Source organism: Pseudoalteromonas rhizosphaerae (genome assembly GCF_902498845.1).
In the GTDB taxonomy this organism is placed as follows: Bacteria; Pseudomonadota; Gammaproteobacteria; order Enterobacterales; family Alteromonadaceae; genus Pseudoalteromonas; species Pseudoalteromonas rhizosphaerae.
Window position 1 is genome coordinate 1 of the sequence record NZ_CABVLM010000012.1, and the last position, 57,671, is coordinate 57,671.

The following is a 57,671-nucleotide window of genomic DNA, read 5'->3' on the forward strand; positions in this document are numbered from 1 at the left end:
CTCTCCAATCGCAATGGATGAAGGTCTACGTTTCGCAATCCGCGAAGGTGGCCGTACTGTAGGTGCTGGTGTAGTAGCAACTATCGTAGAGTAATAATTAACTTTTAAGTTAATTGTTAGAAAAAGGCCACTTCGGTGGCCTTTTTTAATGTCTGCGATTTACGTCATGTGAAGGTGGCGCTATTACCTTAGGCGTAGGTGCTTTGTAGCAACGTTCAATGAGTAATAATTAACTTTTAAGTTAATTGTTAGAAAAAGGTCACTTCGGTGGCCTTTTTTAATGCCTACGATTTACGTCATGTGAAGGTGGCGCTGTTACCCATAGGCGTAGGTGCTTTGTTGCAACGTTCAATGAGTAATAATTAATTTTTAAGTTAATTGTTAGAAAAAGGTCACTTAGGTGGCCTTTTTTAATGTCTGCGATTTGAGCTGTAAGCTCTAAGCGGAAAGTTTTAAGCTGCTCGGTGTTAATATGTACTTGTAGGCGAGTGGCTTGCCACCGCGTTTATAACAGAAAGTAAATATATTAAATGTTCTTGCTATTTAAGTTGAGGAGATCTAGATTTTTACCGCTTACCGCTTACCGCTTACCGCTTACCGCTTACCGCTTACCGCTTACCGCTTACCGCTTACCGCTTACCGCTTACCGCTTACCGCTTACCGCTTACCTATCATAACGTTATGATATAACAAATAAAAAATGTAACTTTTAATTTTTATGTAACATAAAGATACTTTTTAAGTAACAAAACCTACCTAATATGATGCTCTCATTACTACAGACATTCTTGACCAAATCGTATCAATGGAACTTAAAAATGAAAATTAATAAAATTGCGACTGCAATTGGTTTAACACTGGCATTGTCAGCGGGTGCTAATGCAGGTGTGTTACCTGATAACCAAATGAAAAGTGATTGGTATAGCGCTGCACAGGCTAAATTAACCTCTAAAGAAACGATGGCTAATGCAACACCAGCCACTAAAGCAAAGAACGTAATTCTATTTGTTGGTGATGGCATGGGTATATCAACTCTCACCGCAGCACGTATCCTTGCAGGCCAAAAACAAGGCGCTTTAGGAGAAGAGGGCTTTTTGAGCTTTGAAGAATTTCCGTATTCGGCACAAATAAAAACCTATAACGTCGATGCGCAAACACCGGATTCAGCAGGCACCATGACGGCTATTATCTCAGGTGTTAAAACGGATGTTGGTGTTATTGGTGTTAACGAAGACATTGAACGTGGCAAATGTGCAACTGTAGCAGGTAATGAATTAATTACAGCTACAGAGCTTGCAGAAATTAAAGGCCTAGCCACAGGTATTATTTCTACTGCACGGATCACCCACGCAACGCCAGCTGCAACGTATGCAAAATCAGCTGATCGTAATTGGGAAGACATTTCCGACATGCCTGCAGATGCAGTCACTGCAGGTTGTGAAGATATTGCGTCGCAATTAGTTAATTTCGAAAAAAATCTTGAAGCGCGCTTTGCGGGTGTTGATGTTGATGGTCTAGAAGTGGTGATGGGTGGCGGCCGTCGTCATTTCTTACCAAAAGATGCTGCATTTAACTCTAATGATGCTATGAGTGCAGTCGAAGGTGATCGTACTGATGAACGTGATTTAACAGCGCAATGGCAGCAAATGTATAGCGATGGTAAATACATTACTGATCAGGCCGGCTTTGACGCAATAAATGGCGATACCAAACGCGTATTTGGATTATTTAATGAATCGCATATGCAATATGAAGCGGATCGCAGTAATGATATTGCCGGTGAGCCTTCATTAACGCAAATGACGACTAAAGCGATTGATATCTTAAAGAATAATGAAAAAGGGTTTTTCCTAACGGTTGAATCGGGTCGTATCGATCACGCCCACCATGCCGGTAATGCTTACAACGCATTAAATGACACGATTGAATTTGCCAATGCGGTAAAAGCAGCAGTAGAAAATACCGATCCAAATGAAACACTTATTTTAGTCACTGCGGATCACAGCCATGTATTTACCATTGCTGGCTATCCAAAACGCGGTAACCCAATTTTGGGTCAAGTTGTAGCAGTAGGTCGCGATACTCCAACCCTTGCAGCTGACGGTATGCCTTATACCACAGTCGGTTACGCAAATGGCTTGGGCTTTAGAGATTTAGGTGATGAAACAGATGCAGACGCTTCATATTTAGCCGCAGCAGTTGCTGGGCGTGTTGAATTAAGTGGTGTTGATACCTTAACACCGGGCTTTCATCAAGAAGCAGCAGTCCCACTTAGCTCGGAAACTCATGCAGGTGAAGATATTTCATTGCATGCTAAGGGCCCTGGGGCACAGTTGGCACAAGGCGTTGTGGAGCAAAATGTTATTTTCCACATTATCAGTCAAGCGCTCGAACTAATAGAAGAATAATGGTGATTACAATGAAAAAACTTAACTTAATATCTCTTGCTGTGGTTGTTGCGTTAGCGGGTTGCTCTGATGATGACGATAAAATTGAGTCACTGACGGTTAAAAATACGCTTGCAGTTGGCTCTGAGCAATGTATCAATGGTGGCATTGAAACCCTAACAGGTGACGACAGCAATCAAAATGGTGAGCTTGATGCAGATGAAGTAACTACAACCACTGTAGTGTGTAACGATGCTGAAACTTCATTGAATCCACAACAGTTAGCGCCGCTTACTACCAATACTTGGTATAAAGAAGCACACACTAAATTAGCTAGTAGCCAAGATAATATTGCTAATATTGTTAAAGAGTCTGGCAAAGCGAAAAACGTCATTTTGTTTGTTGGCGACGGTATGGGGATTTCAACAGTAACAGCTGCGCGTATTTTAGCGGGTCAGTTACAGGGCAAAATGGGTGAAGAACATCAGTTAAGCTTTGAAACACTACCGTTTTCAGGGTTTGCTAAAACTTATAATGTTGATGCACAAACACCTGATTCTGCAGGTACGATGACAGCAATGGCATCAGGCGTAAAAACTGATGTCGGTGTTATTGGTATTGATGAAGCAGTGGTTAATGGTAATTGTTTGTCAGGTAAAGGCCATGAATTAGTAACGTCATTAGAGCTTGCGGAAATTGCAGGTAAATCAACGGGACTTATTTCAACGGCACGTATTACCCATGCCACACCAGCTGCAACGTATGCAAAAGCGGCAAACCGCAATTGGGAAGATGTTTCAGATATGCCTGAGTCGGAAGCGGCTAATTGTGAAGATATTGCATCGCAACTGGTTAACTTTGAAAAGAACTTAGAAGCGCGTTTTGCTGGGATCGATGTTGATGGTCTTGAAGTGGTAATGGGTGGCGGTCGTCGTCATTTCTTACCAAAAGACGCAGCATATAATTCAGCTGATGCAGTAAGCTCGGTAGAAGGCGATCGTACTGATGGCCGTGATTTAACTGCTGAATGGCAAGCTCAGTATCCAAATGGTCAATACGTAATGGATCAAGCAGGTTTTAATGCGATTGATGTGACTAACACTAAACAAATTTTTGGCTTGTTTAATGAATCTCACATGCAATACGAAGCTGACCGTGGCAATGATATTGCGGGTGAACCATCGTTATCAGAGATGACAGCAAAAGCACTGGATGTATTGGATAACAACGAGAAAGGCTTTTTCTTGACGGTTGAAGCTGGACGAATTGACCATGCTCACCATGCGGGCAATGCCTATAACGCTTTAAGTGATACCATTGAGTTATCAAAAGCGGTGCAAGTGGCGCTTGATAAAACCAGCATTGAAGATACGCTGATTATTGTTACTGCCGATCACAGCCATGTATTTACTATCGCAGGCTACCCAAAACGCGGTAATCCAATTTTAGGTAAAGTGGTTGCCGTGGGTGAAACCGAGCCAACACTTGCTGCCGATAATATGCCATACACCACCGTAGGTTATGCTAATGGTGGCGGCTTTAGAGATTTAGGTCAGGAAACGGATGCTGAAGTAGGTTACGACTTTGCCCCAGTAACCGGCCGTGTTGATTTAACCGATGTGGATACGCAAAGTCCAGGTTTCCACCAAGAAGCACTTGTGCCGCTGTCATCTGAAACTCATGCTGGTGAAGATGTTGGTGTTTATGCAATTGGCCCTGGTGCGCATTTAGTAACAGGTACTAACGAGCAGAGCTTTATTTTTCACGTGATGGATTATGCAGCTGACTTAGTAAAACAAGCGGATGCTAAAGTTACAAATTAAGTAATTGTCATGTAATACGCTTAACTAAAGAGCAACTCAAAACTGAGTTGCTCTTTGTCATTAATCTGCAAAATAAACACATTACAGTGACTCACGGTATTAAATCGAAAAGAGAATCCAGTGAAAAAAATTATCCTATCTTTAGCGTTAATAAGTCCATTGGCCAGTGCCACGCAGTGCGCGTTGGACAGTCAATATGTGCAAGCAAGCTATCAGGTTGGTAAGCAAGTTGCGGGCAAAGCTGTGGCTGAATCTCAACAGTTTACATTATGGCGAACACCCCATCAGGTTGCAGAGCAAGGCCTTGAATTAGTTGAAGTGTGGCAACAGTTGAGTAATCAGCAAATTCGGCCAATTCGTTACTTTCAAACACCGCAGCGTGGTATTGAATATCAACCTTCAGAGGTGCAAGGTCAGCAAGATTGGAGTACTAAATACCAATTAGTGAGTGATGATTTTATTGCCAAGATGACTTTAACCGATGAGCAAGGTGATGGCTGCGAGAAAATACAGCATTATCAATTAGTGCAAGGTGATACTACGATTGAGCTTGCATGGTTGGTAAATCAAAAGCTGGTAAGCGCAATGAGTATTGGTAAACCGCAACTTACTCAAACATTAACGTTGGGCACTGTGGACTTTAAAAAAGCTCAGATACAGCAGCAATTTGCCCTGTGGGATGCTTATCAAACGACTGACTATGCGGATATTGGTGATAACGAAGGCGACCCATTTTTAGCCAAAATGATTAACTTAGGATTTATCGAGCATGGTGCGTCTGGCTTTTATGATGCTAATGGTAAAGCGCTTGGAGGTGGGCACAGCCACTAAAAAGGGCCGGTGAATGCTCTTTTAAAGTCTCGATTTGGGTGTTAAAAGGCCAAATTTCAGCTTTATAAATTAGCATGTGGCCAGTGCCCGCAAAAGTATCGATTCGTTTAACCGTAATAAGTGATATTACACTATCGCAGCTGTATTTAGGTCGGGTTCAAATCATTCGTTGTTTGTTTTGCTATAAAGATCACCTTACGATACAAATAAAATTGGCTAAAATGGCTTTCCTCTTTTAACTTTAGTAGATGTACTATTTAAGGAGATTGAATCGTGAGTGACACACAAAGTAATCACCCCCACGGGGTTTTCTGTTGGTCAGAGTTATGTACATCTAACTGGAAAAGCGGCAAAGCTTTTTACACTGAGTTATTTGCTTGGGGGGCTGATGATCAACCCATTGGTGATGGTCTTTATTACACTATGTTACAAAAGCAAGGTGATGATATTGCTGCCATGTATCAAATGCCGAACGAACAAAAAAACGCAGCGACATCAAGTCATTGGTTAGCCTATATTGCAGTAGATAATATTGATGAAGTAGCTGAAAAAGCCAAACAATTAGGTGCTGATATTATCGCCGGTCCTCATGATGTAATGGACGCGGGTCGCATGGTGTTGCTAAATGAGCCTGGTGGTGCATTATTTGCCTTATGGCAAGGTAATCAACATAAAGGTTGCAAACGTTTAGGTGAACTTAATACTCCCTATTGGCATGAACTGGCAACCCGCAACAGTGCTGCAAGCCGTGAGTTTTATTGCCAGTTATTGGGTTGGCAGAGCGTTGAAAAACCTATGCAAGGAATGAGCTACACATTATTCACTGTTGCTGACCAACCCGTTGCAGGGATGATTGAAATGACCGATGAATGGCCTGCAGAAATTCCTGCTCACTGGATGATTTATTTTGCTGTCGATGATTGTGATAACTATGTCGCAACGGCTCAGCAACTTGGCGGTGAAGTGTGTGTGGCACCAACCGATATTCCCGAGGTGGGCCGCTTTAGTGTGATCACCGATCCACAAGGCGCAGTGTTTTCAATTATGACCTCCGCTATGAATGATGTGAAATGTAACTAGTTATGCTTAATTTAATTAACTAAAAAAGCACTTAGGTGCTTTTTTTATTTTTGTTTGCCCCAAGCTCTCAGTTATAGAGTGTATATAGAATGGGAGTAAAAGTATGACAAAGCATGTGGTAATTACAGGCGCTAATCGTGGCATCGGCCTTAATTTATGTCAGCAATATTTAGCAAAGGGTTACCAGGTTACGGCCGTGGTGCGTACTCCAAGCGATGAACTTAAAGAATTAGATGTGACAGTGATCAGCAATATCGATGTTGCCAATGCAGCAGATATCGAAACACTTGAAAACCAGTTACATGGGCATAAGATAGATCTGCTTATTAACAATGCCGGTATTTTCCATAATGAAAGTATGGCAGAGATGGATTTTGATACCATTAATCAACAGATAGCCATCAATGCTGTAGCACCAATTCGAGTTACCCATGCGTTAATACACTGCTTAGGTATTGACGCTAAAGTTGCCATGATCAGCAGTCGCTTAGGGTCGATTGCTGATAATGACTCAGGTGGTTATATTGGTTATCGTATGTCAAAGGCTGCACTTAACGTGGCATCAGTCAGTTTAGCTCATGAGCTAAAAAGCAAAAAAATTGCGGTTGGTTTATTTCATCCGGGCTTTGTGCAAACACAAATGGTTAATTATGCCGGAGACATTTCGCCTGAATTATCTGCAGAGCTTTTAGCACAACGTATTGATGAACTAAACCTAAGCAATAGTGGTGGTTTTTGGCATTCAAATGGTGAAACCCTACCTTGGTAAATAATATTTAATGTAGGTTATCTTTAATAGCTAAACAGGCTGTAAATCAGCAGTCAGTTTAGCTAAATTTAATTAATTTTTGCTATAATGCTGTCATATTAACGATTTTAGTATTTGAGAGCAGCACATGGAATTAGAGCAAGATAGTAGTTTAACACTTCCGTTATTTCTTTTTGATGAGACCTTAAATGAGCGAGATTTATCGACCCCTGATCTCTCAATAAGCGTACTTTTAGATGACGACTTACTGACCCAGCTTTGTCAAAATCCAGCAGCGGATAGCAGCATTGCTATTACTATTTCAGATTATATTGTAGAAGCCCATAACCCGGCGTTTGCAGACTTAGCAAGCAATGCACATCAAGCACAGCTAACTTTAACGCGTGGACCATTATTGAGCGCAGTACTCGATACCCAATCAGAGCAAACATTTGTGTCCCCACAAATGGATATGATGCCGACGTTTGACTTGGGCGATGAGGACGAATAATTCGATGAGAAAGTCTTTTTTGCTGAGTGCACTAATTGTTGTGCTCAGTGGCTGCGCTTATTTAGGTGCCGCTCATTACAATGAGCTATTCGGGCCAGAGCAAACACAGCAGCGTATGGTTGAACATAACTCAGGTAGCGGTGCTGAGTTTTTACAGCATGTACAACCTGTGCTCGAGAGTCGTTGTGTGGTTTGTCATGGCTGCTATGATGCACCATGCCAACTGAAACTTTCATCTCCAGAAGGAATTGACCGCGGCCTAAGTAAGGAACGTGTTTACAATGGTACTCGTTTATTAGCATCGACTCCCAGCCGCTTACTTTTTGATGCAACGAATACTAGCCAGTGGCGTGATAAAGACTTTACCCCAGTATTGAATGAACGAGCGCAAACAGAGCAAGCAAATCTTGCCGGTAGCGTGTTGTACAACAGTTTAGTGTTAAAAATGAGCTCACCGCTACCAAATGATGAGATCTTAGGTGATGAGTTTGATTTTTCTTTAGATCGCTCGCAAAGCTGCGCCACTATAGGAGAATTTGACAGCCTTGCCAACAGCCAACCTCATTCCGGGATGCCATATGGATTACCTGGCATTTCGCGTACTGAATTTAAGCACCTTGAAAAGTGGCTTAAAGAGGGCGGTAAAATGGCGCATATTAAACCGCCAAGCACAGCTGCTTTAGCTCAAGCACAACGCTGGGAGAGCTTTTTAAATCAAGACGGTTTAAAGTATCAATTAACAGCACGTTATGTGTTTGAACATTGGTATTTAGCGCATATTTATTTTGCTCAAGATGATGAAAAAAGCTTTTTTAAATTGGTGCGTTCGAGTACACCACCAGGGCAGGACATTGAGTTAATAAATACCCGCCGCCCTTACGATGATCCTAAAGTGGAGCGGGTGTATTATCGCTTAATGCATGACCGTTCGACTATTTTGGCAAAAACGCATTTACCACTGGCACTGAATGACAGTAAATTAGCGCGCTTGTACAGCCAGTTTATTGCGCCAGATTATCACGTTGACAGCATGCCAAGTTACTTGCCAGAAATAGCATCCAACCCATTTAAAGTGTTTGCCGCCATGCCGGTTAAATCTAAATATCAATTCATGCTAGATGAGGCTGAATTAATTATTATGGGCTTTATTAAAGGGCCTGTTTGTCGTGGTCAAATAGCGTTAAATGTTATTAATGATCATTTTTGGGTGGCATTTGCTGATCCTGCTAAAGTTGCAACGCCAGAAGTGGGTGAAATGCTGCTACAACATGAAGATGCCTTGGCATTGCCTGCGGCTGAAGAAAGCAATACTTTAGCTATATCTAGCTGGGTCAAATACGCCAAACGTCAGAATACTTACCTTAAAGGCAAGGTTACGTTGGCAAATAGTATGTTCAAAAATGGTGAAAACCTAACCACCGACCTATTATGGCGTGGTGACGAGGTAAATGATAATGCTGCTCTGACTATTTTCCGCCATTTTGATAGTGCGACTGTGGTTAAAGGTTTTATTGGCCAAGAGCCAAAAACCATGTGGGTATTAGATTACGCACTGTTTGAGCGGATACATTATTTATTAGTTGCCGGGTTTGATGTCTACGGTAATGTTGGCCATCAGTTGATCACTCGTTTATACATGGATTTTTTGCGTCTAGAAGGCGAGCAAAACTTTTTAGCATTGTTACCTAAGCCACAGCGTAAAGAGTTAAAAGCAAACTGGTATCGTAAAGCACCACCGAGTTTAACTAATTTCTTTGAAAGTGGTGATAAGTTTAGTCAGCCAACAGGAATTGACTACAAAACACAGGATCCACAACACGAGTTATATGGCTTAATTAAACAAACGCTAAAACCGGTGTTAAGTCCGCGCTTTGATTACACACAAGTACCAGAGCCGTTACAGCAATTAAATAATATACCTGCAAAAGCAATTAATTTACTGCCGCAAATCTCGTTTATATTAGTGAAAGACGGTGCTGCAGAGCATCAAGCGTATACCATGATCCATCACAATGCCCATTATAATATTTCTAGTTTATTGAACGAGGAAGGGCAGCGCGCTTATGCAGAAGATACCGTCACCATTGTGCCTGGTTTCATTGGTGATTACCCTGAAACAATTTGGTATCTGAATAATCCACAACAACTTGCATCATTTGCCGAGCAACTACCATTGATGCAAATAGAAGCCGATTACAGAGCACTGAAAAGTAAATTTGCAATTCGCCGAACACATCCGCAATTTTGGCAGTACAGTGATATTTTGCACAAAGTTGCCAAGCAGTACCGTGGTGTTGAATACGGTTTATTTGATTATAATCGTTTAGAAAATCGGTAATTATAAAAGCAAAATTGATAAACCCCGCATTGAAGCGGGGTTTATTTTTTTAATAATATCATTGCGTAAAGTGTCGCTTTATTCCCTTTGGTCTACACTTATTAAAAAAAATAGGGCCTATTATGATTCAAATTATTGCTAATATTCGGTCGCGTTATCGTTGGGCGTTATTAGCGATAGCGATTCTCTCGAGCGCGAGTGCTTTGCTTATTCAGTTTATGTTTTTTGTGCAAAAAGACGATGCTCATATTATCAATGTTGCAGGTAAGCAGCGGATGTTGTCACAAAAAATCGCTTGGCATAGTAATGCCATGGTTACTGATATTGGTAGCAATATTAGATTACACCGTGATGTATTAGCTAAAGCGAGCGCAGAGTTTAGAGCTGGGCATGAATTTTTAGTGCAACAGCATTCTAATGGCGATTATTTATATTTAGACGACCAGTTAGTTGCTTATTATTTTTCATCACCAATTAACCTTGCGCAAACGTCGCTAGCGTATTTGGCTAAAGTGCAGCTACTGTTAAATGCTCCTAGTGCAAGCAAAGCAGAAAAGCGATTTACAATTGCTGAGGTTGAACGCTTGCTCAAGGATCTTGATGGTGCAGTTACACTATTTGAACAACAAGCAAAGTTCAAAACCCGAGTGCTGTCCAACCTAGAGCTGGCTTTTTGGCTATTAACTTTAGTGTTGCTATTCATTGAGCTGAAATTTATATTTCAGCCTATGGAGCTGCAAATTACCGCTGCGATTAATAAATATCAACAACAAAAGTTGCGAGCAGAGCAGATAAGCACTTATAAAGAGCGCTTTATCGCACGGGCAAGTCATGAATTTAGAACACCGCTACAAGGGCTAGTAGACTCGATTGAGCAACTTCAGCTATCAGAATCTCAGCAAGCATTGCAAAAACAAGCAAAATATTGTGCCAGCAGAATTGTAAGTATGCTGGATGAGTTACATGAACTACAGCAGTTTAATACTGGGCAATGGCAGTTAAAATTTATCAAGCGTAATTTAATAACCACGCTTGAGTCGGCTATTACACCTTTTCAGTTTGCCTGTGATAACAAACAGTTAAAGTTTGAAGTAAAACTCAGTTCTGAGTTAGATCGCTATACAGAGTTTGATCATTTACGATTGCAGCAAATCATTACCGAGCTACTTAGTAATGCCATTAAATTTACTAGCACTGGGCAGGTTTCAATATCCGTTAGTTACCAAGATGGTCATATTAAAATTGTGGTCGCTGATAGCGGCGTTGGTTTTGCTCAATGCTATCCATATTTAAATCATCATAGCATCGAACAGGGCAATGATTTTCAGGGCTTACAAACCGGTTTAGCGCGTGTGCAACATATTGTTAGTGCTATGCAAGGCGGCATTGAGTTTAAAGATGTCATACCGCATGGTGCACAGATTAAGATCCGTTTGCCATTATCTAAAGCTGCACTACTAACGAATCAAGGCAACTTACCCGCACAACTGCATTGCTTAATTGTGGAAGATAATTTATTAAACGCGACAATTTTATCGCGAATTTTAACCGAGCTTAATTACACGGTTGAAGTGGCTGAAAACGGTTTAATAGCAACACAAAAAATTACTGAAAGTGAGTTTAATGTGATTTTTATGGATTTGAACATGCCGGTGATGGATGGCTTTCAAGCGATAGATATCATCCGCCAAGAACTAAATTCAACGGTTCCGATCATTGTGATCACCGCCAACACTGCGCCAAGTGATTTAGAGCGAACTTATGAACTTGGCTCTAATGTACATGTTTATAAACCATTTTCGGTTGCGGATATTAAAAAAGCCCTCATGAATGTATTTAACGAGGGCTGATAATTTTAGTGGCTGATTTTAATATCACCTACACCGACTTCAACGTTAATGCGGTATTGGCCGTCACCGTTATATTTACTAGTTGAGGTGACCAGCTTACGGCTATGTTTAGCATCATTTTTCATGCCTGCTATTTTGGTGTCGCCAACACCACTATCTAGAGTGATCGTTTGATAGTCAGCTAACGCGCTGCTGATCCGCACCGCGCCCACACCGACATCGATGCTGGCAGTATTAGCAAAATTATTTACTTCAATATCGCCCACACCTAGCTCTAAATCTATCGCCATGGTTGTTGGTATACTTACCAGCCAGCTTTGTTGCACATCGTCATTATCAATCGAGAGGCTCAGCTTATCGCTACTTTGTTGATTTTTTAAAGTGATATCTTCAAGTGCAACATCATCACTAAACCAATTATCATTTTTCGCTTTTAGCTCAATCGACACGGTTACTTGGTTACCTTGATGGGTGCTAAGTTCAAGGCTGCCAACGGGCACGTTGATCGCCAATGCCTGCTTGGCAGTGACATCAAAGGTCTGTTCAATTTTTTGCTCAGCATGAGCAGCTAAACTACTGGTTAATAAGATTACGGCTAAACTAGAGATACTAAGTGTATTCATTATTTTTACTCGTTGTTAATGGCTTTATAGATTAGACGTTAGCAGATTTAAAAAGGTTTAAACCGCGTGAATTTTATTCTATAGCCATGCTAATAAAAGTCATGTATTTTCAAACTAATTAATTTAAAAGCTAAAAAGGATCGCTGTGCAGTCAATTAAACTCAATAATGTGACGGCTAACCTTGGTACCAATGAACGCGAAAGTTTTCTCGTAAGTAAGCTAACTTGGCAGGTTGAGAGCGCTCAGCATTGGGTGCTGCTTGGCGGTAACGGAGCAGGAAAATCAGCCATAACAGCAGTATTACTCGATCAAGCTAATATTGTCAGTGGTACACGAAGTTGTGATTTTAAGCGTACAGAAATAGTCTCTTCAGATCTGCAAAAGCAATTGATTACCGCTGAGTTATTAGCTGATCAAGACGACATCACCGATGGTAAAACTAGCCCTAAATTGGTGTCAGAGCTGATTTATCAGCAATCAAGCCCATGTTTTGATCAACAGCTATGCCAGCAGTTAATTACAGGGTTTGCTTTTGAGACATTGCTTAAGCAACGTTTGCGCGCACTCTCAACCGGGGAAACACGTAAACTAATGTTAATTAAAGCACTGAGTAATCGGCCCGAACTGATTGTGCTTGATGAACCGTTTGACGGTTTGGATGTACAAAGCGTTGAGCTATTACGTAGCGTATTAATCGAACTAAGTGCCAGCATGACCATGGTCTTTGTGGTTAATCGGTTAGATGAAATCCCCGTATTTATTACGCATTATGGTTATGTGAAAAATGGCGAATTACAACAGCAACTAGCAACTCCTGACCTTAAGCAGCGCGATGATTTATTTAAATTATTACACCTACAACAAACTGATTTAACGATTCCTAGCAAAGATGTGGCACACAGTGCCCCAGAGTTTAATGAGCCTGAGTTAGTACGATTGCAAAATGCCAGCGTCAGTTATAGCGGTAAGGTTATTTTTAACCACTTAAATTGGACAATCAAAGCACGACAGCATTGGCAGCTCAGTGGTCAAAACGGCTCCGGCAAAACCTGCCTGCTTAACTTAATCACTGGCGATAATCCGCAGTGTTATAACAATGATATTAAAGTGTTTGGCTATCAACGCGGCAGTGGTGAAAGTATTTGGCAAATTAAGCAGCATATTGGCTATATTTCGAATGCTTTGCATATGGAATATCGGGTTAGTATTTCGGCGCTTAATACCATAGTATCAGGCTTTTACGACAGCATTGGCTTGTATCAAAAGCCAACTCAAATTCAGCTTGATATCGCCATACAATGGTTAGCATTATTAGGTTTGAGTGAGTTAAAAAACACCCCATTTACGCAACTGTCTTTTGGTGACCAACGCATGCTATTGATTGCCCGCGCTATGGTAAAACACCCCACATTACTGATTTTAGACGAGCCATGTTTGGGGCTTGATGAAGCCAATCGGCAGCGTGTTTTACTATTAATCGAAAAAATATGCGCTGCCGGCAGTAGCACAGTGATTTATGTCAATCATCATGCGAAAGATAAAATTACCGGGATAGAGCACTATTTAGATATGGCTGATTTTAGGTAAGGAAAAGGTTCTAGGTTTTAGGTACTAGGAAAAACCAGAGCAGCTCGGCGTTAAATTTATCGCCGTAGGTTGGGTTGAGTGCAACGAAACCAACGATAAAAAGTTAAAGCAGTAAGTTACCAATAAACACTAAAAAGCCAAAGTTTAGCGCTACATATGGGGAGTGTTTTTGACTTTGTCCGATAACATTATTAACCGCCGCTTTGCTGCAAAATACCAAGCAGTGATTTTTGGCTATATTAATCACTTGTTTACAAAGGTAATTATTGGTGGAATTATGAATGCATGTAATATACGCCGTTTTGGGGTGTTATAAACCACCAAAGTGGAGCAGAATAATCAGTTAGGCACCTTGGAGTCACCATCTTGTCAGTCGAAATTATCAAAGCTCAAATTTTTAAATTCTTATCATCAGAGCAGCCGGAAGTAATGGCAATAAAAGGTGAATGGGGTGTAGGAAAAACTTTTAGTTGGAAAAAGTTTCTGATTGAAGCCTGTATGGATAAAAAGGTGAAACTTGAACGTTATTCATATGTATCGTTATTCGGCATAAGTTCATTAGATTCATTCAAATATACTATTTTTGAAAATGTTGTAAAACGTGAACTAATTGGCACTACTGCAAGCATTGATACATTTAGGGATAATACAACTAGTCTCATAGAGTCTGTTGGAAGGCAGTCTATAAATTTCTTCAAGGGCGCTCCTATTGTAAAATCATTTAGCCCAGCAATAGAAGCAATTTCATTTTTATCATTGAATAAAACACTTATTTGTATTGATGATTTAGAGAGAAAAGGCAAAGGGCTTGAAATTAAAGATGTCCTAGGCTTAGTCTCTTTATTAAAAGAACAAAAAGAGTGCAAGGTAGTACTCCTTTTAAATGATGGTGAAGAAGGGCTTCAAGATTATGAAAAATATCGCGAAAAAGTTATTGATATAGAGTTAGCTTTTTCACCTGAACCAAAAGAAAGCGCAGCTATTGCTTACTCAGGTAATGCTAGCTATCACAATCGACTTAAAGAGTTAACAACCAGCCTTAATATAAGAAATATACGTATTTTAAAGAAAATAGAGAGGTTAATTGATTTATCTCTACCTTTAGTAAAAGACTTTGAACCAGAAATATTAGATCAAGTTATACACACACTTGTACTTTATTCTTGGAGCTATTTCACTTCAAATACTGATGATGGAATACCCCCTCTCGATTTTATTACAAGTAAGGGTTATTCATTGCTTGGTATAGGTGATGATGAAATTACAGATAAAGAAAAAGGTTGGCAAACTACTTTACAAGCATACAACTACCAGCTCACTGATGATTTAGATTTAGTTTTAGCTGAAGCTGTAAAAACAGGTTTTTTTGTTGAAAGCGAAATGAATGAAAAAGCTAACTTTAAAAATCAACAAATCATTGCTTCAAAGTCAAAAAGTTCATTTTCTAATGCGTGGAGGCTGTATCACGATACATTTAATAATAATGGCGATATTGTTATTGATGAAATATATAAAAGCTTTAAGGTAAATTGTAAATATATTACACCAACAAATTTAAATGGTACCGTAACTCTTTTTAAAGAACTTGGCGAACAACAGAAGGCGTTGGAAATAATAGATATTTATATTGAAAACCGAAAGGATGAAGTAGAGCTGTTTGATATGGATGAAATTAATACCTTCGGTGATATTCAAGATCCAGACGTAGTTCAAAAATTTAATGCCATTTATAATCAGTCAGTCCCACAAGAATCCGCAAAGCAAGTTTTAGATCGTATAGCTAGTAGTAATGGTTGGAACTCTAGTGATGAAACTGTATTGGCAAATACAACTGTTGATGAATTCTATGAATTATTTAAAAACGAAGAAGGGAGGCATTTATCCTCTTTTGTTACAACGTGTCTGAAGTTTGGTCAATTTTCTAACCCGAATGAACAGCAAAAGGCAATCGCTGAACGAGCAACTCAAGCTCTTCAGAAAATAGCTTCCGAAAGCGAGATAAATAAGAGAAGAGTAAAAAAGTTTGGCGTAAGTATTGAAAATGTGTAACAAGGCGCTGTTACGGAGAATTTACTGCTAGCGCTCCCAAATTTCAGCAGAGCACGATGTTCTAACTAGGTGATATATGAGTAAACGATTCGAAGAAATGTCATGGCTATTTTCAGATATGATCCATGACATGGCTGGGTAATCCCCCCATTTTTACTGGAGGCCAAGGAGCAGGTAAAACGTTAGTTATAGAAGGAAAACAGAAAAATTTGCAACTATCATATAATTTGAGTGTCCTTACATTATTAGCGCAGTAGTTACCTATATATACCTCTAAAAATTAAAGTGGCTGTCTAGTTTGTCTGTTAAAAACACCGATCTATAGGGAAATTATTTTTGTATAATAGCGCCTCTAAAATAAGCCATATCAGTCTTCGGGATATTATATAAAATATAGCCCCCCAGTTCACTTAGCGCACAGTGAATATGTTATATACAAAGGATAGAGTACGTAACCATGGCACGAAAAAGAAAAACACTTCCCAAGAATTTTGATGAGCTGATCAAAAAAGAAAATCTCTCGACCCTTATCACTATTTTTGACAAATGCGAGCTGGATGCTTACAGCGGCTACGGTAAGGTATCGGCACTAGGGTTTAGTCATTGTCCCGATGAGTTGTCAAAGTGGCTTGTTGATAATGGCGCGGATTTGCATTATTTAAATACTTATGGCAATACGCCGCTACACCTTAGAGCAGGCGCTATACACTCGAACTTGGACGTTCTTATTCAAATGGGAGCGGACGTAAACTTTCAAAGTAAAGCGGGCAATACGCCACTGCATAGCGCAGTAACCTTTCATTATGTCCACAATGCGGAAGTATTGCTTGCGGCAGGTGCGGATATTAACGTTAAAAATGAGTATGACTTAACACCATTAGAATACAGCTTACAGCGCTGCGGCAATTTGGATATTCCCAGTATGGTTGATATGACAGAGCTATTCGTTCGTTATGGCGTAGAAATTACGCCTAAAATGCAAGAATTGGTGACCGCTATTGGCGATAAGTTCGAGTTTATGCGAGAAGACTTTAATAAAGATAGTGTAGATGAGTACAGTCACGCCTTAAATAATTTGTATCGCTTATATGGTGTAACGCCTGTGGCAACGCGTTTGCTTCACGACGGACAGTCAGCTATTGAGTTAGTTGGTGATACTTGGGAGCAAACATACGATAACCTTTGGGATTATTTAGTCCCGGCTAAAGGCGCAGCATTAACTGTACAAGGTGAAGTTATTCGTATCGCAGGGCGAGTGACTGATGAGCTGTATGGTAATGGTGGTGTTAATTGGGATCGCGCATACCGGCAAATGTGCAATGCTTACCTTAAGCATATTGCTTCACACAATTCATTGGAAGAAAAAGAAATTGCTGCATTAAGTAATCTAGTTTCCGATATTGAGATGTTAATGGATGAGACCACTCAGCTGCAACAATATGCTGTTAAGTGGATTTCAAAAAACACTCATCCAATTAAATTAGAAACCCCCAGCTATAAACGTTAAAGTATTTATTACTGAGGCCATCTGCTATGTGCTTTTTATGTGCTCAAATGCCGTTTTAAATGCTCTATGCAAGGTATTTTAATTACTAGTGTCATCAGTTATTGATGAGACTCCATCTGTATTATTTAAATAGGAAAATTAAGTGAACGAAGAACAATTACTCGAAATTATTACTAATCCGATCCCCGATAACTATTTTCCAGTCCAGTTTCTTGAAGAATGCAAAGCGTTTAAAGAGTTGGACTATATTTCACCGGTTGTACTAAAAGAGGAAGTCATCTCTCGATGTAAAACGATTATCTCACCGCAATGGCATTCTTGGATTGAAGCCTATTTCCAGCTTGTTTCGAGCGGCAAGTTTCCGTTTTTATGGCCTTTTAGACAGGATATGATTGGTTTTAACTTCAGAGAAGAGTTGGACGACTTTGAACGTGACGATGAGTTATTTTCATTAGGCTCTGACCCAGTTGGTGATTGGTTTGTGATGACCAACAGTAGCGGATCACAAGTGTTTTTATCAGATCATCATATTTATGATTTATATGACGGTTGGAAAAACCCCAATCATCTAGTGGCTTGGGCGTTACGCTCTGCATTGGCTGATGAACATGGGTTGGCTGTTGCAGATATTATGAGTGCTTGGGAACAACGAAATGATAAAGTTGAACTCGATGCTCTCAAACGGATCATATCGGATCTTAACTAAACCGAACATGTCGTCGGTTGAATATGGGGGAAACGCTTTATTCTGACGTTACCCCATACATCTTTAACGTTATGGTTTTTAACTATTCTTATGTACAGGAGTAGCCAGTACGTTAGGCAAATAAACTCAAAAAAGAGTAAGTTAATGTCCAAATGGCAGTTATTTAAAAGCGGTATATGAGAAGAATTTAAGACCCCATTTCAATATCAGAATGTTTTTATTTAATGAGTAAAGTCAATCGCTTGAGTATCGCATAGGCTTGTTAGCAAAGAGTTTAGTCGCAACTGATAATCTACACAGGGGCATGGTGCTGTAGCACAGCCAGTATCACATGAGGGGGATTGTGAACATTTAAATGGCAAACGACAGGCAAATGTCAGTAATTCGAAAAATACGAATTTTCGGTCATTCACATTTTGAAATCAATTATGGTAATAGCGATGAAAGTAGAAAATCAGCAAACGATTGAATCAAAATAGCAACTCGGCTATGGTTGAGAAATAAATAAAAATAAAATTGCGTTATTCTACAAGTTCGTTAACTACTTGAAATAGGGTTATCCTGAATGAAAACTAATGTCGAAAATACAGAACAGCTGGCTACTGTAAATCAGAAAGTAGTTAAGGACGGGGAGGTTTTACCTTCAGTTCATTTAAAAGATGGGAGTCGGGTTCAGACAGGAACCGTGGCAACAATGTTATATAACATTAATCTTTATAATGCTGGCGAGCGAGAGCTAGTAGAGAAAGAGCTAGAACTTGCTGTTCCAACGCTTGTGAAAGTCGGCCTATTTGATCTTTTTCCCATTGAGGACTGGATTGCTGGCACTAATCCTGGCCGGCGTTTCGTCGGTGAATGTGCAAGAAACTATTTATCTCGATTAGGTAGCTAATAAGTGATTATTTGACACTGACTGCGTGACGTGGGCATGAAGATAATTACAATGAAAAATTTCGAACTGTTTATTAAAAGCTTCGCGTTAAGAGCCTATGAGCAATAAATTACGAAAATATAAAATGTCAGGATTTTTGCGGGCATCGGTATTACCAGACTACGACATCGATCCTAATGGGTATGCTGCATATAAAAATGCACAACTCATATTAGACTCATTCTGTGAGTTAAAAGATGAATCTGTATTTCTACCTTTTGGTGTATTTAGTCGAGTTTACAATTTTTTGGGCCAAGAACTAACGCTTGATCACGATTCGGATGCAGGCGATGTAACGTTTATCCCAAAAACTGATGTGCAATTAGAGGGCTTACTATCACTACTGATAACCGAACATGGCTACGAAGTCAGCCCTTAAAAGTTTAGGCTGTATATTTGAAATTTAAGTTTGCATGCCTGTTTGCTTTAATATTCAGCAGTAATGCGGTTTTGCATGCTGATGAATTAGATTTTTCTCAGTATAAAGGAAAAAGCTATGAAGTAGTTAAACGTGAGTTTTTAAACAGTAGTTGGCAGCTAGTGCCAAACCAAGAAGGTGAAACTTCCATCAGCGAACAATATCCTGAAGTGACATGTGGCTTAGGTAGTATGGCTATTTGTTCTGTTGGTTTCACAAGTAAGCAAAACTCGGTTGCTTTCATAGTCGTAAAATCGCAAAGTGAATTAATTATTTCTGGTGAATATTGAGTTAGCCACTAATACATATGAGCTCAGCTATGGTTGATATATCAATGGCAATAAATTTAAAACGAGCAATTTTACAGGCTTGTTATATTTAGGGAAAATTAGGGAGAGGTTATGGATACTCAAGCAATTAAAAAAGAAAGCGAAACTATTGTTTCAAGTTTTGATGGGGAAATTTGTGATTGGCTTCCTGTCTATGATATCTCACAGATGAGATCAGATAGTGAGATCATAAATAGAGCACTGATTATGAATGCAATGATCAATATTGCATTCAACGCCCCAATTGACTTCATAAAAAACTATATCGATGAAAACCAACTAGCTGAACACTTGTCAGAAGTTGAGAAAACTATTCTTACACAATCCCAAGAAAACATAAGTGAGCAAGATAAAATCAATTTACATTGGTATCTTGAGTCACTCTGGGCGTTGATTTGGGTTATGAATAAATTCGATGACCTCAGTTTTCCATACCCAATACCGGACGATATGATCGATTACTGCCCGGATCTACAGCAAGATGAAGGCCCAGAAAAGTTTACGAAAGATATTAAAATCCGCTCGTTTGAAGAAATATATAAAATGAGAGATGTATATTATCGAGCTATGTGGAGTTGTAGACATTACCAACTTAATAATGACCCCCATGATAATTTTAATATGAGCATAATCATGGAGCGCCGTCGAGCGCTAAGCTGGTGTCTTGATAAACAATTAGATTGGGATGATGTTCCTCAAGACACATAAAAAATATAGCAGGGCGATCACCCGAGGTCAGCTAATTGGCGGGTGATGGCGCTGTTGGAGATAAATATGAGATACATTGATGTCGAGTGGATACATGACCTTGAAGATGAGCCGTTTCGTCTCGTATCCGAAATTGGTGATGATGATTTTGAACTCCGCAAGCTTGAGTTTTGTCGTAATGGAAAGCTTGGATTTGCTTCGGGTGAAACCCACACCGAAAATACGATGCTCGGTATTGTTGAAGTGCCGCAACTAGAGGAGATAAACTCTGATGTTGAATTTCAGGGAATAAGTATCTCAAAACAAGAATTTGAGCAGCTATGGCAGAAATATGTACCATAGCTGCTTGAGGCATCAATAATATGCAAGAATATAAAGTGTCTCATAAACAGGGAAGCTCAAAGAAGCATATCGAGTTTTTTTCACCGCCAGAGTCTGCTGATTTTAGAGCTGCATGTGAATCTGCTTTTTCTAAGCATAGCTTCACTATCGAATTTGATGGAAATTATTTATGTGTAACACATTCAGATAAATCGTCACGGTTGTCAGATATAAGTATTGAGTCTGATGAGTGGGGAGTTATTTGGGGTGAGGCATCTCAATGGGGATCGGATGAAGAGAACCATAGTGCAATAGAATTATTTGAAAAAATACTTGCAGAAAGTGGTGAGTTTCTTGCTAAATAAATGCCATAACAGCGTTTTAAGTAAGAGTTTTTTGCAAAAGCTTGTCAAAAATTATAGCCGCTTTTGCATTGATACCTATAACCGCTTGGCTATTACTAGCCAAGCATGTGAGTTGTCTTTTCGTGAGTAATTACAGGCGAGTTACTGTAAAACCTTGATCTTTAAACTGCTTTAATAAACCGTGTTGTTCTGGCAAATGCAGGGCGCCTACGGCGATAAATAGTTTTTCTTTACCAATGCGAGGTGTGAGCTCTTTTATCCAGTTATTGTTACGTTCAATCAGCATAACTTGTTCGCTGATCTCACCGTAGTTGCTGTCGTCAAAGCTTTCATTGTAGTACTTAGTTAAGGTGGCCATATCGCCATTTTTCCATGCATTAACTAAGGTTATAAAGTAGGTTTCAACATCGGCAAGCTGTTCAAACGTTTCTTCAATCATTTCGTTACTTAACAACGATAGATTATTAAACATCTCCATTTGATATTCGAGAGTTTCTAATTCGCCAACCGGTATATTGTTCGCTTTTGTATAGGCAAGCACTTGTTTATCAATGCCATATTGATCAGAAAAACCAATATTTTGAAATTCCATTTGCAGCATAGTAACCATTACGGCCCATGGGGCTAGGTTATTAAACATCGCTATATCAATTGATTTGTTGCTGAAGTATTGCTGAAGCTTTTTATAGTTTTGCTCAGATAATTCGCTTTGTAGAGTATTACCGTTTTTTAGCATCATAAATGGCATAGAGCGGCGCTGCATTTCCATCGGGCTGATTGCACTAACATCGACTTCAACAATTACTTGATCGCTGGCATCAAGCGCGTCGGTTACTTTTTTAGGTAGCCCTTTCATAGTGGCATCACCGACATGCACAGTGCCAAACAAATATGATTTAACGCCATTTTTTTCTATTTGCCACAACCCAGGTTCACTGTGGCTAGCAAAACTAAGACACAGTAAAAGGGATAAAATAAAGTAACTGCTAATACGCTGAGTGAGGTTCATAATTGTCCTTATTGGTTGGGTATATATCCATATTAAACCAATACGCTTAATTGGGTAACGTTAAAATTAATGCTAAGCGAGAGTTTGGCTTGTTTTTTGCGCTGATGGTAAAGTTGTTGAGATTACATAAACTGTTAACTATCGCTAGCCCCAAGCCGTGGCGTTGGTTATTCGTTCGTGAGCTATCAAGCTGGTAAAGGGGATCAAAAATAGCCTCAAGTTGTTGTTCACTTAAAGGCTTAGCTAAAGCGTTGCATAGCGTGATTGTGGTGTGATATTTAGTTTGTTTGACCTGTAAGTTGATAGGTTGGGTGCTAAGCCCATAAAACAATGCGTTATCGAGCAAGTTAGATAAAATGGTATGCAGGCAAAATCGGTCAGCGGTGATCATCAGCTCAGTTGCAACATCTAGCTGTAAGCGCTGCTCAATATCGGCATGTTTAAACTGCAGTTCATTGCTTAATTGCGTAATAAAGTCACTTAAATTAACGCTTTCTAAATTGAGCTCTACAGCGCTACTACCTGCGCGTTGTAATAGCAGTAAGTTATTGACGATGGTTTTCATACGCTGTGATATAGCCAAAATGTCGCTGGTATATGTGGCGCTAATACGCTCATCATCAGGGTAACGCAGTGCCACTTCCGACAAGCTGATCAGCTCAGAAATTGGTGTTTTTAATTCATGTGCGATGTCGCTGGTTAGGCGCTTTTCATTTTGATAGAGCTGTTGATTGGTGGTAATAAATTTATTCAGCTCATTACGAATTGGCTCAATTTCCTCGACCTGAAAGTCGCTTTTGATAGTTTGTGAGGCGCCAGTGATATCGAGTAATTTTATTTGTTCATTTAAGTTGTTCAGTGGAAAGAGGCCACGATTAACGATTCGAGTGACTAAATAACGCACTCCAAAAACTGCGATAATACAGGTCAGAATAAAAACCACATCAATGATCAGCAATACTTTATTTAATGATGAAATAGGAGCGGCGATAGTTAAAACCATGGTCTTAAAATGACCGCTGCCGCGCGCTGCTTCATTTTCTTGCTGGGCAATGAAGTGGCTGATCATGGCGCGACCCTCTTCACCGTTAGGCAGAGTGTAATCAATAATTTTAAATTCGTTAATGGGGATAGCTAAATTGGGTAAATCAATATTTTGATATAGTTGCAATGAATCTGATTTTTCAAACGTCTGTTGTTCGTGCCATAGCTGATAAAATTCGCTGGCATTGGCCTGCTCATATTCAGACATAAACTCGCCAGCAAAATCAAATTCTAGTTTGCCATTATGATCTTTCACTAAGGTTTTTAAATAATTAGATTTATTAGTTAAAGATTGATTAAATTGATTTTCAACCCAAGAATCAACACTCAAATCGACGGTTAAAAAAATAGTAACTAGAATAATCGATAGTACGGCACTAATATTATTGACGAGTTTACGCTTGATAGAGTGACGTTTAGTTTTTGGCAGCTCAGTTTTGAGAGGCGACATAACCAAATCCACGTTTATTTTTAATTGGTAGTTCGCCGCCGAGCAGCCGTACTTTTTTGCGGATCGCTGAAATATGCGCTTCTAGCGCATTTTTTGACAGCATGTCAAATTGGCCGACCACGGCTTCGCTGATCATCTCAAGGCCTAATACCCGTTCTTTGGCACTAAATAAGCACTCAATGATTTTATATTCGTTGCGAGTAAGGTTTATAGGCTGCTGCTGATAATGCAGTGTTTTTAAGCTCAAATCTAACATGCATTCACCTACACAGAGTGTATTTTGCTGGTTTTGTAATTGGCCTCGCCGAGACAGCGCCAGTACTCTGGCATGTAGTTCTTCAAACGAAAACGGTTTCGTTAGATAATCATCAGCACCTTTCATTAAGCCGTTTATTTTGTCTTGTGCTTCAGAGCGAGCAGATAAAATTAATACCCGAGTTTGACTCGAGCTGCTACGCAGTGCCTTGAGAATACTCATGCCATCAACACTTGGTAGCATTAAGTCGAGAATGATTAAATCATAGTCGCCACACAGTGCCATGCTTAAACCGTGTGAACCATCACCGGTACCGTCCACGGTAAAACCGAGATTATTAAGGCCTACATCTAGGCTGCGTCTAAGCGGTTCAGAATCTTCGATTACGAGTATCTTCATGATCTTAACTTAATTAAATAACATGTTCGCCTTGCTACTTTAGCAAGGCTTATAGATTAATGATACCAACTCTTTTGATAGGCTAAATTACCTAAATTGGCATGTGCCAGTGCTTTTTTCACCAATTGTGGGTCGTTGCTGGTGGGCACTAACTTGTCTTGTGTGTATATGTAGGTGGTTGCTGGTTTTTGTGGTTGTAAAATTACAACCTTATTACCTTGACCACTATTACCGGTTATGTAGGCAAAGTTTTTATCGTATTGCATCATTGCGCGTTGTTTATTATCTGCGATTGGCTGCGTAAGATCGCGACCTATCATTGGATGTTCACCACTGGCTCCAATCAATGATAATAATGTCGTCGGAATATCAAGTTGGCTAGCCAACTGATGATCACGCTTGGCATTGATACCTTTACCAAAAATAACCGCAGGAATACGAAAGTGATCAATCGGTACTAAACTTGCTCCCGATACGCGCGAGTCATGATCAGCAATCACTATAAAGACGGTATCGTCCCAGTAACTTGATTGCTTTGCTTTTTCGATAAAGGTGCCTAGCGCATAATCGGCATATTTTGCTGCATTATTGCGAGTTTGTTTTTCATTATCGTAAAGTGCAATTTTATTATCAGGGAACTCATACGGGCTATGGTTAGAGCTGGAAAATACTAAGCTAAAAAATGGTTGCCCTTGCTGCTGTAACTTGGTGAGCTCTATATCTGCTTGGTTGTATAAGTCTTCATCCGATGCCCCCCATGAGCCATTAAAATCAATATTGGCAAAGTCATTACTATCTACAATGTGTTGAAAACCATTACCCAAAAAGAAGCTTTGCATATTATCAAAGTGGCTTTCACCACCGTAAATAAACTGGGTTTGGTAATCTTTTTTGCTTAAAAAGTCAGCAATGGTAAAAAAATCACGTTGCGATTTATCAAGCTTTACTACTGCGCGAGAAGGGGTGGGGGTAAATCCAGTAATAACCGCTTCTATACCGCGAACTGAGCGTGTGCCCGTGGCGTATAGATTATCAAACCCCCAACCTCGCTGATAAAGTTTATCTATATTAGGGGTTAAAGGTAAGCCGCCTAAAGTACCCACATAACGTGCTCCTAAACTTTCTTGCAAAATGATAACTAAGTTTTTGGGCTTCCCTTGATACGCCGCTTGATGAAAGGTTTTGGTTGGTGTGCTGGCATCGTTAAAAACAGCTTGCTCATTTTGCATACTCGCGCGTACTAAGGCTAATAATTCCTCTTCGGCCATGGTGCCATAAAAGTCTTGGCTTGATTTTTCATTACTGAGTTGTTTAATTGCAAAGGCTACGCTATACAACGAGTTAAGACTAAGATCATTAAGTAAATGATCAGTTGAGAATGCCACCATTGCAGGGTTTAACGGCCGATGACCGAGTGAGTTACGTGCACCTAGAACGGTTAAGCACAGTAGGCTAATCATCAATAAGGAGTGTTTTATGATTGGCAACTGACAGTGGCTACGCCATTGATTGGTAAAAACTTTTGTAGCCAGTTTGACCCCAACGATCAAGAATAATAAAGTGGTGAATACCTCTATTTTATACCCCGCAAAAATCATGCGAGAGACTTCTTTTGGGTATATTAAGTATTCAATAAATAAGCGGTTTGGACGCAAGTCATATTCACTAATAAAGGTCGCAGTGATCACTTCAAAGAAGATCAGCAATGCGGTCATTAGCAATAAATAGTATTTAATGATGCCACGAATAAGCTGCTGTTTAGAGACTAATGTGCTGATAATTATCAACAACAATGCCGGCATTAAAATATAACTTAAGGTAGCCGTATCAACGCGCAAGCCGCCAACAAAAATATTTAGCCAAGCATGAGAGCTAAATACTCGCTCACCTTGCCATACACTTAAGCTAAAACGAGCCAGGGTTAACATAGTTAGCGATAAACTAAAAAATGTTAGCAATACCGAATATGGACCGAGTTTATTTTGTAGTTGCGCAAGAGTAAATTTATCAGTTATGCCCATAAAATAGCCCACCAAACCAGTGTGCTAATCATCATTGCTATAAATACACTGGCAGAGGCAATATCTTTAGCCAGCCCAGAGAGTTCATGATGTTCTGTACCAATACGATCAACCACCACTTCAATCGCGGTATTGACTAACTCGGCGAATAGTACAAACAGCAAGCTGGCAATTAAAATAAGTTTATCGCTGGTGGGAATATTCGCCAGCCACGCAAACACTCCAAGTAATAAAAATAGCGTGAGTTCTTGCTGAAATGCAGCTTCAAATCGCGTCATCCATTTTAAGCCATTGAAAGTATGGCGTAAGGTAAATAAAAGGCGTAGTAGTCCTTGGCGTTTGAGTACCGTTTTCGAATTATTCATTATTGTTTTTCACTTTTTTATTAATTGCTTTACAGTTACTTACTAAATCTAAAGACTGTTCATAGGCTTTACTTTTGATGCCTATTAGAGTGATTAATGTATGGAATATATTGTCGTGAGAAGCAGCTTGTTGTTGATCAACACTCTTTAAGCAACTTTCTGTAATACGTTGGTTGCCTTTGGCAGCCCACATATACATAGGGACATGGGTTTGGCCACTAGGAGCAAAGCTATACGGAAAGCCATGTAAGTAGGCGCCATTTTCGCCGAGCGACTCACCGTGATCTGAAATATATACAAAGGTTTTATCAATATTGTCAGGTAAGTTATTCAGTTCGGTTAACATTAATGAATTTACGTAGTCGCTATACGCTATGGTGTTGTCGTAAGTATTAACTAACTGCTCAGTGCTACAGTTTTGTATATCACTGCGGTCGCAGGTTGGTGTGAATTGCTTAAATTGATCTGGGTAGCGTTGGAAGTAAGTGGGTCCGTGAGAGCCCATCATATGCAATACAATGACCGTATTGGCTTGGCTTAAATTAGCTAGTTTACGTTTAAGTGGTGCTAGTAACGCTTCGTCATAGCAATGCTGTTGTTCACAAAGTGCAGAGTTATCTACCTTGATGGTAATGTTGGTGACGCGATTACAGACATTTTTACAGCCACTGTTATTATCAATCCACAACACATCAGCGCCAGCGCTTTGGGCAATGTCGAGAATGTTTTGCTGGTTATCAGCTTCGTTACGTGAGAACTCAGCTTGGTTTTGTTGTGAGAACATACAAGGGACCGATACCGCTGTTGCGGTTCCACAGGACGCTACATTGTTCAGGTACGTTACTTTGAAAGGTCGAGTGAAACGGTTGGTATCGCGTGTATAGCCTTGGTAAGCAAAGTTTTCAGCACGTGCTGTTTCACCTACCACGATAACGGTTACTTGCGTGTGTTGTGATGCACTTAGTGCTGGCGCTGGGTCTAAAATTTGAAATGGTTCGTCAGAGACCAGCCATTGATCGCGAATATATTTATAGCCACTGCTTAAATATTGGAATGGAATTAACTCTTTCTTTAATAATTGATTGTTACGTCCGGTAGCGGCATAGTCGGCATAAAAACTCAATACAATTACGGCGATTAAGGCAAAGCAGCCCAGTAGCAGTTTACAACGACTCACCAGCTCTTTGCTAACCAGACTAAAGCGAACCTTGGTTTTGATTAAAACCAATAGCGGCAGTAAGGCGAACAAACAAAAGAATATAATAAATTGCAAGTTAAGATAGCTTGCCGCTTCATGACCGTCAGTTTCAAAGGTGTTTTGAATCATAGAATAGTCAAATACCACTCCATAATTTAAAGTGCCATAAAGAGCGGCGCACGAGCTTAACAATAATATGTAATTAATTGGTTTGAGTAGCCAGCGACTAGATAAGAATGAAAAGAAAATAATTAATAAGCACAGCAACAGTAACGGCACTGAGAGTAAAAATAACCACGAAAAAGAGGGCAATGTGGTGATTGCGTTAAATGCACCATGCATAAAAGGGATATTGATGATTAAGCAGTAATAACATGCTAATGCGATGATAAAAGTATTGGCGCTACAGGTAATGTAGAAGCGCTTTTTAAAACCTGTGCTGAGAAATTGGCTTACCAACATAAATTGAGAACTCAATAATAATAATCTAATACCTGCATGGTAGAGTCCAAGACTTAAGAAACACTTAAGGCTAACTAGTCATTTCCTGAATGAGGTGATTTAAAAAGAATGATTTATTGTGATTTCGTCAAAAATTAATCAAACCAGTAATTGGTTATAACGAGGTATGAAATATCAATAGCTTCATATATTAGGGAAATTAATCTATTTAGGCTTACATATTGGATTTTTATGCCTTTAAAATTGATTGGTGAGTGTTTTTTTAGATTGATTTTAAGGTTGACTTAGCACTCCCATCGCGGTACTAATATAAAAAGACAGCGGGGGAGTTGCAATTCCTTCGTAAATTAACAAATTTTGGTATTTATTACATGCTTACAAACGCACTAAACCTAGTCCTTATTAACGTCGTGGTGATTATTATTACCGCGGGGGCTACTTAGTGCTTTAAAAATACGTAAAGCATTATAAAAGCCCCCCGCACTTAACCAGTCGGGGGGCTTTTTAGTTTCAGGGTTTAGCAATAGTTAAGTATAGATATGTCACTGAGGAATGAGGATTATTTAATGACAGGCGCAGAGTTAACAATTGATTTATTAGCCAAACACGGCGTAAAAGAAGTATTTGGTTACCCTGGTGGGGCAATCATGCCAATTTACGATGCGCTGTATGGTGCGCCGGTTAAACATTATCTCACTCGTCATGAGCAAGGTGCAGGTTTTGCTGCTGTTGGTTTTGCTCGTAGCACGGGTAAACTTGGGGTGTGTTTTGCGACTTCAGGCCCTGGGGCTACTAACTTAATCACCGCGCTTGCTGATGCGATGATGGATTCAGTGCCATTACTTGCGATCACAGGCCAAGTACCAACTGCTGCCATTGGCTCTGATGCGTTTCAAGAGATTGATGTATTAGGTATGTCATTATCCTGCACTAAGCACAGTTATATGGTTGAACGTCCTGAAGATTTAGCCGAAATACTGCAAGAAGCCATGCATTTAGCGCAATCAGGTCGTCCAGGCCCTGTGTTAGTAGATATACCAAAAGATATTCAAATGGCGCAAGTGCCTTTTCATCCTTGGCTTGCGGCTGATGATTACTTACCGGTGTTAGATTTAAAGCAAGTGGCTATTGCTAACCAACTATTAAGCGAAGCCAAACGGCCTGTTGCCTATGTAGGCGGCGGTGTACAGGCGGCTGATGCGCAAGTACAACTAATGCAATTTTTAGAAAAAACCCAAATGCCTGCGGTTTCAACGCTAAAAGCATTGGGCAGTGTATTACCTGATTACGAATATAACTTAGGTATGTTGGGCATGCATGGCGGCCAAGCTGCAAATTTAGCGGTACAAGAGTGTGATGTTCTAGTATGCATCGGTGCGCGCTTTGATGACCGTGTAACAGGCAATTTAGGCAAGTTTGCGGCTAAAGCAAAAGTGATCCATTTAGATATAGATGCTGCTGAAATTGGTAAGCGTAAACCAGTTAAAGCATCATTAGTTGCTGATTTAAAAACCTCATTGCCGCAATTAGAGTGCTTTGTAACTGAACAAGCATGGCGTGATCATGCCAAAGAGATGATGATTGAACATGCATGGCGTTATGACTATCCGGGCGAAAAAGTATATGCCCCGTATTTATTAAGCCTACTAAGCCAGCGGATGCCAAGTACAGGCGTTGTGTGTTGTGATGTTGGTCAGCACCAAATGTGGGTGGCACAACATATGAAGTTTAGTCATCCAAGCAACCATTTAAGTAGTGGTGGCGCCGGCACTATGGGCTTTGGTTTACCTGCGGCCATTGGTGCGCAAGTCGCTCGACCAAATGATTTTGTGATCACTGTTTCTGGTGATGGTTCAATCATGATGAACATTCAAGAGTTAGCCACTATTCGTCGTAACAATTTACCGGTAAAAATATTAATTTTGGATAACCAACGTTTAGGTATGGTTCGTCAATGGCAAGAGTTATTTTTTGAAGGGCGTTATTCTGAAACTGATTTATCAGATAACCCTGATTTTGTGCAATTGGCTGCCGTATTTGGTATCGCTGGGCAAACGATCACCCACGCTAACCAAGTTGATGATGCAATTACAGCATTAGTAAATAGTAAAGGTCCTTATATAGTACATGCCTGTATCGACGATAAAGAAAATGTTTGGCCGCTAGTACCGCCGGGTGCCGCGAATGACGAAATGATGACGGAGAGTGGAAAATGAAACACAGTTTAACAGTCGCTTTAAAAAATCAAAGTATCGCCGTTGAGCGCTTTTTGCGTGTAGTTCGTCATCGTGGTTTTGATTTAACCCATTTTCAATTGAATATGGATGATGGTCATTACCATGTGGCTATGACGGTCGACAGTGATAAGCCAATTCACTTATTAACCACGCAGCTCAATAAGCTGGTGGACGTTAAGCAAGTAACGCTAGAAAATTTACAACAGCAAGCAATGTAGTTTGCTGTAAAAACTAAATCAACAGGGCTATTGGGTCTTTTCCCCTTAGCAATAAAAATTTAAGAATGAGGATGTCAGTTACATATTAAAAGTAACTGCAAACACTGAGGTAACTATGGCTAAATTAAGAAGTGCAACAACAACTGAAGGTCGAAAGCGCGCAGGTGCTCGTGCATTATGGCGTGCAACAGGAATGACAGATAGCGATTTTGGCAAACCGATTATTGCGGTTGTAAACTCATTCACGCAATTTGTACCTGGTCATGTGCACCTTAACCAACTCAGTGAGCTTATGGCAGAAACCATCACGCAAGCGGGTGGTGTGCCAAAAGAATTTAATACTATTGCCATTGATGATGGTATTGCCATGGGCCACGGCGGTATGTTGTATTCATTACCATCGCGCGACTTAATTGCTGACTCAGTTGAATACATGGTAAATGGTCACTGCGCCGATGCAATGATCTGTATTTCTAACTGCGACAAAATCACCCCAGGAATGATGCTGGCGGCACTTCGTTTAGATATTCCAGTAATCTTTGTGTCTGGTGGCCCAATGGAAGCCGGTAAAACTAAGCTTGCCAATATTGATATCAAACTAGATTTAGTTGATGCCATGGTAAAAGGTGCTGATGAATCAGTAAGTGATGCTGACTCAGAGCAAGTAGAGCGCTCAGCATGTCCTACCTGTGGCTCGTGTTCGGGCATGTTTACCGCCAACTCAATGAACTGTTTATTAGAAGCAATTGGCCTCGCACTACCTGGTAACGGCACTACACTTGCGACTCATAAAGATCGTAAACAACTGTATGTTGAAGCCGGTGCACGAATTGTTGATTTATGCCGTGAGTATTACCAAAAAGATAATAAAGAAGTTTTGCCGCGTGCTATCGCTAATAAAACCGCGTTTATGAATGCCATGGTGGTTGATATTGCTATGGGTGGCTCGTCAAATACCGTATTGCATTTACTTGCCGCTGCGCAAGAAGCCGGTGTTGATTTTGATATGTCGCACATTGATGCGTTATCTCGTAAAACACCTTTCTTATGTAAAGTAGCGCCTGCAACCGCGCAATACCATATTGAAGATGTGCATCGTGCAGGTGGCATGATGGCAATAATTCGCGAGCTTGGCAAAGCGGGCTTAGTGGATCTGTCGGTAAACCATGTTGCTGGTATGACTATGGCAGAGCTAGTTAAAAAATGGGATGCCACTGATCCAAACAACGAAGCCGCACAAAAGTTTTATCGAGCGGGACCTGCAGGTATTCGCACCACCAAAGCAATGAGCCAAGAATGTCGTTGGGATGAAGGCGATAATGACCGTGAACATGGTTGTATCCGTAGCGTTGAACATGCGTTTCGCCAAGATGGTGGCTTAGCCGTACTATCGGGTAATTTAGCTGTTGATGGTTGTATTGTGAAAAGCGCGGGTGTGGTTGATGAAATGCTACACTTTGAAGGCACCGCCGTGGTGTATGAATCACAAGACGATTCAGTTGAAGGCATTTTAAATGACGAAGTAAAAGCCGGTGACGTAGTCGTTATTCGCTACGAAGGACCGAAAGGCGGACCTGGCATGCAGGAAATGCTTTATCCAACCAGTTACTTAAAATCAAAAGGTTTGGCTGAGCAGTGCGCACTTATAACCGATGGTCGCTTCTCGGGCGGTACGTCAGGTTTATCAATTGGCCACGTTTCACCAGAAGCGGCCAGTGGCGGTGCCATTGCTTACGTTGAAAACGGCGATAAAATTATTATCGATATCGCTACCCGCGAAATCACGTTAGCGTTAACAGATGAAGAACTTGAAGCGCGTAAGCAAAAGCAACTCGCTCGTGGTAAACAAGCGTACAAACCACTCGATCGTGAACGTTATGTATCATCTGCGCTAAAAGCGTATGCGCTACTTGCAACCAGTGCTGATAAAGGCGCGGTGCGTGATTTAGCCAAACTGGAGGAGCTTAGTTAATTATGGTTTCTCAAGAGCTCGATTATTTTCGCGCTATTATCCAAGCCAATATGGAACCACTGGCAAAAGTTACTGAGGTTAGCGAAATGGCTGAACTCAGTGCTCGTCTTGGTAATCAAGTATGGCTAAAGCGCGAAGATCAGCAGCCAGTTTATTCGTTTAAACTGCGTGGTGCATACAACAAACTGGCTAAACTGCCAGCCGGTTCAGTGGTGATCACTGCCTCAGCTGGAAATCATGCTCAAGGGGTGGCGCTCAGTGCGTCACACTTAGGGCATCAAGCAACGATTGTAATGCCAGTGACGACCCCTGAAATCAAAGTCAATGCGGTACGTGCGCTTGGTGGCGAAGTGGTTTTACATGGCCATCATTTTGATGCTGCCAAAGCTTATGCACTAGAACTTACTGAGCAGCGCGACGGCATATTTGTTCCTCCATTTGATGATCCTGATGTAATTGTAGGGCAAGGCACGGTTGCACGTGAATTAATGCAGCAGCTTAATCAACTTGATGCGGTATTTATTCCAGTTGGTGGTGGTGGCTTACTTGCTGGTATGGCCGTGTATATAAAGTCATTGCGCCCAGATATAAAAGTAATCGGTGTAGAAGCTGATGAAAGTGCCTGTTTACAAGCGGCACTTGCAGCAGGCAAACCCGTCGAGCTTGAACGGGTTGGCAGTTTTGCCGATGGTGTTGCGGTAAAAATTATTGGTACCGAAACCTTTCGTTTGGCGCAAAAGTTTTGTGATGAAGTAGTCACTGTAACCGGTGATGAAATATGTGCGGCGATGCAAGATATTTTTGTTTCAACCCGTGCGATTGCTGAGCCATCAGGTGCGCTGGCAACGGCTGGGCTGAAAAAATGGTGTCAGCAAACAGGCCAAAAAGGGCTGCATTTAGCAGCTGTGTTATCTGGCGCAAACTTAAACTTTGACCGCTTACGTTATGTGGCTGAGCGTACTGCGCTGGGAGAGAAAAACGAAGCGTTGTTAGCAGTAACCATCAATGAAGAAAAAGGCAGCTTTAAACAGTTTTGCGCCTCATTAGGTGGTCGCGCAATTACTGAATTTAACTACCGTTACGCAGGCCCTGGTGAAGCGCAAATATTTGTTGGTGTTGCACTGCGCCAAGGTCAGCAAGAGTTAGATGAACTGACAGCTGATTTAACCACCAATGGCTATCAATTTTGTGATTTATCAGATAACGAACTGGCTAAATTACATGTTCGTTATATGGTTGGTGGTAAAGCACCTGAGCAGATGCATGAGCGGTTATTACGCTTTGAGTTTCCTGAATATCCAGGCGCACTAGCGCGCTTTTTAGATACCTTAGGTAGCAATTGGAATATTACTTTGTTTCATTATCGTAATCATGGTGGTTCGATGGGCAATGTATTAGCAGGGTTTGCGATTGAGCCTAGTCAGTATGAGGTATTTAACGAGCATTTAAATCGCTTAGGTTACAGTGTGCAAGATGAAACACTGAATCCGTGTTTTACCCAATTTTTAACTACTCAACGTCCCATCGATAGGGTGCAAGCGGTTAATAATTAAATATATACCCAAACCACCAGAAGATACGAATTCTGTAGCTTGAAGTGGTTTTAGTATAAGCAAGCACCTCAATTGAGGTGCTTTTTTGTCTCTTTGCAAACTCAATGTCTTGGGTTTATAGTTATAGCAATATTAGCCAACTAATTAGATTACGATTTGTCATTAAAAGGACTGAAATTTCAGCTTTATGCTGCTCTGCTGATACTTAGCGGGCAAAGTGTTGCGGCAGCGGATGTGACTTTACAACTAAAGTGGACGCATCAATTTCAATTTTCTGGTTACTATATGGCTCAGCAACAAGGCTTTTACAAAGCGGCAGGGCTAAACGTCACTATTTTACCAGCAGATCCTGAGAACCCAGATACCTTTAGTAAAGTGTTGGCTGGCCAAGCTCACTTCGGGGTCGGGCACTCAGGTATTTTACAGCAACGGATCGCAGGTAAACCCTTGGTGGCAATGGCTGCTATTTTACAATTTTCTCCTTATTGTTGGATGGTAAAAAAAAGCTCCGATATTTTTCATCCTCGGGATTTTGTCAATAAGCGTCTTAGCAGTATCAGCCGCAAAGAAAATGCCGAATTATTGGTAATGCTCGAACGCAGTGGTATCCAAACGAATAATTTACCTTCTTATGAAAGTGGTAACAGCACTACGGATTGGTTAGCTGGGAGTATTGATGCGATGCAAGTGTACGTGACTAATGAGCCGTATATTATGCGTGAGCAAGGCATCGACTATAGACTTATTTGCCCGCAGAAGTATGGAATTAATGTGTATAGCGATATTCTTTACACCACAGAAAATATGCTCGAACAACACCCGCAAACAGTTGAAGCATTTTATCAGGCCAGCTTAAAGGGCTGGCGCTATGCAATGATGCATATGGATGAAACAATTGCATTAACTCAACACCAATACGCACCCAATAAAAGCTTTTCTCAGCTTGCCTATGAAGCTGAAGTATTGAGTGATTATATTTTACCACCAGGCACTAATTTAGGCTCTATGTCGATAGCGAAATGGCGGTTGATTGCTGATCTATACGGGATTGAGCAAGATGCCTTTAATCAGGCGCAAGATGGCTTTATTTACCAGTATGTTGAACCTGAAAAAATTAAAATGTCGTGGATGCTTATTACAGCAATTATAATTAGTTTGTTATCGATACCACTTTATTTACGCTTGATGTTCAGAAAAAGCGTATAATGCATAGATGAAATGACCATCGCTAAAATCACATGAGCCTTGCTGAGCAGTTTACAGCCCTAGATAACTTATTACATAGTACTCGCCACTATTGGCAATGCACTGCATTCGATTTTGATCTGCTGCCATGGCCTGAATTAGAACAACCATTAACGCTGTTGAGCGATCAACAAGTTGCCGAACTCGATAGCAATCAAGATGCCTTGTATCAATTTTTTAGCCCGTATATTCCCGTAGTCAATAACTTAGCTACATTGTGTGACTTACCTCAAGCCTCCACTACGCGTAGCGAATATCCGTTTTGGATCAGCAATGGTATTAAAGGGCGCAAGTTTGCGCAGCTGCAAGATTTTGTCTGTGCGCTTGGCCAAGAATCACAACTACCTGTATTAGAATGGTGTGCAGGGAAAGGCCATTTAGGACGTATGCTGGCATTTAACCGTGCGCCGAGTGTGCACAGCATCGAACTGCAACAACATTTATGTGAACAAGGTCAGCAAAGTGCTCAGCAACAAGGGCTAGCCATGCACTTTAGCCAAGCAGATGTACTTAAAGATGATGTAACTGAGTATTTTCAACAAGCACAACATGCCGTAGCGCTGCATGCTTGCGGAGCGTTACATCAGACCTTCATGAGCACCGCAGCTAGCGCGCAAACGCAAAAAATCAGTTTATCCCCGTGTTGCTATCACTTATTCACCGCTAATGATTATCAAGCTATGAGCGATGCCGGAAAGCGTAGTCAACTGCAGTTAACGCATCGTGATTTAAAATTAGCACTACAAGAGACGGTGACAGCGCCTTCTCGGGTAGATAAAGTTCGTAAAACTGAAGTGCAATGGCGGTTGGGTTTTGATGCCTTGCGCAAAAGTCTCACCAGCGAACAAAATTATGTCAGTGTGCCCTCAGTTAACAAAGCTATTTTTTCAGATTCATTTAAAGCTTTTTGTGCATGGGCAGCGGAGAAAAAGGCGCTAGATATACCGCAAGGTATTGATTATGAATCCTTTTTAAAAAAAGGCGAAATGCGCAAAAAAGTCACTGAACGTATCGAACTGGTCCGTCATGTGTTTAGAAGAGCAATTGAGGTTTGGCTTGTGCTCGATCGTGCTTTATATTTGCAACAACAAGGTTATCAAGTCAGTGTGCAGACGTTTTGCGAAAAACAATTAACGCCACGTAATATCTTGATCCAAGCTACCGTCAAAGACAGAAAAGAGATGTAATGAGAAAATTAAAAAACTTATTTGAAAATAATAAACGCTGGGCTGAACGAACGTGTAAAGATGATCCAGAATTTTTTAAAATTCTATCCATGCAGCAAAACCCAGAATACTTGTGGATTGGTTGTTCGGACTCTCGCGTACCGGCTAATGAAATCGTTGATCTAATGCCGGGTGAGCTATTTGTTCATCGTAATGTGGCGAATGTGGTGGTGCATACCGATCATAACTGCTTATCAGTGATGCAGTACGCCGTTGAAGTGTTAAAAGTTAAACATATTATGGTTGTTGGTCACTATGGCTGTGGTGGTGTTCAGGCAGTACTCAAAGATGCTAAGTTTGGTTTAATTGATAACTGGCTTCGTCACGTCGGTGATGTAAAAGAAAAATACACCTCAAAGATCAATGCACTCGCAGAAAAAGATCGTCTCAATAGCTTGATTGAATTGAATGTAATTGAGCAAGTACGCAATGTATGCCGTACTAATATCGTCCAAGAAGCATGGCAGCGTGGCCAAGAGTTGACTATTCATGGATGGGTTTATGGTCTGGCAAACGGTCACTTACACGACTTAGAGTCAGTCGTTACTTGTGCCGATGAAGTTGATGTTAACTATAAAAGTGCTGGGCTTAAAGTGTTTGAACGTTACGTAGTAGAATAAGTACGTAACCTAAGCACTGCGTCCTATCTGGGCGCGGGCTACCTTCAGTAATTGTAATCTTAGTTTTAAAGGCTAAGTCGATGTGTTTTTTGTGTGGTGAAAACACCCTCTATACTTTCGGTGTTTTTCGCTTGCGATATTGCAGTGGTGTTTCAAAAGTAAAATTATGAAAGGCATGACAAAAGTGAGCATGATCATAATAGCCACATTGCAAGGCTATATCTGTTATCGGTGTTTGGCTGTCAGCTAGAAGTGTGCGTGCGGCTTTTAGTCGGTAAAATTGCTGTAATTGAGCTGGACTAACCCCGGCTTCTTTTTTTAAGCGACGCTCAAGAGTACGACGTGTCAGGCCAAGTTGCTTGCCAACACAGCTGGTGGAATTATTGAGTTGAATGAGCTGCTTGATCACTTTAATTGTATTGCTTGTTACGAGTTGATTGCTAATTGCTTGGCTGAGTAACCACTGCTCGAGTAAATACAGTTGGCTGGTTAGTGGACTGCTTTGCATTTGTTCAACACATGCTATTAAACTGTGATACCAGCTTGGGGTAAAATCTTCACCGAGTAGATAATTTTCTTCAGCTAACTCGTGTAGCGTTATACCTAATAAGTGATAAGCACCAGTAGGCGCAAAACGAATACTGACTAAATAATCCTGATTGCTGAAAGTTGTTGCCTGCGTTTGACGATTAAATGCGAAGGTAATAAGGGGTGTCGCATTGCTAAAATTAATTGTTAGGCTTGCGCCTGCATCAGGGTAGAGCTTTTCTTTAAATAACTGTGCTGCTTGTGTGGTTGTTGAACCTATTTTCCAATAACACTGCACCCAATCAGTTAAGCGTTGATCGGGTGCGAATTTTTGAAAGCTCAAATGGGGCAATGGATCATTTACTAATAAAATGGCCATGGTGTTAACCTGACTTATACCGTCGCAATAGCGATTTCTTCTTCGCGTAAAGTCAGTACTTCATAGCCGTCAGCGGTGACGACTATGGTGTGCTCCCACTGCGCAGAAAGCTTTTTATCGCGAGTAACCACAGTCCAGCCATCCGGTTTAGTTTTTACTTTTGCTGCCCCTTGGTTGATCATTGGCTCAATGGTAAAGGTCATACCTTCTTTAAGTTCAACGCCGGTATTGCGTTTACCATAATGTAAAACTTGCGGCTCTTCGTGCATTTGCTCACCAATACCATGTCCGCAGTATTCACGTACAACGCTATAGCCATTAGTATGGGCAAAATTAGCGATAGCGTTGCCTATATCGCCTAACCTCACTCCCGGTTTTACGAGCTTGATGCCTTGCCACATTGCTTGATAAGTTTTTTCGACTAAGCGCTTGGCCAACGGAGACACTTCACCAAGCATATACATTTTACTTGAATCGGCAATAAAGCCATTCTTCTCAAGGGTAATATCTAGATTGACAATATCGCCAGATTTTAATGCGCGTTTAGAGTCTGGAAAACCGTGGCAGACTACTTCATTTACTGAGCTGTTTAACACATAAGGATAATCGTATTGGCCTTTGCTGGCAGGACGCGCAGCAAGCTCATCAACAATATAGCGCTCAACTAAATCATTGATCTCCATGGTGGTGATGCCGATTTTGACCTGTTGATCTAAATAGGCAAATACCTTTGCCAGTAGGCGACCAGACTCACGCATTAGCTCTATTTGTGCGGGAGTTTTAATAATTATTTCACTCATGCAAAGATTCTCCTGCTGTTACATCGGCTTGTGCAAGTTGCTGTTTGATTATTTCGGCGTAGGTCATGGTTGGATTAAGCTCAGCTAGCATGCCTATCTTTATCCAGTATTCAGATTGAGAGTTTATAGATCGTACCATAGTGGTACTGGCTTTGCGGATCTCTTCGTGCAGTTGGTCGCTGATTTTTACGATACCCATAACAGTGCCTATATATAAAACGTATACGTATCGTATATAGATGTTGAGCTGTATGCAAGGCGTAAAACAAATCAGGCAGCCGAAGCTGCCTGAAGTAATAACTAAAACAGTATTATTCTGGTTGCTCGCTTTGCTTATTACTACTGAGTTGTTGCTCAAGTAGTGCAACTTTTGCTTCTAATGCAACGAGCTTTTCGCGGGTGCGAATTAGTACTTGGCTTTGTACATCAAATTCTTCACGGCTGACAAAGTCCATCTCAGCAAGCTTATTTTGAATAGCTTGTTTGGTTTTCGCTTCAAACGTATCGGCAAGGTTTTTAACGCCTTGCGGCATGTTACTGGAAATCTGTTTGGCAATTTCTTCAAGTTTTGCTGGGTTGATCATGTCTGTCCCTTACTGTCGCGTAAATGATAATGGCTAATGTTACCTTATTGGCTAGGCGTATTGTAGTGATTACGTTAAAATTGCCGGTCTTTAATGCAATCTCTTTGGTCGATATGAAACTCAATCCTAAACAAGATGAAGCGGTAAAATATATTAGTGGTCCATGCCTAGTGCTGGCGGGGGCGGGATCAGGAAAAACTCGTGTAATTACTAATAAAATCGCTTACTTAGTACAAAAATGTGAGTATCAAGCACGTAATATTGCCGCGGTGACCTTTACTAATAAAGCGGCGAAAGAGATGCGCGAGCGAGTTTTTCAAACGTTAGGTAAAAAAGAGTCAAAAGGCTTGTGGGTATCTACCTTTCATACCTTAGGCCTTGAGATCATTAAAAAAGAACTAACAACGCTGGGTTTTAAACCCGGCTTTTCATTATTTGATGATCAAGATACCGGGCAATTAATTGCTGACTTAACTGAAGAAGAGCTAAAAAAAGACAAAGATTTACTCAATCTATTAAAAATGCAAATAGGCAGCTGGAAGAACGAGCTTATTTTACCAGAGCAAGCGATTCGCGAAGCGCGAGAGCCACAAAAAGCGCTATTTGCGCAATTGTATGCGCGTTATCAAACCCAGTTACGCGCTTATAATGCTTTGGATTTTGATGATTTGATCATGATCCCCACCTTATTACTGATCAATAATGCAACCTCGCGTGAGCGCTGGCAACAACGTTTCCGTTACCTGTTGGTGGATGAATATCAAGATACCAATACCAGTCAATATCAATTAGTTAAGTTGCTTGTGGGTGAGCGTGCGCGTTTTACCGTGGTAGGCGATGACGATCAATCAATCTATTCATGGCGCGGTGCACGACCACAAAACTTAGTGTTATTAAGCAAAGACTTTCCAGGTTTACGACTCATTAAGCTTGAGCAAAACTATCGCAGTGTGAAGCGTATTTTAAAGGCTGCTAATATCTTGATTGCCAATAACCCTCATGAATTTGATAAAAAACTGTTTAGTGAGTTAGAAAATGGCGAGCCGATCAAAGTGATTGGCTGTCGTGATGAAGAGCATGAATCAGAGCGGGTCGTCGCCGAGATCATCTCGCATAAATTTATGAAGCGCACCAGTTATAAAGATTACGCTATTTTGTACCGTGGTAATCACCAAGCGCGTGGCTTTGAAAAGTCGTTAATGAGTAACCGAATACCTTACAAGATCAGTGGCGGAATGTCGTTTTTCTCACGCTCTGAGATCAAAGATATAATGGCGTACTTGCGCTTATTGGTGAATCAAGATGACGACAATGCGTTTCTACGTATTGTGAATACTCCGCGCCGTGAAATAGGCACAGTTACGCTGGAAAAGTTGGGTACCTTAGCCAATGAAAAACATGCCAGTTTATTTGCCACCTGTTTTGATAACGACTTAGGTTATCGCTTAAAAGGTCGTGGCTTAAACTCGTTGGCCGGATTTGCACGTTGGGTGGTTGAGCTGTCAGATAATGCGGTACGTGGTGATACCCTAGAAGCGGTAAAAGATTTAGTTAGACAAATAAATTACGAAGCCTATTTATACGAGTCATCGCCGAGTGCGAAAGCCGCAGAAATGCGCATGAAGAATGTTTCTGAGTTGTACCGTTGGATCACCGATATGCTCACCGGTGATGCGGATAACCCGCCATTGACGCTTGCTGAAGTGGTGAGTAAGTTAACGTTGCGTGACATGTTAGAACGTAACGAAGAAGAAGATGAAGCCGATGCGGTGCAATTACTCACGTTACATGCCTCTAAAGGCTTGGAGTATCCTTACGTATTTATGGTCGGCATGGAAGAGGGCTTATTACCGCATCAAGTAAGTATTGATGAAGAAAACGTTGATGAAGAGCGTCGCTTAGCCTATGTGGGGATCACTCGTGCTCAGCAAGAGCTGACCATGACCTATGCAAAAATTCGTCGTCAATTTGGCGAAACATCACAAACCGAGTTGAGCCGCTTTATACAAGAGCTACCGCAAGATGATTTAGCATTTGAAAATAAAAAAGCGCCAAATACGCAAGCCGAACGAATGGAAAAGGGCCAAGCCAGAGTCGCTAATTTACGTGCCATGCTGAAAAAGCCTGAGTAGTTCATCTAAACTGCGGATAATAAACTGGTTATCCGCGACGCATATCGTTAATTTAAAATTTGCTCGTTCGAAGAGTCAGCTGGGAGTGTTGCTGTGGAACTAATTGCATGCTGCCTACCAATAAATAGCGATAAACCATGAGTGTCGAGTAAGGCTCTATAATTTAATATTGAAGGGCCTTTCGCGATTACTTTTATTTGTTTTATCTTAGTTATTGCTAGTACACCTTGTAGTTGTAAATCAAAGCTTTGTTGTTGTAACACTCGCTTACTAAAGGTAGAGCTAAGTAATAAATAATCGAAATTAAGATCGCAAAGTAAATTAAGTTCGCAGCGATCTTTGGCAAAATCATTTAAGCCAATCGAATAGCCTTGTTCACTTAGCATTTTTAAATTACTAATTTGCACCGCAGAAGCGTAACGGATCTCTTGTTCGTTAAATAATAAACAAATTTGTTTTGTTATGCTGTGCTTTTGCATTGTTAAGCATAACGCCTGAAATTCATTTTTCTCCAGTAATAAACCCGAGCAAGGGAATAACACCATTTGCAGTTGTGCCGTTTGGATCTGCTGGCACGCCTTGGTTAATAACTGTAATTCTACTTCCAGCTGTTGTGCTTTATCAGCGGCAAACTTCTTTAATATTTCAAAACTGGTGCTGCCAAGTACTGGGTGTTCGCCAAATGCCTCAAGCAATGATTCTGATTGATGCTGTTCATCAAGTGTAATAATTTCAGAGCAGCGAAAATGCATTGGTAAAGAGTCTAAGTGATGACTGGTTTCCAACTCATATGGGCTGGTGCCGGCACTAAGCAGTGGATGGTAAAACTCAAACCGGCTGCGACCAGCATTTTTTGCATAATACATGGCAGCATCAGCATCACGAATAATTTCATCCGTATGCTTGTAGTTTGTTTTTGAGTAGGTAATACCGACACTGGCACCACTTTGTACACAAATACCTTTCATACAAAATGGTTTTTTCATCAGTTCAATTAATCGCTTAGCAACATCTTCGGCTTGTTGGCGATCGGTTAAGTGCGTTAATAAAATTACAAACTCATCGCCACCTAAGCGCGCAAGTAAATCGTGCTCCCGAATACATTGTGAAAAAGACTCACTGACGCTAATTAAAAACTGATCACCGGCTTGATGACCAAGTTGATCGTTAATATCCTTAAACTTGTCTAAATCAATAAACAGCACAGCAAACTGTTGTTCAGGGTAACGTTGATAATGCTGTAGAGTTTTTTCTAATTGGGTTAAAAACAGACTGCGATTAGGCAAGCCAGTAAGTGGATCGTGGTGGGCATCATGATAAAGCTGTTGCTCTATTTTTTTGCGCTCTTCAATTTGCATTTGTAAATGCATATTGGTTTGGAGGATCTCTTTGGTTTTTTCAGCAACTCGAAACTCTAATTGTTGATGGCTTTGTTTTAAGGCTTGAGCAGCTAAATGTGCTTGTAATACAGTCGCTATTTGATGCGATACAAAGGTAATTAATTCAAAGTCGTCTTGATTAAAAATATGCTTATGATTGTAGGCTTGGCAAGTTATTAAGCCAATCACACCTTGCGCTGTTTTTAATGGCGCACCTAACCAGCTAGTTGCTGAGTTTGAAGTGTTGACTTGCCCTGGTCTTTCTACTTCACCGGATTTGAGCAGTTTTTGTGCTCGGGTACAATCAATGAGTTGAGTTTGTTCGGTACGTAACACTAATTCGCTATAACCTTTGGCGAAAGGGCGCGGTTGAGTGTTATCTCTATATTCATCCACACAGTACGGAAAGTTTAACCAACCCGTTTCGCGATCATACAATGCAATGTATAAATTCTCAGCGTAAGTTATTGATTTTATTATTTCATGTACTTGTTGATATACTTCATCAATATGCTTTGTTTGCGTCGCTAGCTCTGAAATTTTAAACAGAATATGTTGCCGTGCGAGGGTTTTTTTATGTTGTTCTACTTCGAGGTTAAGTGCTTCATTACTTTGCGTTAATGCGCGAGTTCTTATTTTTACTTCAGACTCTAATAGTTCGCGTTTTTTTACCCGCTCGATAGCCGTTGATAAGTAGAGCGACATTACTTCTAATAGCTCGATTTGTTGCTCAGAGTAGTTTTGTTGTTTATCGTAACTTTGTGCGACAAGCACCCCAATAATGCTTTGTTCTCGGTATACCGGCACGCCTACCCAATGTTCTGCTGGTGTGCCAAGTAATTTAAATAACCCCTTGTTGGCAGCAGCCTGCATTTCATCACCTTGGAAGTAGGTGGTTTTACCTTGTTTAAAAACATACCCAGTGACACCTTGGATAAAATTATTATCTTGATTAAGTGGCACAGAGATACCATCTTTTTCATCAGCAAAGTAAGAGAGTTCAAGGGTGTTACTAAATTGATTTAACAGCACCACGTAAAAACTTTTACTTGGCATATAATCTTGCAAAATATCATGAATAGCAGGGTAAAGTAGCGTTAATTCGGCAACAGAACTAGCTTGCTCTGATAATTGGATCAGGGCATTTTGTAAGTGGTGGGATTGCTTATACTTTTGGACTAGAGCTTTTAAACGATTATTTTTATGCTCCAGCTTATGTAGTAAAGCTGTTATATCTTCCAGTGACATTAAACCGATTTTTATTATTGTATATTTATTGGACTTATATTTTCACTTTTTTGCTGAATCGTCAAGCGGCCAATAGTATTAGAAAATGATAATAATAAATAGTGATAAAGGTAGGTTAATATTTATTTGTATAATAAAAAAGGCTGAAAAAATCAGCCCTTTATAAAAAAAAGTACAGAATTAAGTATTATTTTTTGCTCATGAAATCAATAGCTGCGCTTATTTCATCATCTGAGCAATCCATGCATGTACCGCGTGGTGGCATTGCATTAAAACCATTAATTGCATGACTTAATAGAGTGTCAGCGCCTTTCGCTAAGCGTGGAGCCCAGTCATCTGCTGATTTTGGTGCACCAAGTGCGCCAGTACCATGACATGCAAAGCACGCACCTTGGTAAACTTGTTCACCGGTACGAGGACCTGTTGGCACTTCAGCAACTGCTGCTTTATCGCCTTCAAAGTAAACGGCACCTATAGGCGCGATACGTTTTTTGATCGCATCTTCAGTCATAGAGTTATCATATGGCTGTGCGTATGCGGTGGTTGCTAGCAATAATAATGCTGCTGATAGTTTTTTCATTTTGCCTTGCTCACTTCGATTTGAACGTGATCAATCACGATAGATGACGGAATTTAGAACGATTATAACGCTAAGCCGCAATTTATAAAACGCTACGATGTATTTTTCTTATGAAAAAACACTATTTTTTTGCGCCAGCGCAACAAAGCAGCTACTTTAGAATGACTGATTTGCGGTTTTTTTAGCACCTAATTAGCTCATTTTCAAAAGCGCAGCGACTAGTTTTTCAATACCTGCATCAGCATCTAAAATTGATTGCGCTAACATGTAAGCTGGAGTGCTTACGAGTTTATGTTGCTCATCAATTACAATATCATCTACTGCACAATTAATGTGTTGAGCGCCTAAACTTTGTAGTGCGTTGGCAGTATCAACATCATTACCAATAGTGGTTTTTACGCCAGCACTGTAGATCAATGGGATCATTGCTGGAGCAATGCACATATAGCCTGCTGGTTTTTTGGCATTCGCAAATGCTTTAGCAGCACGAAGCATTTCAGGGTTTAATTGTGCTTGCGCACCATTGATCGCAAAATCACACAGGTTTTTAGCCGCGCCAAATCCACCAGGCACAATCAAAGCATCAAAGTCATTAGCATCTAACAGTGTTAACGCTTTGATATCGCCACGGGCAATGCGTGCCGCTTCGACTAATACGTTCCGGTTAGGGGTCATTTGTTCCCCATTCAGGTGATTGATCGTGTGCAATTGCTCAATATCAGGGGCAAAACACTGGTAGCTTGCTCCGGCTTTGGCAATATGTAATAACGTTAATACGGCTTCGTTGATTTCTGCACCGTCATAAACTCCACAACCTGCTAAAATTACAGCTATTTTTTTCATATACTATGCCCTTATTTATTATTCATAAAGTCAGTTTAGCATGACTTTTGCTGACTGTTATGGCCTTATTAAGATCATTTTGTGATCATCAATAATGATGAGTTAAAGATTATTTTTATTTGATCAATCCACTCGAGGCAGAGCAAAAACGCGCTATATGCTTTTTTTTAAGTTGGCTAATAGGAAAAAATTATAAAGGATCGCTATGATCTTTGATCCATTGTGATAGAATGCTCGTCCGGTTATTTATAAGGAATGAATTAACCGTTTTTTAGTTGTAAAAAGCCACAATCAAGCAAAGCAATAAAATGTTTTTCCACATTGTGATAAAAATAATAAAAAAAGAACCTCGTATTATCTTTTTAAAACAAAACATACACTTAACTTGTTTCTAAGTAGTTTTAAATTACTTTGGAGGAATAGCTTGTGGGTGTTATCTACATAGTTATCCACAACTTACTCTTATTTAACGGTTTAAACAAAGCTTAATTCACAGTCGTTTTATGCGTGTCCTTATGGCATGCTTACAGATATTTCGTTTTCTCTCATTTAGGATCCAATTACATCATGGCTCAGATCCCTGAAAATCCACTTATTTTAGTCGATGGCTCTTCCTACTTATTCCGTGCATATCATTCACCACCGCATTTAACTAACTCAAAAGGTGAAGCAACAGGCGCTATTTATGGCGTTGTTAACATGATGAAAAGCCTGATCAAACAGTATGATCCAAGCCATATGGTGGTGGTTTTTGATGCTAAAGGTAAAACTTTCCGTAATGATATGTACAGTGAGTACAAAGCCAACCGCCCGCCAATGCCCGATGATTTGCGCACGCAAATAGCGCCACTGCACGATATTATTAGGGCGATGGGTTTTCCGCTTATTAGTATTGAGGGTGTTGAAGCGGATGACGTGATTGGTACATTCGCCCGTATTGCTTCAGAGCAGCAGCGCCATGTATTGATCTCAACCGGTGATAAAGACATGGCTCAGTTAGTGAATGAGCATGTCACTTTGATCAATACCATGACCGACAGTATTTCTGATCCAGACACTGTGGTTGAAAAATTTGGCGTTGGTCCTGAACTGATCATCGATTACTTAGCTTTGATGGGCGATAAAGTAGATAACATCCCAGGTGTCGATGGATGCGGCCCTAAAACGGCGGTTAAGTGGTTACAAAAATACGGATCATTACAAGGTGTGCTTGATCATGCTGATGAGATCAAAGGTAAGATCGGCGAAAAGCTTGCCGCCGCAGTCGATCATTTACCGCTAAGTTATGAACTGGCTACCATTAAATGCGATGTTGAAGTTGAATCAGACTTAGATACCTTTAAATTGCAAGAGCCAAATCGCGATGAACTGATTGCCTTGTATGGCGAGTGTGAGTTCCGTCGCTGGTTAGCTGAGTTATTAGATAATCCAAAAGATGCAGACACTCACTTGGCTGTCCCCAGTGAAGCGAATGAATTACCGCAAGTGGCTGATGCTCACTATGAAACAATCCTGACAACAGAGCAATTAGATACTTTAGTCGAGCAATTAAATGCCGCTGAACTATTTGCCTTTGATACTGAAACAACCAGCCTTGATTACATGCAAGCTAAACTTGTCGGGATGAGTTTTGCTGTTAAAGCTGGCGAAGCCGTGTATTTACCGGTTGCCCATGATTATCCTGGCGCGCCCGAACAGTTAAGTTTAGAGACGGTGATGGCGAAGATCGGGCCAATTTTAGCTGATGAAAACAAAGCAAAAGTTGGTCAAAATTTAAAATATGATAAGAGTGTATTGGCTAATGCCGGTTTTGAGCTAAAGGGTATTAAATTCGATACTATGCTTGAATCTTACGTATTTAATAGTGTTGGTACTCGCCATGATATGGACTCGTTGGCGCTAAAATATTTAGGCCATAAAAATATCAGTTTTGAAGACATTGCTGGTAAAGGTAAAAAGCAGCTGACATTTAATCAAATCGAACTTGATAAAGCGGCACCTTATGCCGCAGAAGATGCGGATATTACGCTTCGTTTACATCAAGTATTATGGCCGAAAATTGCAGCCGATGAAAAGCTTAAATCGGTATTTGAAGACATAGAGATGCCGCTTGTCAGCGTTATTTCAGATATTGAGCGCACCGGTGTTGCGATTGATAGTAAAATGCTTGCCGCGCACAGCCAGCGTTTGGGTGAGCGTTTAATTGAGCTGGAAAAAGAAGCGCATGAGATTGCTGGTGAACCATTTAACTTAAGCTCACCAAAGCAATTGCAAGTATTGTTGTTTGAAAAGCTTGAACTGCCAGTTATTAAAAAAACGCCAAAAGGCGCACCTTCTACAGCTGAAGAAGTACTACAAGAGTTGGCTCACGATTACCCGCTGCCTAAAGTTATTATTGAGCACCGGGGTTTATCTAAGCTTAAATCAACCTACACTGATAAATTACCACTGATAGTTAATGAGCAAACGAAGCGTGTGCATACTTCTTATCATCAAGCGGTAACGGCAACTGGCCGATTAAGTTCAAGCGATCCTAATCTGCAAAATATTCCTATTCGTTCAGAAGAAGGACGCCGTATTCGTGAGGCTTTTATTGCTGCAGATGGCTATAAAATAGTGGCTGCCGATTACAGCCAAATCGAACTACGTATCATGGCGCACTTATCGCAGGATAAAGGCTTGTTAAATGCGTTTGCCAATGGTCTTGATGTACACAGTGCAACTGCTGCGGAAGTGTTTGGTGTTGAGTTAGAAGATGTAACCACGGATATGCGCCGTAAAGCTAAAGCGGTTAACTTTGGTTTAATTTATGGGATGTCAGCATTTGGTTTAGCACGTCAACTTGATGTACCGCGCCATGAAGCGCAACATTACATTGATAAGTATTTTGAACGTTTCCCTGGTGTGCTTGAGTACATGGAATCAACCCGTGAGAAAGCTGCCGAAAATGGCTATGTTGAAACTATTTTTGGTCGTCGCTTACATTTACCAGAGATCAACGCCCGTAATGGCGCGCGCCGTAAAGGAGCCGAACGTGCTGCGATTAATGCACCAATGCAAGGCACCGCTGCTGATATCATCAAAAAAGCCATGCTAACAGTCAACAAATGGGTGTATGAACAAGCACCGAATACGGTTAAATTACTGATGCAAGTACACGATGAATTGGTATTTGAAATCAAAACTGAGTGTGTTGAGCAATACACCGCAGAAATTTGCCAGTTAATGTCTGATGCTGCGAAATTAGATGTGCCATTAGTGGTTGAAGCTGATAGCGGAGATAATTGGCAACAAGCCCATTAATCACTGAGCTTTTTAAATCATATAGGCGCGGCTGCATTGAGTGAAGCCGCGCTTTTTTATGTCTGTGAATAGGGTAGTCAGTTTTTTAAAAGGTGGCCATTCGGCTACTTTCTTAACGCCATAGTAGGTCACTCATTTAATGCAATGGGTATAACACTAAAAACCGCCTTTTTTGATTTGTGGTTAAATGCTCATCAAGTAGCTGGGTAATTTTTTGCTCTGCTTGTTGTGGCTCATAGTGTTGTTTTAACTGTTTAATTTGTTGTTTGAGTTGCTCACTCAATGTTTGCCATTGCCGGCGCTGCTGCTCTAGAGCGATTAACCTTGTTGCCGCAGCATCGCCAAATTCCGCTGCCAGTTGATTATAGTCTTGTTGTTGCAGGGCATCTTTTAGCTCAGTGTTTAAAGCTTTTAGATCGTTACTGGGTTTAAGTGCCTGGGTAATACGCTCAGGTTGCTCGCCCTCTAAATTAGATAACAATTGTTGCTTTAATTCATCACTAATATGGTTGTTCTGATTAATTTCAAGTTTGGCAATTGTATAGTGCTGCCACTCATTATCATCGTTAAATAAAAGAGTGATTTCAGCTGCATTGAAGTAGCGTTGTTGAAAAGCGATCATTGCAATTAATTGTTCGCTTAGCGGCAAATGAGCGAGTTGTTGCTGCAGCTCTGCCAGCGCTATTTTAAAGCTGAGGTAGCGATTAAAGAGCTCACTATTGATTTCGCATGCAGCTAACTTTTCGCACTGTTCTAAAGCCTGCGAAGCACTAAACTCACCGGACTCTTGGCTAGCTAAAATAACGTGTTCAAAAATGCTATCGATTGCCATCGGTTGATCGACATTTGGTGGCGTTGCACTTGTAAGCTTATCGTCGCTGAGTAAAAAAATCATAGCGGTGCTAGTGATAGATATCACTAGCACTAAAATGAGCAACCGCTTCATTGTTTATAAGCCTAATTTTTTTAAGCGATTAGCATGTTGACGGTAGACTGTCAGTGGATCGGTTGCAAATAAATGATGAAAGCCAATCAGTTGATTCACTTCATCAAGGTGATTCATGCGGTAATTATCTTTTAATACATAACCTAAATGGCTACTACAACGAGAGACTAAGCCATCGTCATCGCCTGGGATCAGTATTGCAGTGATCGCCAGTGCTGCATCTGATGGGTCAAATATATTTGTTAAAGTTCGAGTACCACTCCAAGAAAAGTAATATACGCCATTACTGGCATACATAGGTCCTTGCTGGCATTGCTCAGCAGGTAGGCCTTCTGGATATTTTTGATTAAAGGCCAGCGCGCCCTCAGTGGTTAAGCTCTCCAGTGCACCAAGCGCATCTTGTGGTAACTGACTATTGTCAGAGAGTAATGCGATTAACCCGCCAAATGCATCAAAGGCTGTTTTAGCTATACCTTCTAGCTTAGATCCAGGAGTCAGTCCTTGGCGCACCACATCAGCAACAGGGCTACCAAAATTAACACCGCCAACACTGGTCGCTGAGGCAACTAAGTCGGGGCGTAGTGAGGCAACATAGCGAATACTTTGCGCACCTTGACTATGACCAATGAGATTTACTTTTGTTGTACCAGTTAGTGCAATAATCTGTTCAACTTGCTGTAGTAACTGCTCGCCTCGTTGTTCAGAACTATTCAGCGAGGATACGGCCGTGACGAAAACCTGTGCGCCATCACGACTGAGGCTTGCTGGTACCCGATAAAAATAATCGACACCTAATACATCGTCAAAACCCATCAAGCCATGTGCTAATACAATTGGGTATTTAGTTTGGGTATAGCCTGCATTAGCGCTATTACTGAAGATAAATAGCAGGCAGCATAAGTATAGAGTGGTTATTTTTTTCATGATCAGTGCTCTTTTATTGTGTGTGTTTGATCACGCTTTGAACTGCTGTTTACAGACAAAGTGTGTGGAGTTTTTATTCTAATTAGTTAATAGAGCAAATTTTGAGCTGAAATTCAATGTTAATATTAAGTTAAATTAAAATGCAATTTGTAGTATTAGTTATATGTTTATCAATTCGACTAGTTAGTACCTGTATTTAGTTTATTTATCATGGTTAGTTTGGTAAAGTCCGCGTCGTCCTCATCCTGTAGGACATCCTGTTGATGATGCACTCGAAAGGGTGCTCGTATTGATAGCTTCTCCCCAGTTTGCTATACCGGCCCAGCATTAATTTGTTGGGTCGTTTTTTTGTCTCTGTTATTTATTATGCTATTGATTGCACTTCATAGAACAAGTGATACCATTGAATCTCATTTTCATTTTGAAAGGAATGCGTGATGGTTAAATCAATTGCGATATTAGGTCTTTCGTTATCAAGCCTATTAGTCTCTGGTGTTGCCTGTGCTGACTGGCAGGTTAACAATGATCAAAGCAAAGTAAGTTTTGTGTCTATTAAGTCAAATAGTATTGCTGAAGTGCATCACTTCAAAAATGTGTCAGGTAGTTTAGCTGAAAATGGCTCTTTATCAGTCAATATTGATCTGAGCTCAGTTGAAACGATGATCCCTATTCGTAATGAACGCATGACCAAGTTGTTATTTGAAACAGCGAAGTTTCCAACCGCAACCATAACAGCTAATTTAAGCAAGCAATTAAAAGCGCTTAAGCCTGGCCAACATGTATTTAAAGGTATTAGTGCTGAACTTGATTTTCATGGTGCTAAGAAAGAGATTACAGTGGATGTTATCGCCAACTTGTCATCGCAAGGGGATATCAGCGTTTCATCAATGAGCCCAATTATCATTAATGGCGCAGACTTTGCTGTCATTGATGGCATTATGCAATTGCAAAAGTTAGCAGGTTTACCATCGATAGCAACGGCAGTACCGGTTAGTTTTTCATTAACGATGAACAAGCTTAAATAATGCACTCTTTGAATGAGCTTGCCACTGCACTTGAGCAGCCAAGCAAGCCATTTTCTCAATGGCAGCCGCAGCATTGTGGCGAGCTGCCAATTATCATCAATCAGCAAGGTGAGTGGTTATACGGTGGCAGTAAAATTACTCGTATCGCTATGGTTAAGCTGTTTGCCTCAGTTCTTTGCAAAGAGCAGGATACTTTTTACTTAAAAACACCAATCGAAAAAATAGCTATTACTGTCCATGATGCTCCCTTTATAATCGTTAATTGGCGCTTTGAAATGACAGAGCAAGGGCAAGTGTTATGTTGTGTGGATAATTTACAGCGAACTTGGCTAGTAACCTGCGAACAACCTTTAGTGGTACAAAATTATCAGGGCAATGATGTGCCGTATTTACAGTTACCGTATGGCTGTAGTGCTCGGGTATCAAGAAGTGTGTTTTATCAGTGGGCAGAAATAGCACAAGCTGATAAGCAAGGCTATTTCATTCAATCTGCGGGTCAGCGTTTTTACTTAAACGTGTGATTAAGCATCTGATTCAGGCGTTTGTTCAACATCAGTAGGTGGTATTGCAACAATTGGCCCTAGGAACCATTCATCTAATTTCTTAGCGACTTCAGGTAATCCTGTGCCTTTTAAAGATGAAAACGCATGAACGGTAATATCACCTTCTAAGTTGCTTAACTCACGACGAACTTGCAGCACCTGTGCTTTACGTGCACCTTGCTTTAGTTTGTCGGCTTTAGTTAACAGTGCCAATACTGGGATTTCACTACCAATTGCCCAATTAATTAAATCGCGGTCTAAATCTTTAAGAGGATGACGAATATCCATTAAGATCACGATACCTTTTAAACTTTGACGTTTTTGCAGGTATTCACCTAATGACTTTTGCCATTTCTTTTTCATTTCGATCGGTACCTTAGCAAAACCATAGCCAGGTAAATCGATTAGACGCATATCATCAACATCGGCTAATTCAAATGTGTTGATCAGTTGCGTACGGCCAGGGGTTTTACTCGTACGTGCCAGCTTTTGGTCTGTTAATGCATTAAGAGCACTAGACTTACCGGCGTTGGAGCGGCCAGCAAAGGCAACTTCAATTCCCGTATCAGCAGGCAATTTAGTGATATCTGGAGCGCTGGTAACGAACGACGCAGTGTTATATTTGATACGAGATTTGAGCACAGGCTCTCCTAGAAACTTAATTAAGTATTACAGCGAGTAAACTTTACTTAATTAAAGTTCACTTAAGGGGCGCATTTTATACTATTACTACACTATTAAAAAGCGGATTTAGACTAAGATAGCAGCCTAAAATCAACAAAAATGATACGGCTAAAGCTTAATCTAGGTCAAAACCCTATAATTTATAAGTTTAATATGAGTAGAAAACGTGCCAGAGAATTTATTATCGTGTAGAATATGTAAATCACAACATCCATATTGTAGATGATACAGGGTCGGAAACAGAGAATTCACCATGAAAAAAATAGCACTATCTTTAACTATATTGCTTGGTGCGTTGTCAGCAAGCAACGCAACAGCATTTGATGGCGATGTAAACGCAGGTAAAGAAAAATCAGCAACGTGTGCGGCTTGTCACGGCCCAGACGGTAACGCGCCGGTTAATATCTACCCAAAACTTGCAGGCCAACACGCGGATTATATTTATAAGCAACTTACTGAATTGAAGTTAGGTATGACTTCAGGTGGTAAAGAGGGTCGTATGGATCCAGTCATGAGCGCGATGGCAATGCCATTGAACGATCAAGACATGAAAGATTTGGCTGCTTATTTTTCGTCACTTAACATGTCAGAAGGTGCAACACCTAAAGATATCGTTGACGTTGGCGCCATGCTTTATAAAGCAGGTGACGCAGAACGTGGTATTCCAGCATGCGCAGCATGTCATGGCCCACGTGGTAATGGCTCATCATTAGCTAAGTTTCCAAAAATTTCTTTTCAACATCCAGAATACATCAAGTCACAACTTGAGAAATTCCGTGATGGTGTGCGTCATAATGATTTAAATGGCATGATGCAAGATATTGCCACCAAGCTAACAGACAAAGATATCGAAGTGCTTTCTAAGTACTTAGGTGGACTACACTAAAGTAGTATAGATTAGTTTTATTATTAATCCTAAAATCTATAGTGGTTACAAAAAGCAGCGTAAGCTGCTTTTTTTGTATTTGTGTTTTGTCGATATTACCTCTTTCCTTGTAAGACATTGACCATACCTTGCTGTAAGCTAAATCCTATTTTTATTTTTGTTTTTATCATAACTTATTGTAATTTAATGTTTTGGTTATGTTGCAATTTGTATTGCGTAAGAAAAATTATATAAATTAGTTGTAACAAAATTATTAATGCGTAAATTAACCCCTGTCGCTGAAACAATAAGAACAAAATGGACTAAACTACACGGAAAGTAGTGTGACGTGATTATCGGGGATAAGACATCGGTTGATGTCACCGAAGGAATATTAAAAAAGAGTCAATGAAGACCGAGAATAATAAAATCTCACGGAAGTTTAAAATAAAAACAAAATGGAATGCTACACGGAAGGTAAAAATAATAACAACATGGAACAACAAAAATAATAACAATAATAAAGACTAAAAAGTCGAAGGGAGAAGTGTCCAGTTAAATGGCGCTCAGATTAGCAGGCGGTAGAGATGTTTTCTCTACCGCCTTTTTATTTGTCCTGTTACAATAGCCATCGTTTATACTTAAATGTATAGAAAGTGCGCAAGTAGTCGAGTTACCCAACCTCAATCCGCACAAACCGAATTCTTCTGGCAAGGCCAGCATCGCAACGCCAAAATGCGCGTTGCTCAAAACCTCTTAAGTGAGATGATCAAGATATGAGTAGAACTAAAAAGTCACGTAAAATCCCGTCTAACGGTCCTGTTCGTTTAAGCAAAGATAAGCTTAAAGAAATGCGTGCATTGAAAGAACAACGCGTTAAAAAGACCAAAGGTGCAAAGCCAGGTTCACGTAATTCGATAGACGCTTTACAGCCTGAGAGTAATAGTAATCAGCAACATAAAGACAAACGTGTTGGTAGTAAAAAACCAATCCCTTTAATTGCCGTTGCAGCTGAACCAGTTATTGAGCTTAAACGTAACTTGAAGCCACAAGTTGAACTGAAAAAAGTAGTTCAGCCTGAGCTTTCACCAGAGCAAGAATTAGAAGCGCTAGAAAATGACGAGCGCTTATTGAAGCTGGTTGAGTTACATGAAAGTGGCCAGTTATTAACAGGTAAAGATGCTAAATACTTCAACAGCCGTATTGCACGTCATCAAGTGTTATGTGAATTGCTTGGTATTGAAGACGAAGCTGACGATTTTGATGATGAAGAGTTTAGCGAAGAAGCTAATAGTGACTTTGATCATTACTTGTCGAATGATTTAGCCAATGAATGGTTAGATGACGAGGACGATAAATAATGAACATAATGATCTTGGCTCTGTGTGTTGGCGCTGTGATCATTGCGGGGCTGGCATTTTATGCTGGCCAATTACTGTATAAACTCAGTGCGCAAAAAAAACTGATCGCGAAAGAGCAGGTAAAGCAGCAAGCTAAGTTAGCTAAGTCACGCTTAGAGCGTAATGCCAAGCTCGCAGACAGCATTCATTTAATCGCCCGTGCTATGCACCAAGAGCAATGTGAGTTCTCAGAAGGGAGTTTGCGTATTTGGGTGCTAATGTCGCAATACAGCTTTGAGGATGACGAAGACCTTCCTGGGCGTTATCCAGGCATATTTGCGATGTATGAAGTGGTAAAAGAAATGCCAACTCATGACGCTCGTAAAAAATATTCGAAAAAAGAAATATTTAAACAAGACAGCGCTCGCTGGCGTGCTGAAGAAACTCATGCAGAGCAAATTAAAGCTGACTGTGAGAAAATCATTGAAGAGTTTAAAGCAGCCCCTGGTAGCGAAAACGTGGTGTTTAACTAATTTTACAGTATCAATAAAAAAGCAGACCTCGGTCTGCTTTTTTTATGCTTGTGCGCTCAGATTAAATTACCCGAGAGAACCGAGTCGCGTTAATCTGTTTTTGTAAATGAGCATCAAAACACATACAAATGATACGAATAAACAAATTGCCGCGTGCTGTGACGGTTATTAAGTCTGCATCGATAGTCACCATGCCATCTGCTATTAGCGGCTCAAGAGCTTGCAGTGAGCTGGCAAAGTAATCTTTAAAGTCGAGTTGATAGGTATTAGCAATACTTTGCATATTCAGTTCAAAGTGGCAAATAAGCTGTTTGATCACATCAGCGCGAATAACGTCATCATTATCAAGTTTCATACCTTTGCTGATTGCACTGCCAAGCTGATTATCAATCGCGTGATAGTAATGCTTTAACTCTTTTTGATTTTGCAAAATAGCAGTGCCAATTTGTGAAATTGATGACACCCCTAAACCCAGTAAATCACAGTCACCATGAGTGGTGTAGCCTTGAAAATTACGATGTAATTGCTGACTATTTTGTGCAATAGCTAACTCATTACTGGTTTTTGCAAAGTGATCCATACCAATAAACTGATAACCTGCGTTACTCATTTGTTCTAAGGTATTCTTAAACATGGTGAGCTTATCGTGAGCGCTAGGTAAATCTGCATCCTTAATTTTTCGCTGAGCGGCAAAGCGATCCGGTAAGTGCGCGTAATTAAATACCGAAACACGATCAGGACTAAGGGCAATTAATTGCTCAATAGTCTCTTTAAAGCTCTCAGGGGTTTGCAGTGGTAAGCCATAAATCATATCTGCATTAATTGATTTGAAGCCGAGTTCACGCGCTTCACCAATCAAACTTTTTACTGCATCAGCACTTTGTGGACGGTTAACGGCAAGCTGTACATCATCATTAAAGTCTTGAATGCCAAATGATACACGGTTAAAGCCAAGGCTACACAAGTGGCTGAGCATGTCAGTTGCCAGTGAGCGAGGGTCTATTTCAATGCCACGCTCCGCATCGGGAGCAAACTTAAAGTGCAGCTCAAGTAGCGCGATTAAACGGCTCATTTGGCTGGTTGTTAAAAAATTGGGCGTGCCACCTCCTAAATGCAGTTGCTGTACTTGATAGCTATCAAATAGCAGCGCTTGAGCGATGATTTCTTTTTCAAGATAATCTAGGTATAAGTCAGCTTTTGATTGATGGCGGGTTATTACTTTATTACAGCCACAGTAATAGCAAAGCTGACTGCAAAACGGAATGTGGATATATAAAGATAAGCTGCGACTGTTTGATGAGTTAATTGCACTGATCAAGTCTTGTTGTTGATAGCCATCATTAAACGACAATGCAGTGGGGTAGGAGGTGTATCTTGGTCCAGACACATTGTACTTATTTATTAAGCTTTGATCCCATTTGGGTAAATTAATCATCACGCGCACCTTTTATATCATTTTCGTTAGTATAAAAAGGATGCGTCGAGGGAATATTGATCTACAACAAAAAAGAGTGCCAGAGCACTCTTTTGCTTATCAATATTGGCTTACTTAAGCTTAAACTGATTAACGGTTTTATTTAGTAAGCTGGCAAGCTCGTTAAGGTCCCTGGCTTCATCAGCAAGCTCAAGGGCATGATCTGCAGTGCT

Annotated in this window: 53 protein-coding genes (1 of these 53 running past the window's edge); 34 read left to right on the top strand and 19 right to left on the bottom strand. The window is 40.5% G+C overall.

Translation table 11 applies throughout. The annotated features are described in order from the left end of the window. The 9 genes from PSR9079_RS17170 to PSR9079_RS17210 form a co-directional block, all read left to right on the top strand. Window positions 1–94, top strand: a 94-nt coding sequence (locus PSR9079_RS17170) for an EF-Tu C-terminal domain-related protein (protein ID WP_484297941.1), incomplete at its 5' end; no start/stop codon positions are given. Window positions 95–818: 724 nt separating this feature from the next. After that, window positions 819–2,408, top strand: coding sequence for an alkaline phosphatase (locus tag PSR9079_RS17175; protein WP_145238328.1), 1,590 nt, complete (start codon window positions 819–821; stop codon window positions 2,406–2,408). A gap of 11 nt (window positions 2,409–2,419) precedes the next feature. Beyond that, window positions 2,420–4,210, top strand: a complete 1,791-nt coding sequence (locus PSR9079_RS17180; protein ID WP_145238331.1) for an alkaline phosphatase — start codon at window positions 2,420–2,422, stop codon at window positions 4,208–4,210. Between the two features lie 120 nt (window positions 4,211–4,330). Continuing rightward, window positions 4,331–5,041: a hypothetical protein gene (locus PSR9079_RS17185; protein ID WP_149982573.1), complete on the top strand. Its 711-nt coding sequence runs from the start codon at window positions 4,331–4,333 to the stop codon at window positions 5,039–5,041. 273 nt (window positions 5,042–5,314) lie between these two features. Further along, complete coding sequence (locus PSR9079_RS17190; protein WP_145238336.1) at window positions 5,315–6,121, top strand: VOC family protein; 807 nt, start codon at window positions 5,315–5,317, stop codon at window positions 6,119–6,121. A gap of 103 nt (window positions 6,122–6,224) precedes the next feature. After that, entirely contained in the window at window positions 6,225–6,890 is a 666-nt protein-coding gene (locus tag PSR9079_RS17195) for an SDR family oxidoreductase (RefSeq protein WP_149982574.1), read from the top strand. 127 nt (window positions 6,891–7,017) lie between these two features. Beyond that, entirely contained in the window at window positions 7,018–7,380 is a 363-nt protein-coding gene (locus PSR9079_RS17200; RefSeq protein WP_149982575.1) for a hypothetical protein, read from the top strand. Between the two features lie 4 nt (window positions 7,381–7,384). Then, the gene (locus tag PSR9079_RS17205; protein WP_149982576.1) at window positions 7,385–9,718 is read left to right on the top strand and encodes a fatty acid cis/trans isomerase; all 2,334 of its coding nucleotides are present in this window, start codon (window positions 7,385–7,387) and stop codon (window positions 9,716–9,718) included. 122 nt (window positions 9,719–9,840) lie between these two features. Continuing rightward, on the top strand, window positions 9,841–11,568 hold the full coding sequence (locus tag PSR9079_RS17210; protein WP_149982577.1) for a response regulator: 1,728 nt from the start codon (window positions 9,841–9,843) through the stop codon (window positions 11,566–11,568). Between the two features lie 5 nt (window positions 11,569–11,573). Here PSR9079_RS17210 and PSR9079_RS17215 read toward each other — a convergent pair whose 3' ends face one another. After that, window positions 11,574–12,191: a hypothetical protein gene (locus PSR9079_RS17215; RefSeq protein WP_149982578.1), complete on the bottom strand. Its 618-nt coding sequence runs from the start codon at window positions 12,189–12,191 to the stop codon at window positions 11,574–11,576. A gap of 145 nt (window positions 12,192–12,336) precedes the next feature. On the opposite strand from PSR9079_RS17215, the gene PSR9079_RS17220 reads away from it, so the two are divergent. The 11 genes from PSR9079_RS17220 to PSR9079_RS17265 all read left to right on the top strand — a co-directional run bounded on the left by PSR9079_RS17220 (window position 12,337) and on the right by PSR9079_RS17265 (window position 21,113). Further along, on the top strand, window positions 12,337–13,779 hold the full coding sequence (locus tag PSR9079_RS17220) for an ATP-binding cassette domain-containing protein (protein ID WP_149982579.1): 1,443 nt from the start codon (window positions 12,337–12,339) through the stop codon (window positions 13,777–13,779). 169 nt (window positions 13,780–13,948) lie between these two features. Further along, window positions 13,949–14,095: a hypothetical protein gene (locus PSR9079_RS23700; RefSeq protein WP_179959211.1), complete on the top strand. Its 147-nt coding sequence runs from the start codon at window positions 13,949–13,951 to the stop codon at window positions 14,093–14,095. 50 nt (window positions 14,096–14,145) lie between these two features. Further along, window positions 14,146–15,828 (top strand): hypothetical protein, encoded by a 1,683-nt coding sequence (locus tag PSR9079_RS17225; RefSeq protein ID WP_149982580.1) that lies wholly within the window; start codon window positions 14,146–14,148, stop codon window positions 15,826–15,828. Window positions 15,829–16,285: 457 nt separating this feature from the next. Then, window positions 16,286–17,335, top strand: a complete 1,050-nt coding sequence (locus PSR9079_RS17230; RefSeq protein WP_149982581.1) for an ankyrin repeat domain-containing protein — start codon at window positions 16,286–16,288, stop codon at window positions 17,333–17,335. Window positions 17,336–17,477: 142 nt separating this feature from the next. Next, window positions 17,478–18,041: a hypothetical protein gene (locus PSR9079_RS17235; protein ID WP_149982582.1), complete on the top strand. Its 564-nt coding sequence runs from the start codon at window positions 17,478–17,480 to the stop codon at window positions 18,039–18,041. A 565-nt stretch (window positions 18,042–18,606) separates the two neighbouring features. Beyond that, window positions 18,607–18,933, top strand: coding sequence for a DUF7709 family protein (locus PSR9079_RS17240; protein ID WP_149982583.1), 327 nt, complete (start codon window positions 18,607–18,609; stop codon window positions 18,931–18,933). 97 nt (window positions 18,934–19,030) lie between these two features. Next, a complete protein-coding gene (locus PSR9079_RS17245) occupies window positions 19,031–19,351 on the top strand; it encodes a hypothetical protein (RefSeq protein WP_149982584.1) in 321 nt (106 codons plus the stop codon). Window positions 19,352–19,368: 17 nt separating this feature from the next. After that, window positions 19,369–19,680, top strand: coding sequence for a hypothetical protein (locus tag PSR9079_RS17250; protein WP_149982585.1), 312 nt, complete (start codon window positions 19,369–19,371; stop codon window positions 19,678–19,680). Between the two features lie 111 nt (window positions 19,681–19,791). After that, window positions 19,792–20,427, top strand: a complete 636-nt coding sequence (locus PSR9079_RS17255; protein WP_149982586.1) for a DUF4272 domain-containing protein — start codon at window positions 19,792–19,794, stop codon at window positions 20,425–20,427. Between the two features lie 66 nt (window positions 20,428–20,493). Further along, the gene (locus tag PSR9079_RS17260; protein WP_149982587.1) at window positions 20,494–20,769 is read left to right on the top strand and encodes a DUF6881 domain-containing protein; all 276 of its coding nucleotides are present in this window, start codon (window positions 20,494–20,496) and stop codon (window positions 20,767–20,769) included. Between the two features lie 35 nt (window positions 20,770–20,804). Further along, the gene (locus tag PSR9079_RS17265; protein WP_149982588.1) at window positions 20,805–21,113 is read left to right on the top strand and encodes a hypothetical protein; all 309 of its coding nucleotides are present in this window, start codon (window positions 20,805–20,807) and stop codon (window positions 21,111–21,113) included. A gap of 130 nt (window positions 21,114–21,243) precedes the next feature. Here the strand turns inward: PSR9079_RS17265 and PSR9079_RS17270 are convergent, their stop codons facing one another. Genes PSR9079_RS17270 through PSR9079_RS17295 form a run of 6 tightly spaced genes read right to left on the bottom strand, consistent with a single transcriptional unit; the run spans window position 21,244 to window position 28,318 of the window. Continuing rightward, a complete protein-coding gene (locus tag PSR9079_RS17270; RefSeq protein WP_149982589.1) occupies window positions 21,244–22,122 on the bottom strand; it encodes a TraB/GumN family protein in 879 nt (292 codons plus the stop codon). A 46-nt stretch (window positions 22,123–22,168) separates the two neighbouring features. Beyond that, window positions 22,169–23,617, bottom strand: coding sequence for a sensor histidine kinase (locus tag PSR9079_RS17275; RefSeq protein WP_149982590.1), 1,449 nt, complete (start codon window positions 23,615–23,617; stop codon window positions 22,169–22,171). Further along, window positions 23,598–24,272: a response regulator transcription factor gene (locus PSR9079_RS17280; protein WP_149982591.1), complete on the bottom strand. Its 675-nt coding sequence runs from the start codon at window positions 24,270–24,272 to the stop codon at window positions 23,598–23,600. The genes PSR9079_RS17275 and PSR9079_RS17280 overlap by 20 nt, the downstream gene beginning before the upstream one ends. A 56-nt stretch (window positions 24,273–24,328) precedes the next feature. Further along, entirely contained in the window at window positions 24,329–26,293 is a 1,965-nt protein-coding gene (locus PSR9079_RS17285; RefSeq protein ID WP_149982592.1) for an LTA synthase family protein, read from the bottom strand. Then, window positions 26,284–26,658, bottom strand: coding sequence for a diacylglycerol kinase (locus tag PSR9079_RS17290; RefSeq protein ID WP_149982593.1), 375 nt, complete (start codon window positions 26,656–26,658; stop codon window positions 26,284–26,286). Before PSR9079_RS17290 ends, PSR9079_RS17285 begins: the two co-directional genes overlap by 10 nt. Then, complete coding sequence (locus PSR9079_RS17295; protein ID WP_149982684.1) at window positions 26,651–28,318, bottom strand: phosphoethanolamine transferase; 1,668 nt, start codon at window positions 28,316–28,318, stop codon at window positions 26,651–26,653. The genes PSR9079_RS17290 and PSR9079_RS17295 overlap by 8 nt, the downstream gene beginning before the upstream one ends. 566 nt (window positions 28,319–28,884) lie before the next feature. Here PSR9079_RS17295 and ilvG point away from each other — a divergent pair. The 7 genes from ilvG (at window position 28,885) to can (ending at window position 37,389) form a co-directional block, all read left to right on the top strand. After that, on the top strand, window positions 28,885–30,534 hold the full coding sequence (ilvG, locus tag PSR9079_RS17300; RefSeq protein WP_149982594.1) for an acetolactate synthase 2 catalytic subunit: 1,650 nt from the start codon (window positions 28,885–28,887) through the stop codon (window positions 30,532–30,534). After that, complete coding sequence (gene ilvM, locus PSR9079_RS17305) at window positions 30,531–30,773, top strand: acetolactate synthase 2 small subunit (protein ID WP_145238377.1); 243 nt, start codon at window positions 30,531–30,533, stop codon at window positions 30,771–30,773. The genes ilvG and ilvM overlap by 4 nt, the downstream gene beginning before the upstream one ends. A gap of 115 nt (window positions 30,774–30,888) precedes the next feature. Next, window positions 30,889–32,745 (top strand): dihydroxy-acid dehydratase, encoded by a 1,857-nt coding sequence (gene ilvD, locus PSR9079_RS17310; protein WP_145238380.1) that lies wholly within the window; start codon window positions 30,889–30,891, stop codon window positions 32,743–32,745. Between the two features lie 2 nt (window positions 32,746–32,747). Then, window positions 32,748–34,298: a threonine ammonia-lyase, biosynthetic gene (gene ilvA, locus PSR9079_RS17315; RefSeq protein WP_149982595.1), complete on the top strand. Its 1,551-nt coding sequence runs from the start codon at window positions 32,748–32,750 to the stop codon at window positions 34,296–34,298. A gap of 156 nt (window positions 34,299–34,454) precedes the next feature. Beyond that, window positions 34,455–35,504: an ABC transporter substrate-binding protein gene (locus PSR9079_RS17320; protein WP_149982596.1), complete on the top strand. Its 1,050-nt coding sequence runs from the start codon at window positions 34,455–34,457 to the stop codon at window positions 35,502–35,504. 32 nt (window positions 35,505–35,536) lie between these two features. Then, window positions 35,537–36,730, top strand: a complete 1,194-nt coding sequence (locus PSR9079_RS17325) for a methyltransferase (protein ID WP_149982597.1) — start codon at window positions 35,537–35,539, stop codon at window positions 36,728–36,730. After that, complete coding sequence (gene can / locus PSR9079_RS17330) at window positions 36,730–37,389, top strand: carbonate dehydratase (RefSeq protein WP_145238393.1); 660 nt, start codon at window positions 36,730–36,732, stop codon at window positions 37,387–37,389. The genes PSR9079_RS17325 and can overlap by 1 nt, the downstream gene beginning before the upstream one ends. 109 nt (window positions 37,390–37,498) lie before the next feature. Here can and PSR9079_RS17335 read toward each other — a convergent pair whose 3' ends face one another. From PSR9079_RS17335 to ubiK, 4 genes are all read right to left on the bottom strand, one after another. Further along, window positions 37,499–38,296, bottom strand: coding sequence for a helix-turn-helix domain-containing protein (locus tag PSR9079_RS17335; protein WP_149982598.1), 798 nt, complete (start codon window positions 38,294–38,296; stop codon window positions 37,499–37,501). A gap of 14 nt (window positions 38,297–38,310) precedes the next feature. Further along, on the bottom strand, window positions 38,311–39,096 hold the full coding sequence (map, locus tag PSR9079_RS17340) for a type I methionyl aminopeptidase (RefSeq protein WP_149982599.1): 786 nt from the start codon (window positions 39,094–39,096) through the stop codon (window positions 38,311–38,313). Next, window positions 39,089–39,295, bottom strand: coding sequence for a ParD-like family protein (locus PSR9079_RS17345; RefSeq protein WP_149982600.1), 207 nt, complete (start codon window positions 39,293–39,295; stop codon window positions 39,089–39,091). Before PSR9079_RS17345 ends, map begins: the two co-directional genes overlap by 8 nt. A gap of 112 nt (window positions 39,296–39,407) precedes the next feature. Further along, window positions 39,408–39,680 (bottom strand): ubiquinone biosynthesis accessory factor UbiK, encoded by a 273-nt coding sequence (gene ubiK, locus PSR9079_RS17350; RefSeq protein WP_145238407.1) that lies wholly within the window; start codon window positions 39,678–39,680, stop codon window positions 39,408–39,410. A gap of 113 nt (window positions 39,681–39,793) precedes the next feature. Between ubiK and rep the strand changes: the two genes are divergently transcribed. Then, window positions 39,794–41,812, top strand: a complete 2,019-nt coding sequence (rep, locus tag PSR9079_RS17355; protein ID WP_145238754.1) for a DNA helicase Rep — start codon at window positions 39,794–39,796, stop codon at window positions 41,810–41,812. Between the two features lie 47 nt (window positions 41,813–41,859). On the opposite strand, the gene PSR9079_RS17360 is transcribed toward rep, so the two are convergent. The 3 genes from PSR9079_RS17360 to elbB form a co-directional block, all read right to left on the bottom strand. Next, on the bottom strand, window positions 41,860–44,439 hold the full coding sequence (locus PSR9079_RS17360; RefSeq protein ID WP_149982601.1) for a diguanylate cyclase domain-containing protein: 2,580 nt from the start codon (window positions 44,437–44,439) through the stop codon (window positions 41,860–41,862). A gap of 187 nt (window positions 44,440–44,626) precedes the next feature. Next, the gene (locus PSR9079_RS17365; RefSeq protein WP_149982602.1) at window positions 44,627–45,019 is read right to left on the bottom strand and encodes a c-type cytochrome; all 393 of its coding nucleotides are present in this window, start codon (window positions 45,017–45,019) and stop codon (window positions 44,627–44,629) included. A gap of 192 nt (window positions 45,020–45,211) precedes the next feature. Continuing rightward, window positions 45,212–45,862 (bottom strand): isoprenoid biosynthesis glyoxalase ElbB, encoded by a 651-nt coding sequence (gene elbB, locus PSR9079_RS17370; RefSeq protein WP_149982603.1) that lies wholly within the window; start codon window positions 45,860–45,862, stop codon window positions 45,212–45,214. Between the two features lie 567 nt (window positions 45,863–46,429). Between elbB and polA the strand changes: the two genes are divergently transcribed. Further along, window positions 46,430–49,165 (top strand): DNA polymerase I, encoded by a 2,736-nt coding sequence (polA, locus tag PSR9079_RS17375; RefSeq protein WP_149982604.1) that lies wholly within the window; start codon window positions 46,430–46,432, stop codon window positions 49,163–49,165. A gap of 136 nt (window positions 49,166–49,301) precedes the next feature. Here the strand turns inward: polA and PSR9079_RS17380 are convergent, their stop codons facing one another. Further along, window positions 49,302–50,111 (bottom strand): lipase chaperone, encoded by an 810-nt coding sequence (locus PSR9079_RS17380; RefSeq protein WP_149982605.1) that lies wholly within the window; start codon window positions 50,109–50,111, stop codon window positions 49,302–49,304. A gap of 3 nt (window positions 50,112–50,114) precedes the next feature. Beyond that, complete coding sequence (locus PSR9079_RS17385; RefSeq protein WP_149982606.1) at window positions 50,115–51,035, bottom strand: lipase family alpha/beta hydrolase; 921 nt, start codon at window positions 51,033–51,035, stop codon at window positions 50,115–50,117. Window positions 51,036–51,472: 437 nt separating this feature from the next. Here PSR9079_RS17385 and PSR9079_RS17390 point away from each other — a divergent pair, with 437 nt between their 5' ends. Continuing rightward, on the top strand, window positions 51,473–52,060 hold the full coding sequence (locus tag PSR9079_RS17390) for a YceI family protein (RefSeq protein ID WP_149982607.1): 588 nt from the start codon (window positions 51,473–51,475) through the stop codon (window positions 52,058–52,060). Next, complete coding sequence (locus PSR9079_RS17395) at window positions 52,060–52,581, top strand: DUF1285 domain-containing protein (protein ID WP_149982608.1); 522 nt, start codon at window positions 52,060–52,062, stop codon at window positions 52,579–52,581. The genes PSR9079_RS17390 and PSR9079_RS17395 overlap by 1 nt, the downstream gene beginning before the upstream one ends. On the opposite strand, the gene yihA is transcribed toward PSR9079_RS17395, so the two are convergent. After that, window positions 52,582–53,244, bottom strand: a complete 663-nt coding sequence (gene yihA, locus PSR9079_RS17400; protein WP_149982609.1) for a ribosome biogenesis GTP-binding protein YihA/YsxC — start codon at window positions 53,242–53,244, stop codon at window positions 52,582–52,584. A 295-nt stretch (window positions 53,245–53,539) separates the two neighbouring features. Here yihA and PSR9079_RS17405 point away from each other — a divergent pair, with 295 nt between their 5' ends. The 3 genes from PSR9079_RS17405 to PSR9079_RS17415 all read left to right on the top strand — a co-directional run bounded on the left by PSR9079_RS17405 (window position 53,540) and on the right by PSR9079_RS17415 (window position 56,024). Beyond that, window positions 53,540–54,172 (top strand): c-type cytochrome, encoded by a 633-nt coding sequence (locus PSR9079_RS17405; RefSeq protein WP_149982610.1) that lies wholly within the window; start codon window positions 53,540–53,542, stop codon window positions 54,170–54,172. Window positions 54,173–54,927: 755 nt separating this feature from the next. Then, entirely contained in the window at window positions 54,928–55,512 is a 585-nt protein-coding gene (yihI, locus tag PSR9079_RS17410) for a Der GTPase-activating protein YihI (RefSeq protein WP_145238440.1), read from the top strand. Further along, entirely contained in the window at window positions 55,512–56,024 is a 513-nt protein-coding gene (locus PSR9079_RS17415) for a DUF2489 domain-containing protein (RefSeq protein WP_404675752.1), read from the top strand. The genes yihI and PSR9079_RS17415 overlap by 1 nt, the downstream gene beginning before the upstream one ends. A 61-nt stretch (window positions 56,025–56,085) precedes the next feature. On the opposite strand, the gene hemN is transcribed toward PSR9079_RS17415, so the two are convergent. Together hemN and PSR9079_RS17425 are read right to left on the bottom strand one after the other, a co-directional pair. Next, window positions 56,086–57,459 (bottom strand): oxygen-independent coproporphyrinogen III oxidase, encoded by a 1,374-nt coding sequence (gene hemN, locus PSR9079_RS17420; RefSeq protein WP_149982612.1) that lies wholly within the window; start codon window positions 57,457–57,459, stop codon window positions 56,086–56,088. 110 nt (window positions 57,460–57,569) lie between these two features. Further along, window positions 57,570–57,671: the 3' portion of a methyl-accepting chemotaxis protein gene (locus PSR9079_RS17425; RefSeq protein WP_149982613.1), read on the bottom strand. 1,929 nt of this gene lie beyond the right edge of the window; the window shows 102 of its 2,031 coding nt (coding positions 1,930–2,031); the start codon falls outside the window, past its right edge — the gene reads right to left on this strand; it ends in the stop codon at window positions 57,570–57,572.

Coding starts and splice junctions, on each gene's coding strand:
- yihI (WP_145238440.1), top strand. CDS start 54,928: ATGAGTAGAACTAAAAAGTCACGTAAAATCCCGTCTAACGGTCCTGTT.
- PSR9079_RS17365 (WP_149982602.1), bottom strand. CDS start 45,019: ATGAAAAAACTATCAGCAGCATTATTATTGCTAGCAACCACCGCATAC.
- PSR9079_RS17260 (WP_149982587.1), top strand. CDS start 20,494: ATGAGATACATTGATGTCGAGTGGATACATGACCTTGAAGATGAGCCG.
- PSR9079_RS17290 (WP_149982593.1), bottom strand. CDS start 26,658: ATGAATAATTCGAAAACGGTACTCAAACGCCAAGGACTACTACGCCTT.
- PSR9079_RS17390 (WP_149982607.1), top strand. CDS start 51,473: ATGGTTAAATCAATTGCGATATTAGGTCTTTCGTTATCAAGCCTATTA.
- hemN (WP_149982612.1), bottom strand. CDS start 57,459: ATGATTAATTTACCCAAATGGGATCAAAGCTTAATAAATAAGTACAAT.
- can (WP_145238393.1), top strand. CDS start 36,730: ATGAGAAAATTAAAAAACTTATTTGAAAATAATAAACGCTGGGCTGAA.
- PSR9079_RS17205 (WP_149982576.1), top strand. CDS start 7,385: ATGAGAAAGTCTTTTTTGCTGAGTGCACTAATTGTTGTGCTCAGTGGC.
- PSR9079_RS17280 (WP_149982591.1), bottom strand. CDS start 24,272: ATGAAGATACTCGTAATCGAAGATTCTGAACCGCTTAGACGCAGCCTA.
- PSR9079_RS17325 (WP_149982597.1), top strand. CDS start 35,537: ATGAGCCTTGCTGAGCAGTTTACAGCCCTAGATAACTTATTACATAGT.
- PSR9079_RS17175 (WP_145238328.1), top strand. CDS start 819: ATGAAAATTAATAAAATTGCGACTGCAATTGGTTTAACACTGGCATTG.
- PSR9079_RS17285 (WP_149982592.1), bottom strand. CDS start 26,293: ATGGGCATAACTGATAAATTTACTCTTGCGCAACTACAAAATAAACTC.
- PSR9079_RS17210 (WP_149982577.1), top strand. CDS start 9,841: ATGATTCAAATTATTGCTAATATTCGGTCGCGTTATCGTTGGGCGTTA.
- PSR9079_RS17275 (WP_149982590.1), bottom strand. CDS start 23,617: ATGTCGCCTCTCAAAACTGAGCTGCCAAAAACTAAACGTCACTCTATC.
- ilvM (WP_145238377.1), top strand. CDS start 30,531: ATGAAACACAGTTTAACAGTCGCTTTAAAAAATCAAAGTATCGCCGTT.
- PSR9079_RS17395 (WP_149982608.1), top strand. CDS start 52,060: ATGCACTCTTTGAATGAGCTTGCCACTGCACTTGAGCAGCCAAGCAAG.
- PSR9079_RS17255 (WP_149982586.1), top strand. CDS start 19,792: ATGGATACTCAAGCAATTAAAAAAGAAAGCGAAACTATTGTTTCAAGT.
- PSR9079_RS17385 (WP_149982606.1), bottom strand. CDS start 51,035: ATGAAAAAAATAACCACTCTATACTTATGCTGCCTGCTATTTATCTTC.
- PSR9079_RS17195 (WP_149982574.1), top strand. CDS start 6,225: ATGACAAAGCATGTGGTAATTACAGGCGCTAATCGTGGCATCGGCCTT.
- PSR9079_RS17180 (WP_145238331.1), top strand. CDS start 2,420: ATGAAAAAACTTAACTTAATATCTCTTGCTGTGGTTGTTGCGTTAGCG.
- rep (WP_145238754.1), top strand. CDS start 39,794: ATGAAACTCAATCCTAAACAAGATGAAGCGGTAAAATATATTAGTGGT.
- PSR9079_RS17270 (WP_149982589.1), bottom strand. CDS start 22,122: ATGAACCTCACTCAGCGTATTAGCAGTTACTTTATTTTATCCCTTTTA.
- ilvD (WP_145238380.1), top strand. CDS start 30,889: ATGGCTAAATTAAGAAGTGCAACAACAACTGAAGGTCGAAAGCGCGCA.
- PSR9079_RS17380 (WP_149982605.1), bottom strand. CDS start 50,111: ATGAAGCGGTTGCTCATTTTAGTGCTAGTGATATCTATCACTAGCACC.
- PSR9079_RS17230 (WP_149982581.1), top strand. CDS start 16,286: ATGGCACGAAAAAGAAAAACACTTCCCAAGAATTTTGATGAGCTGATC.
- ilvG (WP_149982594.1), top strand. CDS start 28,885: ATGACAGGCGCAGAGTTAACAATTGATTTATTAGCCAAACACGGCGTA.
- PSR9079_RS17345 (WP_149982600.1), bottom strand. CDS start 39,295: ATGGGTATCGTAAAAATCAGCGACCAACTGCACGAAGAGATCCGCAAA.
- PSR9079_RS17415 (WP_404675752.1), top strand. CDS start 55,512: ATGAACATAATGATCTTGGCTCTGTGTGTTGGCGCTGTGATCATTGCG.
- PSR9079_RS17335 (WP_149982598.1), bottom strand. CDS start 38,296: ATGGCCATTTTATTAGTAAATGATCCATTGCCCCATTTGAGCTTTCAA.
- polA (WP_149982604.1), top strand. CDS start 46,430: ATGGCTCAGATCCCTGAAAATCCACTTATTTTAGTCGATGGCTCTTCC.
- map (WP_149982599.1), bottom strand. CDS start 39,096: ATGAGTGAAATAATTATTAAAACTCCCGCACAAATAGAGCTAATGCGT.
- ilvA (WP_149982595.1), top strand. CDS start 32,748: ATGGTTTCTCAAGAGCTCGATTATTTTCGCGCTATTATCCAAGCCAAT.
- PSR9079_RS17295 (WP_149982684.1), bottom strand. CDS start 28,318: ATGTTGGTAAGCCAATTTCTCAGCACAGGTTTTAAAAAGCGCTTCTAC.
- PSR9079_RS17360 (WP_149982601.1), bottom strand. CDS start 44,439: ATGTCACTGGAAGATATAACAGCTTTACTACATAAGCTGGAGCATAAA.
- PSR9079_RS17245 (WP_149982584.1), top strand. CDS start 19,031: ATGAGCAATAAATTACGAAAATATAAAATGTCAGGATTTTTGCGGGCA.
- ubiK (WP_145238407.1), bottom strand. CDS start 39,680: ATGATCAACCCAGCAAAACTTGAAGAAATTGCCAAACAGATTTCCAGT.
- PSR9079_RS17240 (WP_149982583.1), top strand. CDS start 18,607: ATGAAAACTAATGTCGAAAATACAGAACAGCTGGCTACTGTAAATCAG.
- PSR9079_RS17200 (WP_149982575.1), top strand. CDS start 7,018: ATGGAATTAGAGCAAGATAGTAGTTTAACACTTCCGTTATTTCTTTTT.
- PSR9079_RS17405 (WP_149982610.1), top strand. CDS start 53,540: ATGAAAAAAATAGCACTATCTTTAACTATATTGCTTGGTGCGTTGTCA.
- PSR9079_RS17215 (WP_149982578.1), bottom strand. CDS start 12,191: ATGAATACACTTAGTATCTCTAGTTTAGCCGTAATCTTATTAACCAGT.
- elbB (WP_149982603.1), bottom strand. CDS start 45,862: ATGAAAAAAATAGCTGTAATTTTAGCAGGTTGTGGAGTTTATGACGGT.